This is a genomic window from Sunxiuqinia sp. sy24, from assembly GCF_052677165.1.
On the sequence record NZ_JBQYLH010000018.1, the window covers coordinates 71,327 to 119,756 of the forward strand.

Genomic DNA, 48,430 nt, shown 5'->3' on the forward strand with positions numbered 1-48,430 from the left:
AAGGTGGCGTAGTTCAGTTGGTTAGAATATCGGCCTGTCACGCCGAGGGTCGCGAGTTCGAGTCTCGTCGTCACCGCACAAGCGTTCTTTAAATATTTGAATACTAGTATTCAGTTTGAGTCAGACTTTGTCTGCTCAGATTGAAAAACAAGGTGGCGTAGTTCAGTTGGTTAGAATATCGGCCTGTCACGCCGAGGGTCGCGAGTTCGAGTCTCGTCGTCACCGCACAAAAAAGCTACTCAGTATTAAGTGGCTTTTTTTGTATTTTAGGACATGTATTATGTTTACATGAAAGTTTCTCGTTGATCTGCTTCTTTGATTACTCCAACTGTTTATTGGTGATAAAATGTTGTTAGTTGCTTCTATTCTGAATCATCTACGGCTTGCTTTTTGTGGGGGGGCCAGCTAGGCGAACTACAAGTCAGTTTTCTAGTGTCAATCTAAACAAACTGCAGAAATTAACTATGACTATTTGTCCCATGTGTTTGAATACAGAGTCGTTTACAATAGTTGATGGTCCCGACGAACGGCTATATCACCATTGTAGCACCTGTCACCTTATATTTGCCGGCTCAATGTTTTTACCTGATGAGGAGGAAGAGAAAGAGCGTTACCTGGAGCATAATAACGGTCTGCACCATCCTGGATATGTGAAATTTTTAAATCAGGCCATCCGTCAAGGACGGCCATTTCTTTTACCCGAAATGAAAGGCTTGGACTTTGGGTGCGGACCGGAGCCAACTTTAAGTGTGCTCCTTGAAAAGCAGGGCATTGCTTGTGCGGATTATGATCCAATTTTTTTCCCAGAATTATCGAAAGGACCCTACGATTTTATTTTTGCGACAGAATGTTTTGAGCATTTCTTTCATCCGGCGGAAGAGCTGAAAAAAATAAGTCAACTTCTTTCCCCTGGTGGCTACTTAATCGTTATGACCAGTCTTTGGAAATTGGGCAGAACTTTTCGATCATGGAATTATGCACGGGATATAACTCATGTGGCATTTTATCATGCCGAGACTTTTTGCTATATCTGCAAGCATTATGGATTCAAACAACTTGGGGGAGACCAAAAACGTGTGATAATTCTCCAAAAGCAGTAGGCCTCTATTTCAGTGATGTTCGATCGGTTGTTGCCGCTTTTTTAATAAAAGCACGGTCTTGTTAGTCCTTGTTCTTTCTTAGGTCAGAGATGAACTGACATGAATCAGCGGTTGATTTTGCTATCTTTTTTTAGCGTTACTTCTAAAAATGATTCTCCACATACGCTTGCGAACATCAATTTAATGTCAAGATTTTGGCAAAGGTTGGTCTCCTGCTTGACTAAAAATTTGTACATCTATGTTTAAGGTCTATTTTTGCCGCCCCTAACTAAAAATTGAAAAACCTGTTCCCATACAAATGGTTTGCCATCAATCGGAAAAAATAACCACAAAAAAAAATGTAACCACTTTGCCATTCAACGGTTTGGTAAACAAATGATCCATTTAAAATTAATTTTAATGAGGAAGATTTTTAATTTATTTGATTTAAAGCAGCAAGTTAATTACAAAACGGAGATTCTTTCGGGATTAACAGTGGCTCTGGCGCTGGTGCCTGAAGCAATTGCCTTTGCTATGATTGCCGGTCTGTCGCCGCTGACGGGACTTTATGCCGCATTTATTATGGGGCTGGTGACCTCTATTCTGGGCGGGCGTCCCGGTATGATTTCAGGTGCAACAGGTGCTGTAGCTGTCGTTATTGCAGCATTGGCCATATCCCATGGGCCCGAATATATTTTTGCTACGGTAATCTTAGCCGGACTGCTTCAGGTGTTGGCAGGAGTATTGAAACTAGGAAAACTGATGCGTTTAGTGCCTCATCCGGTTATTTTTGGATTTGTAAACGGCTTGGCTATCATCATTTTTACGGCACAGTTAGCCCAGTTTAAAGATGGCTCGGGCAGTTGGTTAACCGGACAGCCTTTGTATATCTTGTTAGGCTTGGTTTTGCTTACGATGCTGATCATCTGGGGGCTACCGAAAATAACGAAAGCGATCCCTGCTTCACTAACGGCCATTCTGGTTATCTTTGGGCTGGTAAGTTATTTGGGAATCGACACCCGAACTGTTGGTGATATTGCATCCATCAATGGTGGTTTTCCTCCCTTTCATATCCCAACGATCCCTTTAACCATGGAGTCTATTATGCTGATCTTTCCTTATGCTGCTGTCATGGCAGGTGTTGGGTTGATTGAAAGTTTGCTGACCCTGAATATTGTTGATGAAATTACAGAAACCCGGGGACGCGGGAACAAAGAAGCTGTGGCTCAGGGGGCAGCCAATATCTTGTCCGGATTCTTTTCCGGAATGGGTGGATGTGCGATGATCGGGCAAAGTCTGATCAATATTTCTTCAGGAGCCCGCGCTCGTTTGTCGGGCATTGTGGCGGCTGTTATGCTCTTGGTGTTTATCATGTTTGGCTCTGGCTTGATTGAAAGAATGCCGATGGCTGCGCTGACCGGACTGATGATTATGGTCGCGATTGGAACTTTCGAGTGGGCTAGTTTGAAAACATTCAACCGGATGCCTAAGTCTGATCTTTTTGTGATGGTTTTGGTTACCTTAGTTACTGTTTTTCTGCACAACCTGGCGCTGGCAGTTGTTATTGGGGTAATCATTTCAGCTCTGGTCTTTGCGTGGGATAATGCCAAGCGAATTCGTGCCCGAAAACACATTGACGAGCAAGGCATCAAGCATTACGAAATATACGGACCTCTGTTTTTCGGTTCTGTCACTGTTTTTAATGAGAAGTTTGATGTATTGAATGATCCGGATGAAGTGATTATTGATTTTGCTGAAAGTCGGGTGGTAGACATGTCGGGTATTGAAGCGTTGAATAAGTTGACTGAACGTTACCTGAAAGTAGGGAAGAAGCTGCACCTGAAGCACCTGAGTTCCGACTGTAGGCAGTTGCTTCACGATGCCAATCAAATTATTGATGTCAACATCATTGAAGACCCAACCTATAAAGTTGTAGTGGATAAAATTTAGCACGTCAATCGTGTGGAAATTGATCCAACGTTAATGCGAAAGCGGATTTGACAAATAGTCAGGTCCGCTTTCGTGTTTTGTGCCATATTTTAAACATATGCAGTCAGTGCTTGTTGGGTATAAGGAAACGCAAATCGAATGTTTAGCGTGTTGACTGAGTTAAGTATGAAAACTATTAAAAAGATACATAGACCGGTTTATGAGCCTATTCAAGATCTGGTGACTTATCGGGCAATTCCAACGCCTTCGATTGATTATATTGATCCTTTTCTGTTTTTGAATCATCACGGTCCACAAACTTACTCTCCGAATAATTCGGGCTTACCTTTTGGCCCTCATCCACACCGGGGCATGGAAACTGTAACCTTTATTCTGGAAGGAGACATTGCTCATTTTGATAGTAGTGGAGAAGAAAGCGTTATTCAAGCTGGCGGGGTTCAATGGATGACGGCCGGTCGTGGTCTGATCCATGCTGAAGTTTCGTCTTATGAGTTTAAACAAGACGGAGGCCCACTGGAGATTCTGCAGTTGTGGATTAACCTACCGGCACGATCAAAAATGAGCAAGCCGTTCTACAAGGGGGTGCAAAAGGAAGCCATTCCAGCGGTTGACTTGGATGAAGGAAAGGTGCGAGTGAACCTGATTTCCGGTGATTGGAATGGAGTAAAAGGGCCTTTTCACTCTGACATTGGTGTGCAACTCTTAACGATCGATTTTAAGGCTGAGGGGAATTTGAAGCTGGAAATTCCGGAGTCAAATAACATCTTCTTCTACCTTATCCGTGGCGAGCTGACGGTGAATGGTCAGCAGGTCCAGGAAAAAAGCCTTGTCGAGTTCGAGAACAATGGGCAAAAACTGGAGTTGGAGTCCGGCAAGCAAAGTCTGTTGCTTTTTGGTTCTGCTCAACCACTTCAGGAACCGGTTGTTTCGCAAGGGCCATTTGTGATGAATACACGCGAAGAAATCAAGCAGGCGTATGAAGATTATCAGAATGGGAAGTTTGGGAGCTGGATGCATTAAGCGTCAGAGAACATAATCAAGAAAGGATTACCAGGCTTGTTAATGACATTTTAGCGGGGATGAAAGACTCAGGAACTAAGTTTCCAACTAATTCATAGGAAGAATGGAATCTGATCTTTTGCTGCGTTCAGTTCATCTAAAACTCGTATTTTCAATGGTTTTCAGGACAGATTGACTGTCATGACAAGGTTAAATTACTATCAAGTTCCTGCCTCGTATGGTTTTACTGTTGTTTTAAAGTGTACTTTTGCGGGCTCTTAACAGAAAACGAGGATAGTATCAATGATTACAGTATCAAACTTAGGAATTCAATTTGGTAAGCGTGTTTTGTTTCAGGATGTAAATCTGAAATTTACTGCTGGCAATTGTTATGGAATAATCGGAGCTAACGGCGCCGGAAAATCAACCTTTTTAAGAATGCTTTATGGCGGTCTGGACCCAACCTTTGGGCACGTGAGTATCGCCTCAGGCGAGCGGCTTTCAGTATTAAAACAGGATCACCAGGAATTTGATGAGGTATCTGTTTTGGACACCGTAATGATGGGCCATGAGAAGCTTTGGCGTGTGAAAGAGGAGAAAGATAAGCTTTACATGAAGGAAGATTTTTCGGAAGCAGATGGGATGAAAGCTTCTGAGTTGGAAGACCAATTTGCTGAAATGGATGGCTGGAATGCTGAAAGCGATGCTGCCAGTTTGCTAAGTGGACTGGGCATTGATGAGTCGCTGCATTACAAGTTGATGAAGGATTTGAGCGGAAAAGAAAAAGTTAAAGTATTGCTGGCGCAGGCTTTGTTTGGTAAACCCGATAATCTGTTACTGGATGAGCCTACCAATGACCTGGACTTGGAAACCGTGTCTTGGTTAGAAAATTACCTGTCAAATATTGATCAAACGGTGTTGGTGGTTTCCCACGACCGTCACTTTTTGGATGCTATTTGTACACATACCGTCGATATTGACTTTGGAAAAGTGCAATTGTTTGCCGGTAACTATAGTTTCTGGTACGAATCGAGCCAGCTGGCCTTGAGACAGCAGGCAGCCCAGAACAAAAAGGCAGAAGAAAAGAAGAAAGAGTTGCAAGAGTTTATCGCCCGCTTCTCGGCCAACGTGGCTAAGTCGAAACAAACGACCAGCCGTAAGAAGATGTTGGAAAAGCTGAATGTGGATGAGATTAAACCATCGACCCGTAAATACCCCGGCATTATTTTTACCCCTGAGCGCGAACCGGGAAATACGATTTTGGAAGTGCGCAACCTGAGCAAAACATCGGGAGGTGACTTGCTTTTTAAAGATGTGAATTTTGTGGTGGAGAAGGACGAGAAGATTGTTTTCTTATCGCGCGATCCTCGGGCAATGACCGCGATTTTTGAAATTTTGAATGGTTCGGACAAACCAGATACAGGTGAAATTGACTGGGGTGTAACTATCACCAAAGCTTATTTGCCATTGGACAATTCGCAATTCTTCGAGAAGGATTTGTCGTTGGTTGACTGGTTGGGACAATATAGCTCGGACACTAGTGAGCAGTATTTGCGTGGCTACCTGGGCAAAATGTTGTTCTCAGGCGAAGAGATCTTCAAGAACACCAAAGTGCTGTCGGGAGGCGAGAAGATGCGTTGTATGATTGCCCGCATGATGTTGGCTAATGCCAACCTGATGATGTTGGATACGCCAACCAACCACCTTGACCTGGAATCGATTCAGGCATTTAACAACCGTCTGACTCAGTTTAAAGGCAATATCCTGATGTCGTCGCATGACCACGAGTTTATCCATACAGTGTGTAACCGGATCATTGAGCTGACTCCAAACGGAATCATCGATAAGCAAATGGAATACGATGATTACATCACTAGCGATGAAATCAAAGAAAGAAGAGCTGAAATGTATAAGAAATAAATACTTCGGGATCATAAAAAAAGCCTCGCATTTGCGAGGCTTTTTTTATGCTTATCAGTCAAGTAAGGCAAGCCTGAACCAATCTGTTTTAGACTTAACTCAGCTTATTTTTGTAGTCTTCATAGTCGAAGCGACGCACTATCTCAAATTCACCATCCGAATGAATGATGCCGATGGCTGGGTGTTGCACGCCATTGAAAAGGGTGGTTTTCACCATCGTGTAGTGAATCATATCTTCGAATAAGATGGAATCGCCTGTCTGTAACTCCTGGTCAAAAGACCAATAGCCCATGTAATCGCCGCTCAAGCAGCTGTTGCCACCCATCCGGTAGGTGGGTTTTCCGCTGACCGGCCCAAAGCTGGCGTGGCGAATTCGCGGTTGGTAAGGCATCTCCAGGCAGTCGGGCATGTGTGCGGCAAACGAAACATTAAGCATGGCCGTTTGTATCCCCTTATTTTCAACTATATCGAGCACCGAAGCTTTCAGAAATCCGGTTTCCCAGGCAAAGGCGCTGCCCGGCTCCAGAATGACATGCAAATGCGGGTAGCGGCTTTTGAATCTTTTTAGCAGTTCTATCAGATAGTTGATGTCATAGTCCTTGCGGGTCATCAGGTGTCCGCCGCCCATGTTTAGCCATTTGATTTGCTTCAAGTGCTTGTCAAACTTTTCTTCCACGGCAGCCAGTGTTTTCTCCAGATCGTAAGGACCCGATTCGCACAACGTATGAAAGTGCAGTCCTTCCAGTCCTTCCGGCAATTCATAAGGTAGTTGCTCAGCAATGACTCCTAAACGGGAACCTGGAGCACAGGGGTTATACAATTCTGTTTCGACTTCTGAAAATTCGGGATTGATACGCAAGCCTGCTGAGATCTTATGCCTGGCCTTTGCCAGCTGAGATTGAAAGCGTTTCAACTGGCTCAAAGAATTAAAGGTGATGTGGCTGGAGCAGCTCATCAATTCGGTAAACTCAGCAGGATCGTAAACTGGCGCATAGGTATGTGCCAGGCTGTTCATTTGCTCATGACATAGCCGGGCTTCGTTTAGCGAGCTGGCTGTAGCTCCACTAATGTATTCTTTCACCACAGGGAAGGCGCTCCACATGGCAAAGCCTTTAAAAGCGAGGATAATTTCAACCTCAGCAGCGTCAGCAACTGAGCGAATTAGCTGTAGGTTTTGACGAAGCAATTGCTCATCTAAAACAAAGCAAGGTGATGGTATATTTTTAAAATCAGTCATGTCAAACAATCAATGGTTATCGGTTGTAAAATAAGTAATTTTTTAGGCGATTCTGCAAGGCTTTTTACCGCATAACTTCTAAAAAAGAAGTTGGGTAAAGCGGTTTCAGAAATATCCAGCCTGAAGAAAAGCAGACCGACTTTGGGGTGCATTAATTGAAACTCGGTGCCAGCGGAGTCTCGTGTCGTTTCATTTCAGAATAGATATAAAACCGTATTTTTGCTGATGGCCTTCTGCATCAGCAGAAATACAAGGATTCCAATTGCTCCGCCAACAATTGTCCCGTAAATATCTTTCCAGTCGAAAACGCCTCTGGGGAGTATTGGTTGAACAATTTCATAAAGAATATAACCCAGAATAAAAAAGGTAATTAATCTTAGTCCTTTCTTCTTGGTAGGATTAAAGATGGCTAGCCCAAAAAATATTTGAACGATTATTCCTCCCAAGTTCCCGATGGAATCTGCAATCCCAAAGTCATTGATGTTATTTCCATAAATATACGGTCGATAAATTTCACGGCCAATTTCAGTAATTCCAAAAGCGAGTAAAAATGTGATAAAATATACAAGACGGAAGGTATCTATCATTTTTATCTTTTCTTTGTCGATGAAAAAATTATCCTTTGATTTCATGACTCAATTTTCAAGCATCCCATGTGATGCATTGTAACGGTTAAACCCTGTTATACGGTGAATGGAGAAGCATGTTCTAATCAATCTTTTTCATTTCAACCCAAAAAGGAAATATGTTTTTCGAATCAATGGAGTAGAAAGGTATCAGATCGCAATCCATTTCCGGAAGGTAGACGTTTTTCATCTCGATGATATCTGTGCCCTCTTTTTCATTGAGCATTTGTTTTACTATCGTGTTTGCTGCCAGGTACATCCTGCCATTGGCTTTAACCGGCTTAATGAATTTAAATTTTATATCATAATATCCTTGCCTGATGCTAACTTCCCATTTGCCATATAGTTCTTCCTGAGCCCAAATGCCGCGCTCCCCCGCCGCATCATTTCTATTCAGAATAACTGGGTTTTCGTATGCACTTCCGATAATAATTCGCGGCTGGTTCAAAAGGTTTTCAGAACGTATTAATTCATGATACGTTTCGTCGAGTTCTTCTTTGAGTTGCTCTGCAATACCTTCATGTTCTAGGATAATGTTATTTTGCTCATAGGGATCTTTTTCAAGGTTAAACAGTTCGAAATCCTTAACCGGGGCATTATAATCTGTCTTTCCAACCAGTTTATAGGCTCCTTTTCTTAACGCCATGTTATAGTAGAGTTCGGGATAACGTCTTGTCCAATAAAAGAATAAAGGTCTGTCAGCCCAGCCGAACTCGTCACCCATGATAAGTGGGAGCAGGCTTTTACCATCAATTATTCTTTCTTTAGGCAATTCCACGTGGCATAACTGCGCCAGGGTTGGCAGGATATCAATATGAGCGGCCATGGTTTCAATCTCCTTATCCTTTTCAAACAACGACGGATAACGAATATAAAATGGCACCCGGACGCCTCCTTGATACACATCACCTTTGCGACCTCGCATGCCAGCTACATACCTCCGTTGCTGCGGCCCATTGTCGGTCATAAAAATAATGAGGGTGTTGTCTGCAATATTTAGGTCATCCAGTTTTTGAAGGAGTTTTCCAATATTATCATCGATGTTGGTGACCATCGCATACACTTTTCGGGCATCTTCCTTGTCTTGCTCGCTCATTGCTGTAAAGGGCTGCTTGTCTTTCACGAAACCAGTTGACGGGTCAATGTCTTTATATTGTTGGTAATATGCTTCAGGGACTTGTAACGGCGTGTGTGGCGCGTTAAAAGAGAGGTAGCAGAAGAAAGGCGATTCTTTGTTTTGTTCAATGAAGTTGATGGCTTGTTTTGTGAAAATATCGGAACAATAACCTTTGTAAGCTTCTTGTTTATTGTTGTGCCAAAGTACCGGATCGAAATAACTTCTATCGCCTTCGAAATAGGTGGTAATATCGCCAACTTGTCCCATCCCTCCCGAAAGATGAATCAATGATTCATCAAAACCTTGATCTCTTGGGCGGCTGGGGTAGTTATCACCCAAATGCCATTTGCCAAATATTCCGGTTGTGTAATTGGCTTGTTTGAGCATTTCTGCAATGGTCAACTCCGTTGAAGCCATGATTGCTCCGCCATTATAGGTATCTCTTATGCCTGTTCGCAATGAATAGCGCCCGGTCATCAAGCTTGAACGGGTTGGCGCACATACCGGGGACACATAAAAGTTGTTGAAGCGAACACTTTCATTGGCCAACTGATCAATTGCGGGTGTTTTTACATGTGGATTACCGGTTATGCCAAGGTCGCCATAACCCTGATCATCGGTTATGATTAAGATAACATTGGGCTGTGGTTTTTCCTGAGCCATACTTACTGCAGAAAGTACTGGTATGCAGGAGGCAGCTGTTAAAAGGATATTCTTAATTTCCATCGTTTGATTTTGTTAAGGTAGCTTGTTTTTTGAATATTTTTGAAAATGTCTAACAGAGGATTTCATACCCTTGTGGGAATAAAGCTTAGCTGCTGACAAAATGCTTTTGTTGGCTTTGAAGATGTTAAGTTGTTGGGCGTTTCGTTCTGGCACTGGGCTCGTTATTTCCTCTCTTTACTAAGATAAGGAATTTTACAGTACCAGAATTGGTCAGTGTTAATTTTAAATTGCTGGCTATTAGGGAAATCTTCGAGGCCTGCTATCTTGAGGAAATTCGATTAATGCGAATTTGTCATTCGTGTTTTGTTGAAATGCTTGCCGGAAGTCATCGATTAGCAATAGTCGCCAGTGACGGCAAATGAATTGGGAGGATTGGGTGGAGTACTCTTGATAGGATTCGATTAAAACCTGGCGACCGAGTTAAAATGCTGTGTACCGCTTAAACAGTTATTTGTAAGCGGCACACACTATTCTCGAAATAAGAAACTTCGTATTTGTGCTTATAAAAAGAACAATTCTGGTTTTTTTCGTACCGAGCTGCAATTTTGAATCAATCGCTCAGAAAACTCGATAAAGATCTTGTGACTGAATGACTTTGCATTTTCGGGGCACTTTTTCACACAGCTGTTACAGCGGATACATTTTTTAGCATGAACCGTTCTGTTGTCTGTTTTCTCAATGGCATCCATGGGACAAGTTTCAGCACAAATACCACAGTCCGTACATTTTTCATTCGTTTCAGGAGTCATGAGGGGCATTGGTTTCCGTTCTTTATAAGGAAAGTTTCCCTTCACAATTAACTGATGATCCTTCAAGGAGTCAAGCCTACTTAATGTAGCTTTTATTTCTTGTCCAAATTGAAAGGCCGCGCTCAGGTCTTCAGCATCAGGCCGGTTGGTAGCCACTTTTGCGGTATAGGAATGTTCGCCAATAAAAGCTCCTGCAGCAATCCCTGTAAACCCTCGTTTTTCAAAGAGATCTTTTAGCTCTAACAGTGCATCATCGTAGTCACGGTTACCATAAACAACGGTGAAAATTACGGGGGTATTATGCCCTTCAAATGTCGAAAAAAGCTCCTCCAGAAATTCTGGAATACGGCCCGCATAAACCGGCACAGCTAACAAGAGCAAGTCATCGCTGTTAAAGCTGAGTTTACGGTGTTGGTTGCGATCTTTTTGAGCGGTTAAGTTGTAAGTAAGTGCGGGAATGTCCAGACCTGAAGTGATTTGCCCTGCTACTTTAGCCGTTGTTTCGGTTGGGCTAAAGAAGAGGGTATGAATTTGGGTTATCATTGTACAATTGATTTTTTGCCAAAGTTAACCATTTTTCTTGCTTATGTCGGTATAAGGATAGTTTCCCTTGAAGTGATCCATTATGAACTGACAGGATTGACCAGGCCGGATTGTTAACTAAAAAATGACCGAAGATCTTTTCTATGGTCATTTCTCTATTTAGCTTTTGAGATCAGATCTCTTTCAGTTCATCTCAGTATAACTGTTTATTTTCAAAGGGATTCTTTAGTTATGCTGTTATTCAATCCTGTCAATTTTCAATACCCAGGCTTCGCTGTGTGTTTGTTTCTTTCTAATCGATTCCGGAATTTCAACTACAAAACCTTTACCCACCTTTTCCCATTCAAGTTTTTCTTTATTGCCCAGTAAGCTGATTGAAGCCTGTTTGGCTGGAGCAATGGTGGACATCCAGATTTTTGAAGGAAGTGATGCTTCATCCTGGTCGGCCAGATAAATGGCATATACGGCTTTGGTGTGCCGGTTTTGGGTCAGCGCTACCTTGCCCTCCTTGTAAGGAGCAATGGCGCGCGAACTATAAATAGCCTCTCCGTTAATGGCCATCCATTGGCCAATTTGTTCCAGCAAATTATAAGCTTCAGGATCAAATTCTCCTTCCGGGTTTGGAGCAATATTTAGCAAGAGGTTTCCGCCTTTTGAGACAATATCTACCATGGTGTGGATTACCTGATTGATGGATTTGTATTCCCGGCTTTCGCGCCACGACCAACCATCTGCTGAGGCTGTCAGGCAAGTTTCCCAAGGAACCAGTAAAGCTTCTTCAGGAACTTTGTTCTCTGGAGTAATGTAATTCTGGTAAGGTCCTTCTACTGCGCGGTCAACAACAATCAACCCTGGTTGTTGTTGCCGTGCTTTGGCTGCAATTTCTCCCATTCTAAGGTCCTGACTTTGCAGGTTGAACTGCTTAAATCCTTTCATTGAGCGGTAAGCCCACAATTGCTGTTCGGTATAAGGTTGCACCCAGCCACCATCAAGCCAAAGGATGTCGATTTGCCCATAATTAGTCATCAACTCGTCAATCTGGTTGTGGGTGTATTGAACAAAGTTTTCCCAGCGTTCCGGATAGCGGTCAATACTATAGTTTGGGTTGCGGTCTGCTGTGGTATTCTCCGGCCACCAAAAATAAGGCGAATTCCAGTCAGGTTTTGAAAAATAGGCACCAATCATAAATCCTTCGGCTCCAAATTCTTTGAAAATTTCTTGAGTTACATCGGCTTTTGGGTTGGTGTGAAAAGGTGTTTTTGGATCTGTGATTTTATAATCCGAATATTGGGTGTCATACATAGCAAAGCCGTCATGGTGCTTGGTTGTGAAAACAACATACTTCATTCCGGCTTGTTTGGCTTTTTGTGCCCATCGCTGGGGGTTAAATTTTACCGGGTTGAAGGTCGTTTGAAGATTGTGATAGTCCTTTTTGTATTCTTCGTAATTGTCGTTGTTGCGAAAGCGTTTGATCCATTCTTCATCCTCGCCACAAATAGACCAGGACTCGATGATGCCCCACTGGCTGTATGTGCCCCAGTGCATCATCAGCCCAAACTTCAGATCCTGCCATTCTTCCAGTTTTTGAAGTACCAGCGGATCAGTTTCAGGGATGTATATTTGTTTTTCTTCCTGGGCAAAAGTAGTGGTTGTAAGTAAAATCAAAGCCATCAATGGGAGCTGCTGACAGGATTTTAAAAGACTTCTGAATATCGACATAATAAAAATAGTTAGATGAATTGATTAATAGTGGTGCCAAGGTATTAAATGACGATCATTTTGCTATGCCGTACTGTCCTGAATTATAAAATTTGAGTATTCAACTATTAATCAATAAGAGCTGGACGCTGCCTGGAATTATCGTTGGCAATGCTCCCGGCTGCGATCATCTTTGAGAGACCTCAGCCGGAAGCAAATGCCGTAGCTTACTTTTTCTTCCGGTTCTTTCGGAATTTTTCCCAGAAATGACGAAGAATAAACACGATGATCCAGAAAGGCCATAGCTTTATCATGAACAAGGTGAAATCGACAAAGGCAAACCAGCCTTTTGATAGGGACTGCTTGAGTCGTTCGAAAAACTGATCGCGGGTTGCCGGCTTATATTTGTAGGCTCTTTCTTTTGTAAGGGTCAACTCGAGTGTGCTATAATCCACTTGGTCGTTTAAGTATTTAAGCTGGCCGGTTGTACTTTCAATTTCCTCTTCCAGACCACGTATCTTTTCTTCAATTTCCAAAATCTCTTTGACACTCTGTGCTTGCTTCAATAAGTCCTGGTAACGACTCAGGTAATTTTGTTTGTTTTCCAGGCGCGTTTCCAGATCAATAAACTGAGCCGTTACATCCCGTGCGTCAATGGCTTTGTATTGAACTTCGCCATTGCCTTGCTCAAGCGCAGCAATAAAGGGCTCAAAATGCGCACTCGGAATCCGGATGGTCAGATTATAGGACGATTCCCACTCTGAATTATTAAAGCGCTCATTGGCATAGTAGCCGCCAAATGCTTTTATCGTAGTGTCAGTGCGTGTTTTTGCCGCTTCCAAATCGTCAACCTTCAGGCCCAAGCGACCGTCCTTAATAATTCGCTTTTTAACGACTTCCTGCGTAGCCTGGTCAGAAAGGGGAGTAGCAGGTGAACTGTTCAATTCTTGTTTGGTTACAGGCATGATGGCTTGTTCGGCTTCCGAAAGGTCATACATGCCCTGATCATGTTGCTGAAGATTGCAGGAGATCATAAAAAGAACCAGGAGGGTGAATGACATAAAGGTTTTCATTTTGGTCTTGGTTTTATGTTTATTGTTCGTTTTTCGGTGCTTGTTACTTTTGCTTACTAAGGTAACGAATTGTTCAATATATAATTTGATACAGGTCAATTTTCGTTCTTTTCAGGAGAAACATGGTTGATTTAAGGCATGAACGGAGTAGAATTAGCTTGTTCCTTTGTAGGTAAAATTCTATTTTAGCTAGCTAAAACTTGAAAATCAAGGTTCATGAGGCTGCGTTCCCTGCTGTTGCTTTTTTCGGTTGTTTGCTTTACGTTATCTGCGCTTAGTCAATCTGCAGACGATTTTAACGAGGTACTGGACATTCCTCTTTTCTATTCGGAGATGAATCCCGAGAGTCCGGTGGGGATTTTTTCCCTGGATTTACCGATATATTTTCCTTCAAAAACAACCTTAAAGCATCAGCTGTCGGCGGCTTTTACCATGGCCAATAGCTGGCATCCGAAAGCAAGGTTTATGTATCCCAAAAATTTGACACCAAGACATCAGCGAGATTTGGAAGAGATTTATATGTCTCAGCGGCCAGAGTATTTCGAGCTTATGGGTATTGAAACCGATGATAAGTTGTTTCAATCGGATGGGGTCTTAAATCATCTTAAACTAACTTACCTGACCACTTGGACCAGCAAGCACAGCCTGGTTGTTAACTTCAACATTCATCAGCTAACCGGAGGGCGGTCGCCCATTAACTTTTTCGTTAGCGATGGTTTTATTGAAGAATTTCATTCCAATGTGGCCATCGAAGATAACTATGGAAGGCGCTTATACCCTTTTAACCGGGCTTCCATTCAGTTTGATGATGAAACCGGAAAGTCGTTTCGAATAGATAAGGGCGATGTATTTACCAGTGTGGCAGATGCCCACTATTACCGGCAACTGTTCAGCCGTGCAAACGAGCATTGGCACTTTGATTCGCAGCTTGGCGCTCATGTATCGATCCCTTTAAACGAGTTTCATCCCTACCTGATTCCGGGGCTTTCGGCTGCTGTTCGCATGGATCTTCGGCTGGGGCTGAAAAGCTCGCTGAGCTATGCCGTGCAAGGGGGCTTAACGGACCAGACTTCATTTAAAATGGGAGAGGGAATCCGGGCTATTGATAACCAGTATCGCAAGCACTGGCATAATTATCTGGCTTTAAATCTGATGTCGAAAAAGAAAAACACCCTGGTCATTGGTTTGCTGGTAAATTACCAGGATGCGCTGATGAAGGGAGGCTCTTATTCCTGGGACCAGATGGATTATGAGGAAATTGGGATAGATGTGCTGAAGGAGGGCGATGTTTGGGAGGGAGAGCCCATCGAACAGGAATTTTACCTGTCGAAAACCACGCCGGCAGCACTTTACTATTACTCGCTGAAAACTTATTTTATGCTCGGCTTTCATAAGAATGGCAATGCCTTTACGGTCTATTGCGGCGAAGACCTGTTTTCGGTGAATAATGCGCCTGATATTCAATTCAGCTTTCAATACCGCTTTTCTCCTTTTAAAAAGAAGGATTGAGGGGAGGTTCCAAGTTCCAGGTTTCAAGTTCCAAAAGTGGCCAGAGCATAGGACGCAATGAAATGACGACTAATGACCACCAATGACGATTCTTGACCTTTTAGCCTGTGATAATGTCCAAGTTGTTTGTCAAGTTGCTGTACCGGAAGTTTCAAGTTCCAAAAGCGGCAGAGCATACGATACAATTAAATGACAACGAATGACCACCAATGACAACGAATGACCATTAACTCCCTTCTGCCTTTCTCCTGCAATCATCCCAACTTCTTTTTTTGAACAAGCCCGCACTTTCCATGTTAATTAGGTTTAAACTTATTTTGAGATGGCAGATATTAAGGATCGGAGGGAACGTTTACCTCGCTGGATGAAGTCGCCGCTTCCCAGTGGTGAGAACTACTCAAAAGTAAAGCGATTAATTGCAGAGCATAAATTAAACACCATATGTACCAGCGGAAATTGCCCGAACAAAGGGGAATGCTGGAATGCCGGAACCGCCAGTTTTATGATTTTAGGGGACAAGTGTACCCGGAACTGCCGGTTTTGCTATGTGAAAAACCTGATTCCTGATCCGGTGGATTGGGAGGAACCTCAACGCCTGGCAGAAACCATTAAAACCCTGGGCTTAAAACATTGTGTGATTACTTCGGTTGACCGGGATGACTTGCCCGATGGGGGCGCTAAATTCTGGGCAACAACCATTTCGGCCATAAAACAAACAAGCCCGGGAACCACAATTGAAACGTTGATACCGGATTTTCATGCGAAGAAAGAGCTGGTACAACAAGTGATTGACGCCGGCCCCGAAGTGATTTCGCACAACCTGGAAACCGTAAAACGACTCACCCCGAAAATCAGGAGTACCGCCCGTTATGATCGGAGCCTGAAGGTGATTGCTTACATTGCGGAGGCTGGTTTGGTGGCTAAGTCGGGCATTATGCTGGGTCTGGGCGAAACACCGGACGAAGTGCTGGAAGCCATGGATGATTTGAAAGCGGCCGGATGCAAGGTGCTGACCTTGGGCCAATACCTTCAGCCAGCGCCCAACCTGATGAAAGTGGTGGAGTACATCACCCCCGAACAATTTGAAACCTATAGAAAAGAAGCTTATAAACGAGGTTTTCGTTATGTGGAGAGCAGTCCGCTGGTTCGCTCTTCCTATCACGCAGAAAGGCACGTCAATGCCTGAAAAATTAGTTTATGGAAAAAAATCTACACCAGGTCCGGGAGATCGAACAGCTGACTCCGGAGACCTTTCTCATCCATTTGGATCGACAGAATTTTGAGTTTAAACCCGGACAATACGTCATTTTGCGTAATCCGGAGACCGGTGAAGGCCGGGAGTATTCAATCTACAGCTCCACCAGGGAAGACCGACTTTCCTTCCTGGTTCGGGAGATTAAAGACGGCGATTTTTCCCGTTTTCTGAAACACCTGAAACCGGGTAGTTCCTTGATGGTAGAAGGCCCTCGTGGTTTTTTTATCCTCGACGAGCAATCGCTCAATGGCCATCCGCTCCTGTTTATTGCCACCGGAACAGGGATCAGTCCGTTTCATTCGTTTGTTAACAGCTACGACAAGCTGAACTACGAGGTGTTGCACGGTGTTCATTTTGCCGATGAAGCTTATGGCCGGAGCGCTTTTGCCGAAGATCGGTTTTGCTTGTGTACTTCGCGCGAGGATAAGGGCGATTACTTTGGGCGGGTAAGCTATTACCTGAAAGAAAAACCGGTTGATAAAGAGCTGATTTGCTATCTCTGCGGAAATTCGGATATGATTGAAGAAGTGACCAATATGCTGGAAACACACGGTATTTCGCCCGAAAATATTCGCACCGAAGTCTTCTTCTGATAAGATTGTTGGGTTACTTTAAGCCATTTTCATTCGCTTGCTGGCAGCTATTTTCTATTTTTGTTAGCGTGAAATCCTTTAGCAAGTATTCATGATAAACATTTCAATAGATGATTCGCTGAGGCAAGTTTGTCCGGCTATTCAGCTGGCTTGCATTTACAGCGAGGTGACTGTGCATGCGCAAAACCAGGCCCTGTGGCAGCTAATTGACCAGACCTGTGATGAGCTGGCTGCGCAAATGAAAACCGAAGAAATCCGGCATTTGCCGGCTATTGCAGCAGCGCGTCAGGCGTACAAAGCCTGTGGAAAAGATCCGGCGCGTTACCGTTTGTCGGCCGAAGCCTTGTTGCGCCGGGTGCTTAGTGGCAAAGGACTGTACCGGATCAACAATGTGGTTGATTTGCTGAATCTGGTGTCTATCCGCACCGGTTTTTCCATTGGTGGTTACGATGCCGATCGGATTAGCGGAGCCATTCGGATGGGAATTGGGCAGGCCGGGGAACCCTACGAAGGACTGGGAAGAGGCGTGTTGAATATTGAAGGAATGCCTGTTTTTCGTGATGATATCGGGGCTTTTGGAAGCTCGACCTCCGATTCGGAACGCTCCGGAGTGACTGAGCAAACCAAACGATTTTTGATGGTGTTGGTTGCCTATAAGAAAAATGAACAGTTGCAAGAGGCCACTGAAATGGCCAAAAGTCTTTTAGCAGATTTTGCCGAAGGAAAAGCAATTGAAAATAGCTTAATCCAGTTGTAAGATGAAATCCATTTGCAAGTTTTTGATGAAATTGTGGGGCTGGAAAGCCATGAATGGGGTGATGCCTCACAAAAAAGCCATCATTATTGGTGTGCCTCATACCAGTGCCTGGGATTTTGTGATATCGTATTTGTTTTATACCTCGGTTGGAGGCGTGGCACATGTGATGGTCAAAAAAGAGTTCTTCTTCTGGCCTGCTGGTTATTTACTCCGGAAGATGGGGGCTTTGCCAATCGATCGATCCAAAGGAGCTACCGTGGTTAAGCAGGTGATTAATGAAATGAACAGCCGCGAAGTGATGCACCTGGCGCTTACGCCCGAAGGCACCCGCGAGCTGAACAAGCGTTGGAAAGCCGGTTTTCATACCATCGCACGGGCAACTGGCGCAACGGTGTATTTGGGCTTTTTCGATTTTGGCCGAAAAGAGGTGGGGTGGATTGAAACACTGCCGCTGACCGATGACGCCCAAGCCGACATCCAGCGTATGAAGGCGTATTATCGGCAACGAGGAGTCGAAGGGAAATTCCCGGAGCTGTTTACGGCTGAAGAGTAGGAGGCAGTTGACGGTTGTTAGTTTGGCTATGCCTGAATCGTGTTGAGGCAAATCGGTGATTTAAACTGTCGTTACCGTAAGTATGTAATACCCGATTGTAAATTGGCGCTGACTGATTAACTTTACCCACTCGTCAGTGCAAAATGGATTAAAAAGCATGGAAATGGCTGAAGACGATTTGAATATTACCTTAGTACAATGCGATTTGGCTTGGGAGCGGCCGGTTGAAAATAGAAAACATCTGGCTCATTTGTTGGATGATTTACCGGAGGAGACTGATTTGGTGGTACTGCCCGAAATGTTTGCCACCGGGTTTAGTATGCAGGTTGAACAATGGGCTGAACCGATGGACGGAGAAACCATTGCGTGGATGAAGAAGCTGGCCAACATCAAGCAGGCAACGATATCCGGAAGTTTGATGATTCGGGAGAACGATTCGTTTTATAACCGATTTATTTTTGCCCATCCTGATGGCAAGCTAGAACACTATGACAAGCGGCATCTTTTCTCGATGGGCGAGGAGCATGTTCATTTTACGCCGGGACAGCATCGAGAAATTATTCAAATTAAGTCGTTCCGAATACTTCCACAAGTATGCTATGATCTTCGTTTTCCGGTGTTTAGCCGGAATCGGCAAGATTACGATTTGCTAATCAATACGGCCAACTGGCCAGCTCCACGGCGCGAGGTTTGGCAGACGCTTTTGAAAGCCCGTGCCATTGAAAATCAGGCTTATGTGGCCGGTGTGAACCGAATTGGTCGCGATGTGAAGGGGATTAATTACAAGGGCGATACTTGTTTGGTGGATGCCAAAGGCAAACCAATGCTTGTTGCAGACGACAATCAGGAGCAATTGCTTCATGCTAAACTGTCCAGAAACTCGTTGGAGCGCTTTCGAAAAAACTTTCCGGTGTTGCCCGATGCCGATGATTTTCAATTGTTGTAGTTATGTAAGTATCTATGGGGTAGCCTCAATGGGCTTGGATATTTAGTTTTTCAGTGTAATAACTATTAACTTAGTTTGAAAACTAAAAAATTAGTTGTAGGTTTGAATTGGAATTCCAAACCAGTATTCATTTAAACTCAATTGTATGAAAACAAAAAGCGACTTAACGAGCAAAGAGCCTTTTCCCTAGCGCATTTTTTTCACCAATAAAACTAAGAGCTTAGTTCGTAAACTATGTTTCTAGTTTTATGGCTTGATTTTTGTTATTGATTCAACCTATAAAAATTGATCCCATGAAAGAATTGACCAAAGCCGAAGAACAAGTGATGCAACTACTCTGGAAAAAGGAGAAGGCCTTTGTAAAGGAGTTAATCGAGCAGATGTCCGAGCCAAAACCCGCGTACAACACGGTTTCAACTATTGTTCGCATATTGGAGAAAAAGGGCTTTGTGGGTTACGAGGCTTTTGGAAAGACTCACCGGTACTTCCCACTCATCAGCAAAAAGGAGTATACCCGGAAATACATGAAAACCTTTATGAAAGGCTATTTCAGTAATTCCTTTAAGGAAATGGTTTCCTTTTTTGCCCGTGAAGACAATATGAGTATTGCCGAGTTGGAAGAGCTCATGAAAGAAGTTGGAAAAGATTTGGAAAACGAAAAAGGTAAAAGCGATGAATAGTTTTATCAACTACATTCTGGAGTCGGGGATTAGCCTAGGAGCTCTATCTCTTATCTATTTTGTGTTTTTGCGGCATGAAACGTTTTTCAAAACCAACCGCTTGTTTCTGCTTTTTGCCGTTGTATTTTCCAGCTTGCTGCCTTTGTTGCATTTCAAAATCTATGGTTCAGGCGGAGTGGTGGCCTTGGAAAGTTCCGGAGCCACCAACATGTTGGAAGCCATTACGGTTAGCAGTTCTGCGGTTTCCAATTCTTTGATTGGCTGGATTTCAGCCAGTCAGGTAATCATTGGTGGCTATTTTACGATAGCTGGCTTGATGGCTTTGGTGGTTGCCTGGCGCATTTACCAGCTGGTTCGGGTGATCCGGCAAGGAGAGCTCGTTTCCAAACATGGAATCAATTACGTTTATATCGATGACAATTCAAGCCCGTATTCCTTCCTCGATTATTTGTTTGTGAGCCGAAACCTGGAAACGAAACCCGGGTGGGAGAAGATGCTTGCACACGAATGCGAACATATTCGCCAGGGACACACGGTGGATATCTTAATACTTGAACTGATCAGTATTATTCAATGGTTCAATCCATTCTTCTGGTTGCTTCGGAGAGTGATCAAGGAAAACCATGAGTATATGGCTGACCAGGCAGTATTAAATAAAGGAGTGGCTATAAATCATTACAAGGAAATATTAGTCACCCAGTTTATTGGCGAACAATTTTCGATTGCCAATAATTTCAATTCTTCCTTAATCAAATCAAGACTAAAAATGATGACAAAAATAAAATCTTCCAAGAAAGCGAATTTCCGTTATTTAATCGGATTGATGACAGCCATTACGCTGGTGTTGGTTTTTGCCTGCGAAAACAAAGAAGCTGCACTGGTTGAACCGGAAAACGGTGTTGAACTGAAGGCGGCAACAAGCGAGCAGCCTTTAATCATAATTGACGGAGAACTGGCAGGTAAAGAAGCAATGGATCGGCTGGACCCGAAAGATATTACCAGTGTGAATGTCGTTAAGCAAGCTGATGATGTCTATATCCAAAAGTATGGCGACTTGGCCAAAAACGGGGTGATTGAAATTACCTTGAAATCTGGGGCAATGGATGCTCAAAATACCGATGTAGATGACGTTGTTGTTGTGGCGTATGGTAATTCGTCGCCTGAATCGTCTGATCCTGTTTTCCATGTGGTTGATGAAATGCCTGAATTCCCGGGTGGAGAATTGGCCTTGCGCAAGTTTATTGCGAGGAATATTAAGTATCCTGTTTCAGCGAAGGAAAATGGCGTTCAGGGCAAGGTTTATGTAACTTTTGTGGTCGAAAAAGATGGTTCGGTTGGCCGCACCAAAATTGCAAGAGGTGTTGATACCGCACTGGACTATGAAGCTTTACGCGTGATTAACCAATCACCCAAATGGACTCCTGGAAAACAAAAAGGGGAACTTGTTGCTGTGTCGTTTACGGTGCCCATTAATTTTGTTTTAGAATAAGTGATTACAGGGACTTCGGCATGCCGGGGTCCCTGTTTTTTTTAATACCGAATAAGCCATGTTCAGAAAATCAATCTTCCTGTTGTTTTTGCTAATCCCTTTTTTCGGGAATGCCCAAAAAATCGATATCCTCCTATTGAATCAGAAGTATCCTCAGGCTTTGGAAGCTATTGATGCTGCTTTGGATGAAAAGCCCACTGCCGAGTTGTACTTTAAGAAAAGCATGGTGCATCAACGGTTGATGGATTACCCGGCGGCTTTAGCTGATTTAAATGCTGCTCTGGAACTTGATTCACTCGACGTAACTTACCTCCGGGGACGGGCCGACCTTTTTCAGGCGATGGGAAACAATACCAAAGCCGTGGCTGATTTTCAAAAAGCGTTGACGATTGCCCCCGATGATTTATTGCTGAAATACGAATTGGGTAAAGCCTTCTTATTTTTGAATGATTATGGCAAAGCGCTGCGCACGTTTGAGGAAATTCAGGCGACTGATTCAACCAATGTCATGTTTAATAAGTATAGCGCCTTGGCAGCCGCTAAAGCCGGGCGAAAGAAGAGGGCCATTCAGTTGTATGAGAAGTATTTGATTCAGAACCCGGATGATTTGAGTGCGTACTTAAATTTGGCAGGTATTTATGAGAAGACAAACCAGCCCAACAAGTGTATGAATCTTTTGACGAGGGCAAAACATCGCTTTCCAGATAGTCGTGCTGTTCATTTAAAACTGGCGAATACCGCTTTTGTCAATAAAAATTATCCGCATGCCCAGTATGCTTATCAAACCTTTATGGCCCGGCACGATACCATTCTTCCTGTGTATTTAAATTACGGTATTTGTCTGTATCACAATAAACATACGGAACATGCGCTGGAAGTTCTGGAGGCTTGTTATATGGAGAATCCAAACGATGTCTACATCAACTTTTATTTAGGAGTAGCTCATAAGCGACTGGATCATTATGAATTGGCGGCCAAGTACCTCGATTTTGCTATTTACATATCTATTCCGGAGTTTCATCCGGAGATGTATCATCACCTGGCACAGGTTTATGGTTCGCAACGCGAGTTTGAGAAGTCCATTGAATGCTACCTGAAAGCGTATGAGTTGGATTCGCGAAAAGTGGAAGTTTTGTTCGAGATTGCAACCACGTATGAGGAGTACAATTTCAATAAAACCTTAGCATTGAATTATTACCAGTCGTATTTGAAAGAAGCGGGCGAAGAGGCTGAAAATGCTTATTACGCCTTGGATCGAATCAAACTCATCAAAGAAGATCTTTTCTTTGATGAGTAGGTTTTAAGCGTCAGCCAGCAATTGAATGGCTTCTTGTTTCAATACCGTGGGCAATTGAATTTTTCGGCGTTCGATGCTGAGCAACCATTTGCGAATATCTTCACTGTCCAGAGTGTAAAGCACATCGCGAAATTCATCGATCTGATCATTCTGATAAGCATTAGAATCAATTCCCTGGAAACGATCCAGTTCTTCATCTTCATAGTATACGATTTCATCCGGGTTTTTCAACATCTCTTCAAAATCGCATACCTCGTGCGCACCGCAACAATCCAAAGCAACGTTTACATTCTCTTTCTCCTTTTCGTTTTGGGCATCCTTCTTCCCGAAATGGTTAGAAAGCCAAGTGCCTCCCACCAATAAAATGAATAAAGTGGCTATAAATCCTACTAAAACAAGCATAACTTAAACTGTTCAATACATCGATATAAATAAGTCTATAAAAGAGTCTCGACTAATCAATCCTCCTTTTCCTAAATCAGCAGGCAAAGTTAATACGAAAAACAAAAACTGTCTTGCTCAGTCGAAATTACTAACAATGGCTTAACCTTAAATCAACGAACACCTTCGGGGCACTCCCAGGGTATGATTGGTTCTTTGTTTTTTTGAAATGATTGAGGCAAAAGGAGCGTTTCGAAAAGCAGCTATTGCGAAAATGAGATTTATGGAGGATCTGAAAAAGTTAGTCCTTTAATACCTGTGTTTTTCGGGTTCTGAAAACCAGATCATCAGCAATTCTTCCGCATGAAACAAGGGATGACGGCAAAAAACAATTATCTTCGCTAGCCAAATTTTAGAAACATGAATACGCAACTCATACAACGAATCGCAGGCCAATTTCAGTTACCAATCGGGCAGGTTCAAAATACGATCAAACTGCTGGATGAAGGGGCTACGGTGCCATTTATTTCTCGCTATCGGAAGGAGATGACCGGAAGCCTGGATGAAGTTCAGATTGGCGATATTAAGGACGCGAAAGCACGTTTGGAAGAATTGACCAAGCGAAAGGAAACCATCCTGAAAACCATTGAGGAGCAAGAGCTGCTGACCAAAGAGTTGAAAGCGCGTATTGAAAATTGTTTTGATGCCACAGAGTTGGAAGATATTTACTTGCCTTATAAGCCCAAACGGAAAACCAAAGCTACCATTGCGCGTGAAAAGGGATTGGAACCACTGGCCCAAATTATCATTAAGCAGGATGAGCGCGATGTGGAAAACCGGGCTTATGCGTTTGTAAAAGGTGAGGTAGAATCAGTGGACGATGCTTTGGCCGGAGCCCGCGATATTATTGCTGAATGGGTAAATGAAAATGAAAAAGCACGAAATATGGTGCGCCAGGCTTTTGCGCAGGGAGCAATGATTAAAAGCAAACTGATTAAGGGGAAAGAGGAAGAAGGCGTAAAATACCGCGATTATTTTGAATGGGAAGAGCCTTTGAGGCGTTGTCCTTCGCACCGCTTGTTGGCCATGCGAAGAGGAGAGAACGAGGGCATCTTGCGGATTTCAGTATCGCCGGATGAAGAGTTTGTTTTGGAGCGACTGAATCGCTTTTTTGTTCGTTCGGGCAATGCCAGTGGAGAACAAGTTAAGTTGGCTGTTAAGGATAGCTACAAGCGTCTCCTTTCGTCTGCTATAGAAACCGAATTTGCACAAGCCGCAAAATTGAAAGCCGATCAGGAAGCAATTCAGGTTTTTGCCGAAAACCTTCGTCAATTGCTGCTTGCAGCACCTCTCGGACAAAAGCGGGTGCTGGCAATCGATCCTGGCTATCGCACGGGATGTAAGCTGGTTTGTTTGGATGAGCAGGGAAACTTGTTACACAACGAAACCATATATCCGAACAAGCCGCAGGAAGAAATCAAGCAATCGGCACGGAAAATAACTTCGTTGGTTGGAGCTTATCACATTGAAGCTATCGCGATTGGCAACGGAACAGCCAGCCGTGAAACCGAGCATTTTATCAAGAAATTGCACTATGACCGCGACATCAAAGTTTTTGTGGTTTCTGAAGATGGTGCGTCGATTTACTCTGCATCAAAGGTGGCTCGCGAGGAGTTTCCAAGCTATGACGTGACAGTACGCGGAGCCGTTTCTATTGGGCGCCGTCTGATGGATCCACTGGCTGAGTTGGTGAAGATTGATCCCAAATCCATTGGTGTTGGGCAATATCAGCACGATGTAGATCAAAAGTTACTGAAAAATAGCCTGGATACGGTGGTTGAATCGGCCGTTAATAAGGTTGGCGTCAACGTTAATACAGCCTCCAAACACTTGTTGACCTACATCTCGGGACTAGGGCCACAATTGGCTCAAAATATTGTGGATTACCGGAAGGAAAACGGCGCGTTCAAAACCCGGAAAGAATTGCTGAAAGTGCCGCGAATGGGAGCGAAGGGTTACGAGCAGTCGGCTGGCTTTTTGCGCATTGCTGATGCCAAAAATCCGTTGGACAATTCGGCCGTTCATCCAGAATCTTACCATGTAGTTGAGCAAATGGCCAAAGACCTAAAATGCAGCATTGCAGATCTAATGCAGTCGGAAGACTTGCAAAAGTCGTTGGTGTTGGAGAAGTACCAAACAGAATCGGTGGGATTACCTACCTTAAAAGATATTCAGAAAGAATTGGCCAAGCCGGGCCGTGATCCCCGAAAAAATATCAAAGTGTTTGAGTTCGCCAGTGGCATTTTCAAGATTGAAGACTTGCACGAAGGTATGGTTCTTCCAGGCATTGTAACTAATATTACCAAGTTTGGGGCTTTTGTTGATTTGGGCGTGAAACAGGATGGATTGGTGCATATCTCTCAACTAGCTGATCGTTTCGTTAGCGATCCCAATGAGGTGGTTAAACTCCACGAGCATGTGAAAGTAAAAGTAACCGAAGTGGATATCGCCCGAAAACGAATACAGCTTAGTTTGAAAGATGTTGCCCAAAGTTAATTTTGCTGTGGGATAAATATCCAGCAAATGAGATAAATTAATAGGCCGGGAAAACCGGCGCTAAGGACAGATACCACAACATAAATCACCCGTAATAACGACGGGTCGATACTAAAGTACTCTGCAAGGCCAGCAATAACGCCAGCGATCATTTTGTTGTTCGAACGGGTTAACCGTTTTTTGGGTCCGTCAATTATTTCCATTGGGATTAGTCTTCTTCGTCAAAAAGATTTTCCTGACTCTCGAATTCCGCTTCAAGGTATTCTTCGGCTTCTTCCAGTAATTGCTTTATCAGCTTTTCTGATTCAGGAGCGTCGCTTAACCAGTGAACAACCTGGTTGGACCAGAAGTCTTCAATGTCGCTTTCAACAATGAATTTAGGTTCTACCGTGTGAACCACGAAAATAGTGTCAGGTGTTTCCTGAGAATTGTCTGCAAGTAAGAATTTTGGTAGCATAGCTTTTTTGCTTAATTGTTTAGAAGCAAATTTATGGAAAAAAATGATTTGCAATCTGCTTTCCCGGAGATTTCTGCATTAAATTATTCGAGGTGAATCAGCTCTAAATGTTACGATTTGATAAAAATCGGGGGTTTTTGCTATTTAATTTTAACAAAAGTAAACGATGTGTTATATTTAGTGCTCCAAGCTAAACAAAAACGATGAATAAACTGAACGAGATTCTCTCTCTTATTGACGGATATATTGGCGGAAGCCAGTGGTTTGTTTTCTTATTATTGGGCACTGGCCTGTTTTTTACCTTTTATTTACGATTTCCACAATTTCGATACCTGAAGTCTGCTTTTAGGATTGTTCGGGGGAAGTTTGACAGGGAGGGGGATGAAGGAGATACTTCGCATTTCCAGGCGCTAACAACTGCACTTTCGGGGACGGTGGGTACCGGGAATATTGCCGGGGTTGCGTTGGCTATTCACCTAGGTGGACCTGCTGCGCTTTTCTGGATGCTGGTAACAGCTTTGTTGGGGATGACCACCAAGTTTGTTGAAGTAACACTTTCGCACAAGTATCGCGAAAAAACAGCGGATGGAACAATGGCCGGTGGTCCCATGTATTATATGAAAAACAGGTTGAATATGAAATGGCTGGCAGGCTTGTTTGCTGTGGCTACCATCTTTTCTTCCTTTGGAACGGGAAACCTTCCACAGATCAACTCCATAGCGAATTCGGTTCATGCAACTTTTGGCGTCAATAAGGTTTTGACGGGTGCGATATTAGCCGTATTGCTTGGATTTGTAATCATTGGTGGAATTAAGCGCATCGCAAAAGTAACTTCCCGCTTGGTGCCAATTATGGCTGTTATTTATTTTGTAGGTGCCATTGCCGTAATACTCTTCAACTATCAAAATATTATTCCATCGCTTGTCTCTGTTTTTAGCGATCTGTTCACCGGAACATCAGCAGCCGGTGGCTTTTTGGGTGCAAGCTTTGCTTTTGCCTTTAATCGAGGCGTTAATCGGGGGCTGTTTTCTAACGAAGCAGGACAAGGTTCGGCACCTATTGCCCACGCGGCAGCCAGGGCTCACGAGCCTGTTTCAGAGGGCTTAGTGGCTTTGCTCGAGCCGTTTATTGATACGATTATTATTTGCATGCTAACGGGGCTGGTGATTCTTTCGTCCGGAGTTTGGACTGAAAAAATGGATAATCAGTTTCAGGCGGCTGATCTTGAAATTCTGGCCGGAAGCTATGACGAGGCTAAGGCGGTTGACCGGGATCAAATTGCGGATTTTTTGCTGGGGAAAGGGGAGTTGCCTTTGTATTCAGGAGAATTGCAAGTGGTTGATGGAAAACTGCAGGGGGACGTAACTGTTTTACATGCCCGTTCGGTGGCCGATGACGTGCGTGTTAGTATGGACGGAAAGACGTATTCAGGTATGCTGACCGTAACCGATGGACATATTCCGTTGGACAATGGGGCGGTAATCATCGGAAAATCGTTAATCCATAGTGCTCCTCTCACAACTGAAGCTTTTACTAAGAGTTGGTTTGGCGATTATGGACGATACATTGTAGCTGTTGGTCTATTGTTATTTGCTTTTTCAACAGCTATCTCGTGGTCTTATTATGGGGGGCGGGCAGTAACTTTTCTCTTCGGAATTAAAGGGGAAATCTATTACAGGATTGTGTATGTTGTCTGTTTCTTTTTTGCCTCATTTATGGATACAACCATTATCTGGACATTCTCAGGAATAACCATTGCGATGATGACCATTCCTAACTTGATTGGTATTCTGATGCTGCGTAAAGAGATGAAATCGGAAGTGAATGCCTTTTGGAGGGAGTATTCAGATTTTTTTGGTGGGAAATAGGAGTATTTATAAATTAATTTACTTTTGTCTTACTTTTTTTTGATAATTATGAAAAACAATTTAGATAAACTATCTCTCTTAGTTGTTGATGACAGTACAATCAATCAACGGGTTGTTGCCATGTCTTTAAGGAACACAATGGGTGAAATTGATTTGGCAAACAATGGGATGGAGGCTTATAGAATGTATTGTGAAAAGCACTATGACATTATTCTGATGGATGGCCGGATGCCTATTATGGATGGTTACGAGGCAACCAAAAAAATTCGAGATTATGAAAAAGAACAAGCGCTTGATAGTCAGGCGATCATTGTTGCTTTAACCGGAAGCGATACCGATCACGAAATGAGAGCATGTCTCGATTCAGGGATGAATGCTTCGATGCTGAAACCTTTTCGGATTCATGAATTTCTTCAAATCCTAAAAGATTTTAACTAAGATTTTGTTGTTAGACCTCACATCTTTCTATTTTTGCCAAACAATTAAAGGTAATGGCAAAAATATATCCTCAAAATTTTGAATCAAAAATTGGTTTCGATCGGGTTCGAAGCTTATTGAAAGAAAACTGTCTTGGATCGCTCGGAAAAGACCGGGTCGATGAAATTAGCTTCTTAACGAACTATGATACCATTCAGCAAGAGTTGGCTTATGCCGACGAATTTGCTCGCTTGATGGAGGAAAACGACAATTTCCCAACCAATTATTATTTTGATTTACGCCAATCGCTGTCCAAAATTCAAACCGAAGGACGATTTCTGGAAGTGAATGAATTATTTGACTTGAAGCGATCGCTGGAAACCATTACTGCGGTTGTTCGTTTTTTGAGTCAGCAAAAAGAGGAACTTTACCCCAACTTGAAGAAATTGGTTCGTCCTATTCAGGTTTTTCCTTATCTCAAGGACCGAATTGATCAAATTATCACCCAACACGGAAAAATAAAAGATCAGGCATCACCGGAACTCGGGCGCATTCGTCGCGAATTGTTGAGTAAGCAAAGTAATGTTTCTAAACGCTTGCACAGTATTTTAAGGCAGGCGCAGCGCGACGGCCTGGTGGATGAAGATACGTCTGTTTCTATTCGTGACGGTCGCCCTGTAATTCCGGTTTCTTCGGCCATGAAACGGCGGATGAATGGTATCGTTCATGATGAATCGGCTACTGGAAAAACAGCTTATGTTGAACCCGCTGAAGTTGTGGAAATCAACAATGAAATTCGGGAATTGGAGTATGCCGAAAAACGTGAGATCGTGCGTATTCTGATTGAGTTTTCGAATGATATCAGGCCTTACCTCAACGATTTGTTTGGCTTGTACGATTTTTTGGGAACGGTCGATTTTATTCGTGCCAAAGCGCGCCTGGGTCAGCGGATGGATGCGATCAAACCTTTAATGGAGCCAGGACCGCTATTATTATGGGAGAAAGCCATTCATCCCTTGCTGCGCATGACTCTGGATCGGGAAAAACGTCCGGTTATTCCCTTGAATATTGAACTGAATCCGGAGAAGCACCTGTTGTTGATTTCGGGTCCCAATGCAGGGGGAAAATCCGTTTGCTTGAAAACGGTTGGTCTGCTGCAGTATATGCTGCAGTGTGGCTTGTTGATCCCGGTTGATGAGGCCAGCCGGGCCGGGGTTTTCGATCAGCTTTTCATCGATATCGGCGATGAGCAATCCATCGAAAATGACTTGAGTACCTACAGTTCGCATTTGATGAATATGAAACACTTTCTGAAGTTTGCGAATGACCGTACCCTGGTGCTGATTGATGAGTTCGGAACCGGAACAGAACCGATGATTGGCGGAGCCATCGCGGAAGCTATCCTGGATCAGCTCAACAAAGAGCGTACTTTTGGCGTGATTACAACACATTATACTAACCTCAAGCACTTTGCTTCGTCGGCTGAAGGCATTGAAAACGGTGCTATGCTCTATGACAACCATCGGATGGAACCGCTCTTTCAATTGCAGATTGGAAAGCCGGGAAGTTCTTTTGCTTTCGAAATAGCCCGAAAGATTGGGATGCCAGAATTTATTTTGGAGGATGCTACTGAAAAAGTAGGGAAGGATCATATCAACTTTGATAAACACTTGCGGGACATTGTGCGGGATAAGCGGTATTGGGAATCCAAACGCATGCGCATTCGCAAGGTAGAGCGCAGTTTGGACGACCTGGCTGAAAAGTATGAGTTGGATTTAAGCGATTTGGCCAAGCAGCGTAAGCAAATTATTGCTGAAGCGAAGGAAGACGCTGCTCGTGTGCTGGCTGAAGCCAATCAAAAAGTAGAAAATACCATTCGCGAAATTCGGGAAAGTCAGGCAGAGAAAGAGAAAACAAAGGCTATTCGTAAGCAGCTTTCTACATTTAAAGAAGCGGTGGAGGAACCCGAGGAAGAGAATGATGAATGGATCAATAAAAAAATTCAGAAGCTTAAAGAAAAGGAGAGCCGCCGCAACCAGCGTCGCCCCGAACAAAAGGAAAAGCCCAAAGCAGCACCTAAAAAAGCGAGAGAGGAGCTGGAGCCTGGTGACAAAGTGAAGATGGAAGGGCAGAGCAGCATTGGTGAGATTCTGGAAATTGGTGACAAAAATGTGGTGGTTGCTTTTGGACAGTTGCGAACCTCTGTTAATCGGAAAAAGTTGACGAAGGTGAGTAACAACGAGGCAAAAAAGGAACTGCGCGGAACCAATAAAACCTTGCCCAATGTGCATCGGAAATTATCAGAAAAACGTAATACCTTCAGACCCGAAATTGACGTTCGCGGGCAGCGCGCCGATGAAGCCATCACCAATATTCAGGCTTTTTTAGACGAAGCGATCATGCTGGATGTGCATGAGCTTCGAATTCTGCACGGGAAAGGAAATGGGATCCTGCGGGAAATGATTCGGAGCTTTTTAGGCGCCGATCCTGTTGTCCAATCCTACCGCGACGAGCATGTTCAGTTTGGTGGCGCCGGAATCACTATTGTGGAAGTCAACTAATTTGTTCAATTCCGGAGTATTCGCATCCGTGTTTCATCTTTTCGGCGTAATGATTGTTTAATTGGAAGAAGTTTAATCTCGTTTAATGCAAGCCAAATAGTATGAGAAATTCAGTTCCGCGGATAGCCGCAATTCATGATTTAAGTGGTTTTGGACGGGCTTCCTTGACGGTTGTTATTCCGATTCTGTCGTCTATGGGTGTTCAGGTTTGCCCTTTGCCAACGGCTGTGTTGTCGTCTCATAGTGCTTATGATGACTTTCACACTGTGGATTTGACCAAGGAATTGCAGCCCATGATTAATCACTGGAAACGGCTTCAGCTTGATTTTGATGCCATCTATTCGGGCTATCTGGGGGCGGCCGAACAGGTGGATACCGTTAAACAGTTTATTCGTGATTTTTCAGGCAATAAGCCTTTGGTTGTTGTCGATCCGGTTTTAGGCGATAATGGTGCGCTTTATTCAGCTTATACCCCGGCTATGGTAACAAAGATGAAAGAGTTGGTAACACTGGCCGATGTGATTACACCTAACCTGACTGAAGCGGCATTCTTGCTTGGCGAGGAGCATCAACTTGCAATTGAATTATCGGAAATTAAGCAATGGGCCAGGCGACTGGCAGAAATGGGACCTGAAAAAGTAATCATCACAAGCGTGCCCGACCAAATGAAAAATAACAATACCTCCGTTGTGGCGTTTAATAAAAAAGACAACCGTTTTTGGAGGGTGAGTTGCGATTATATTCCGGCACATTATCCGGGAACCGGCGATGCTTTTGCCAGTGTAATGGTTGGTTCGTTGCTGCAAGGCGACAGCTTGCCGATAGCGCTCGATCGGGCGGTTCAGTTTATTGCATTGGGCGTGCGAGCCACCTTTGGGTATAATGGACGGGCAACGGAAGGGATTTTGTTGGAAAAGGTTTTGCCTTCTTTAAACGCCCCTGTACAAATGAGTAGTTACCAGTTATTGGATTGAAATGATGAAAGATATTCGTTTAGTGGCCACCGATTTGGATGGCACTTTTTTGAAAAATGATAAGTCGATTAGTGACGAAGATATTCAGATGCTTGAGGTGCTGGGTGAGCGCCAGGTGCTGCGTGTGGTGGCTACTGGTCGTAACTTCAAGAAAGTGCTGGAAGTGTTGCCCGATCATCTGCCTTTTGATTATGTGGCGTTTTCGTCCGGAGCCGGTATTTATGATTGGAAAAACCGGAAACTGGTGTATCGGCAGAATTTAAAACGGGAAACAACGGAAGAAATTATCCGTTTTCTGATTGATGGCGACATGAACTTTCACCTGTTTCGCGCCGTTCCTGATAATTTTCGCTGCTGGTTTTACCGGGGAAATCAATCGTGCGAAGAGTTTGACCGGTATTTTGATTTCCATAATTCGGTTTCTGAAGAGCTTCCTGCTAACCAAAAGCTGGAAAGCAATGCTTGTCAGTTTCTGGTAATTTTCCCGAATGATCCGGAAGCTTTTCTTCAAACAAAGCAACAACTCGAAGCCCGCTTTGATGATATTAAGGTGGTGCGTACCAGTTCGCCTTTGGACACCGATTACATTTGGATGGAAATCTTTCACAAGGATGTTTCTAAAGGCAATGCCGTGAAGTTTTTATGCGAACAGAAGCGTATTCAGCACCATATGACTTTCGGAATTGGAAATGATTACAATGATCTGGATTTGCTCAACTTTACCTCGTATTCTTATTTGGTTGAAAACGGACCGGAAGAATTAAAGCCTCATTATCGGAGAGCACTTTCCAATGAAAATAGTGCCTTTAGCCATAGTTTGAAGAAGTATTTGTAGACTGGGTAGTTCAAAATCAATGGGTTAGTCCATAATTTCATCGCCAGGAACTGGCTTGTAATGCCTCTTCAGCCACGTCGCCAGACCGTCCAGTCCCGGGAAAAGGACTCGTTCGGTAATGTTAGCCTGATCCAGCTTGTCACGCACTTCCCATTTTAATTCTTTAGGGATGATGATTCGTCGGTAGAGTTCGGGATGATTCACCAGCCATTCATCCATGATACTGGTCGATTGGCTCATCACCGAAAAGAAAGCGTATTGGTTTACAATGCGCTGGTCGATGGAGGGCGGCTCAAAGAAGATCACTTGTTCTTTATTCAGCTTTTTATCAAAATCAGATAAGGACATGATGCTTTCTTCCAGCATTTCGACCGTGAAAGCATTGCATTTTTCTTCGCATAGCAAACGATTCATGGGCTCGGAAACCAGTTTGTTGACCTTGACAAAATCGACTTTCCAAATTACGCCGTCCAGATTATATTTCTCAGTGTTGGCTGTAGCAAAGTGCATGGCTATGAAAGGAGAGTAGGTCCAGTCGAGTAAGCGGGTTGGGAGGCCGTGGTGTTGTGCCATGACCAGCGAACGCCAGAAGGATGCGCTGAGTTGGGCGTCTTTCGAAAGGCTGTACTTACGAAAATTACGCAACAAGTGATATTCCAGATCCGGGCGATGGCCGCAATTGCGCAGGAAACTGTTTTTTAGTTCGTAGCTGGAATCCGATAGTCCGCGAAAGGCGTAGTCGGAACGATAGCGACTTAAATGCGGTTTCCATGATTCTTGATATACCTCTTCGCACAGCTCTTCCCAGCTGTGGATGACCTGATCGTTTTGATGGAGTTGGTTTGATTTCATGTTTTCCAAAGTTCATCAAAAAAAAAGAATTTTACTTGCATCAAAGCTCATTTTCTGCAAGAATAAACTCGGGTGAGAATTGCTTCTTCCGTGTGGCTAATACTTGCGTTTTAAAATGAAAGTTCACAAGTTTTTGGAGTTGCTACATTTGACTGGACGATAGGTTAAGTATTATTTTATTCACCTACATTATGAGTCCTATGAGAAAGAAGTTTGACAAAGAATTTAAGAAAAAAGCCGTAGAGCTATCCTATGCAAGCGGGAATGCCAGCGAGATTGCAGATGAACTAGGAATCGACCGAGCATTACTTTATCGGTGGCGTAAGGAATTTAGTCAGTATAAAGACAATAGTTTTCCAGGTTACGGGAATCCAAAGATGACGGATTTGGAGCGAGAAAATGCCCGCTTACAGAAAGAGCTTCGAGCAGCCAGAATGGAACGGGATATCCTAAAAAAGGCAATCAGCATCTTCTCCGTGAACGATGGGAAATCTACCAATTTATAAGTGATCACCGCAACCGGTTTTCTACCCGGATGATGTGTAAAGTATTCAAAATAAGCAAAAGCGGTTATTACCACTGGCTTCAGAACGGAGAGTCAAACCGTTGGAATGAAAACCAAAAGTTATTGGTCGAAATTAAACGGATTTTTCAGGATAGTGGTCAAAGCTATGGAAGCCCGCGGATGAGCGAAGAACTTCGCGCCTTAGGACACAAGGTGTCACGTCCTCGCACGGCCCGAATTATGAACGCTGCAGGACTGCAAGCCAAGCGGAAACGAAAGTTCAAAGCGACAACCGACTCCAGACACAACTATCCGATCGCTCCCAACCTGTTAAACCAGAACTTTTCGGTTTCTGCCCCTGCCCAAGTTTGGGTTTCCGATATTACCTATATCAGAACCAACAAAGACTGGATGTACTTGACTGTCATTATTGATTTGTTTGATCGTAAAGTGATTGGCTGGGCGATGAGCAAAGGCATGCGTGCGGAAGAAACAACGATTCCTGCATGGAGAATGGCCGTAAAGAATCGTTTGATTACGAATGAACTAATCTTTCATTCAGACCGTGGTATCCAGTATGCCTGCAATGCTTTCACCAATCTATTGGAACGCGAGCAGCTGGTTGCCCGCAGTATGAGCCGTAAAGGTAACTGCTGGGACAATGCTGTGGCCGAAAGCTTCTTTAAAACGATAAAAGTGGAGTTGGTCTATCAACGGAGCTTTCTCGATCAGGAACAAGCCCAATTATCCTTGTTTCGGTGGATCGAAACCTGGTACAACAAACGAAGAAGGCATTCGGCTTTAGGGTACAAAACAATAAACGAATTTGAACAACTAAATAATAATCAAAGAATAGCAGCGTAACTCTTAACTAGCCGTACAGTTTTTTGTTGCATATCCAAAATTCACCTATGAAGAGTTGCGGCGTTGCATTGAAGAGGCAAGAAAATCGTTACACCTTACTTCGGATAAAGAAATCTTGTTTAACCAAATCAACTGGTTGGCTTCGTCGCATTACGAACTTGATTTTTCAATGGATACAAATATTTCGGAACGAGTTATTTTTCCGGTATCAGCCAATGAACAAAACGGTATTGAAGATGCTCGTTTTGTGAAGTTTACAGATGATAATAAGGAAGTGACTTATTATGCTACGTATACGGCTTATGATGGCAAAACCATCTTGCCAGAGATGTTGGATACCAAGGATTTTTATCATATTCGGGTTTTGCCGCTTCATGGCGAAATTGCTCAAAATAAAGGTATGGCGCTTTTCCCGCGCAAGGTAAATGGCAGCTATGCCATGCTTTGCCGCTTAGATGGGTTTAATAATTACATCGCTTTTTCGGATAATATTAATATTTGGCGCGAAGCTAGATTATTACAGCAACCCAAATTCCCATGGGAATTGATTCAAATCGGAAATTGTGGATCACCTGTAGAAACGCCCGAAGGGTGGTTGGTTATTACACATGGGGTAGGACCTATGCGTGAATATGTGCTGGGAGCCTCGCTGTTTGATCTGCAAAATCCGGTAAAAGAAATTGGCAGATTGAGGACCCCCTTGTTGATGCCCAATGCTGAAGAGCGTGAAGGCTATGTTCCCAATGTTGTTTATTCCTGTGGATCCATAATTCAGAATAACGATTTGATTATTCCCTACGCCATGTCGGATTATGCATCGACTTATGCAACAGTTGATTTACGTGAACTTCTGAATGAATTGAAAAAATCGAAGTTGTAGCGTTAAAGGCAACTCTTATCGTTATTCAACGCTTTTCTGTTTTTGCCATCCCTTAGCTGCTGCTCATGAGCTCTTTATGCGCATGCGAATGTGTGAATGATGTAACTCTTATCCTGAATTATGTAATGCTTTTGGACTACGTGAAGGATACCTTTACGCTATAGTTAGTTATTCACTTAATACACAATCCAATGAAAAAATTAATTTTTAGTATGATGCTGGCAGCCTTAATGGTCGGCTCTGTTTCTATATCATATGGACAGGAAACCAATAAAAAGGCACTAAAAGCCAAGGTTGAATTGCAGGAAACTCAGAAAGACTCCGTTAAACATGAAATGGGTTTGATGAAGGCCTATAAAGATACTGCCGGCCACAATATGGAGATGATGAAAACGCATATGGATTCCGTTTCTGAATTCCATAACTTCAAGAAAGAGGCTGATCTGAAACTTGCAAACAATGAGAAATGTATTGCCGATTTTAAGGAAAAACAGATTAAACTTGACAAAATGGACGATGCATGCAAGGAAAAGATTTCCACATTAGAACAAAGAAACAATGATCTGAAGAGTTCCCTGGCTAATTATAAAGATGCCGGAGCATATGAATGGACATCGTTTATGAACGAATTCAATTATGACATGGGAGAACTTGAAAAATCGCTGAAAGAACTTACTCCGGAGAAAACAAAATAGGAGTGAAGCCTCTGCGCTGTAAGCTAATTGAAAAATAGCTTTTGATCTAAAAAAAAACCGTCATATTGATAAAACGAACACGTTGAAAAAGAAATCTGCCATTGTGCTCATCATCATTGGAATCATGATGATTGCATACACCGGATTTAATTATATCACCAAGGAAAAAGTGGTCGATATTGGTCCGATTGAAATAACAAAAGAAAGGAATCATGTCGTTCAATGGCCGCCTGTCGTTGGCATTGTGTTGATTGCAGGGGGCATGATTACCATTTTTATGGATAAAAAGATTCGTACTTGAAATGGATTGAGCGGGGAATTGGAAGGAGGATAGCTATATTCTCGTGCAACGCACGATAAAGGGTATGCTGAACGCAGTTGTCGTGATTATTCTTGTGATTTGGTTGCTGAATGTATTTGGCGTGTTGGGTAGTTTTCAGAATATTCAGATTTAAATGAAGGCTTCGGAAAATAAAAGCGGGGAAAGGCAATGTGTGAATGATGTAACTTATTGCTAAAGTTGTGTAATGGTTCAGGTGATAAAGTGAAGTAACTTTGACGATGCAATACTTGAATTGCAGTCTTAAAATTGAATACTATGAAAAATGAAATTTCAATCTTCACTTTTGCCCTGTTTTTAGCAGGTACGCTATTGATCAGTTGCCAGTCGTCATCTGAAAAAGTGAAGAGCGCACAGGAAAATGTGCAGGACGCTAAAATGGAGGTAATCGATGCTCAACAGGAACTAAACAAAGCATTGCAAGATTCGATCCAACAATTTAAAACGGAAACGGATTTGATCATCAGTGCCAACGAAAAAACGATTGCTGCATTCAAACTAAAAATTGAAAAAGGGAACGAAGCCACTAAAGCTAACTATGAAAAAGCAGTGGCCGAACTGGAACAAACAAACAGTGAGCTGAAAATGAAATTGGGAGAGTACAACGAAGAGGGAGCCGACAAATGGCAGGAATTCAAATCGGAATTCAAAAGCGACATGGATAAGCTTGGCAAAGCCCTGGCTGATTTTACTGAAGACAATGTAAAATAAGCTGAAATTAAAAAGATACGATAATCATGAGCCTCGGTACTTTTCAAAATAACAAAACCTTCAATCTTCAACGAACAAAGCTATTCGCTAAGACTTGGAAACCACAATTGGTTACAAGCTATGATTTTTCGTGGAAGAAGAAGGGGGTGAATTTTAGTACGATTGACTCGAATATTAAGCAGGTACTTAATTGACTCTTAAGATGGCCCAAGCCAGATACGAAGATAGCATTGGGGCCAGTATGCAATGGGACATAAAAACGAGTTAAAACAAAGAATCATGGGAAATTTACTTTACATCATTGCCGTAATCCTGGTTATAGGATGGGCAATCGGATACCTTGGGTATCACACAGGGGGCATCATACATATTCTCCTGGTTATTGCAATTATTGCAGTAATACTTAACCTTATTCAAGGACGAAAACGAATTTTTTAAACCCATCAGTTAAAACTTGAACGATGAGCTCAATAAAAGTATTGTTAGGCGCATTGGCTGGCTTGGTTATTGGTGCAGCAGCCGGTGCTTTGACCGGAGCTTTATTTGCCCCGTCTAAAGATAAAAGAACCCGAAAAATAAGATTGAAAAAGGGAGAAGCCAAAGTCGAAGTATTAAAAGAAAAGTTCGACCAATCACTTGATAGCATAACTGAACGATTTAAGGAAGAAGTTTCAGACCTCATTGAGAAGGAAGCAAGCTAGTTTGGCGAATCTGGTTTAAGAAGATTCGATAAAATGGAATAGCCTGATTTGCTAATCGCTCAATGCGAGGTGCACAAGCACGGTGTATTCAGATTGGTCAGTCTGCTTAAAGTGCCCGATTTTGAGTAGTAATGGTTCGCTTAAGATCGGGCAGTGTTTATTATTGCCATGCTTAAGAGGTGTGTGGCGTTTTACTTTGTAATCGATTCATTGAACTCGATTGGTTCCGGACTCCGGGATTTCGAGATTGGGGAAGCGGAAACGCTACTATTTATATAAAACCGATAAAATCTTCATTGGAGAGCGGACCAGGAAAAGCGTCTTAATCCATTTCCTTGGTGCCAGATGTCCAGATACTTCGTAAGAGATAAATGTCCATGACCAACTACTTTTCATGATGCCAAGTATCTTACAGAACTGCTTTTTCATACCGCACAAACGTGTGAATGATGTAACTCTTATAGCTAATTGTGTAACAGTATTGGGCTTTTTGAGCATTACCTTTGATTGTGCAATCTAGTATTTACAGCAAATTAAATCGAATAAGATGAAAATAGTAACAACTCTAAGCAAAATGAAGATGATACTCATAGGTTTCTTTTTAGTTCTTCTTTTTTCGCCCTTGAATTCATCTGCCAAAAAGATAAAATTTAATATTTCAACAATTGTCCCTGCAGCAGAGGGCTATGTGAAGGTTAAAAGCGATAGTAACAAGAATTATCACGTTAAGATTAGTGTAAATAATTTGGCAGAAATTGAAAGGATGGAAAAGACTAAACTAACCTATGTTGTTTGGATGGAAACCGATCAGGGTGAGACTGAAAACCTGGGACAATTAGTGAGTTCAACCGCACTCTTTTCAAGTAAACTGCAGGCTACCATGGAGACCGTGTCTTCGTATCAACCTGTGAAAGTATTTATAACAACCGAGTCGGAGATCAATGTTCAATATCCTAGCCGCCAGGTTGTATTAACAACGGATAGATTTTAAAATGAACTGATGTCGTCATTAGTTTCAGAAATCGATTGACAGCTAATTTCATCATATCCGTCATTCTTTGTAAGTCAGTAAAAAGCAAAAGTCATGAAAAGTTCACCTTACATTATTGCTGGATTACTTGTTCTCCTGTGGGCTATTATAACCTTAGGGTTTCATTCCTTCAGGTACATTGATATTCTTTTACCAGTAGCCGGATTTATTGTGCTTCTTCGAATTCTATTTCACCGTGAAACCGTTAAGAAACACTGATGTCGAATGTGCATAGAGGTTAATTGAAATAGCTTTATCATGATTCTATCATGAGGACAAAATTTGGTCTAAATGGTCGAGATGATATTACTCTAAAGCTATACAAGTATAGCTGTGCTGACTTGTGCTTATTTGTTCTTGTTGAGATTTGCACTGTGCTTTTAATCAAGTTGTTTTTGCTTAGCAGAATGCAGGAAGGTGCTAGCGATATAGTTGGAAAAAATAAAAATTGGGTTCGGATGACAGTTAAAGCAAAACAAGTATTGATTGACTTGGATTATGATCCAAGTGCTCAGAAAGTGGCAGATGAAGGATTTTTGTTCGCCAAAACGATGAAGGCAAAAGTTACTTTACTGCATGTAATTGCAGATCCGTTATATTATACTTCAATTGGAAGGATTACCATCTTAGGATTTGCCGGGCATTTGGATACAAGCCACAGATTTGTAGAAGAAGACCTTCAGCCGGATGAAATATCCAGAGAATTCTTAGACAATACAAAGCGATATTTGGGTGACGATAGGATTCAAACACAAACAAAAGAAGGTGATTTTGCAGAATCGATTTTAGCAGTAGCAAGAGGTATTAATGCAGATGTTATTGTTATGGGCTCGCATAGTCGAAAGTGGTTTGAAAACACGGCCATGGGAAGTGTTACAGATAGGGTTTTACTATATACAACGATACCGGTATTGATTATTCTAACAAAAAAATAAATTCTGATTTTGACAGAATTAATAGCGGGTTCTTCTGTAATGAGATTATTAATCATTAAAAATAAATCGAAATGAAATCAGCAAAGCAGTTAGGCATTTGGATGGATCACTCAACAGCCAACATCATGGAATATTCAAATGATAAAGTAGTAACCATTTCGTTAGAGTTAGTTCCTGCCTTTCCCGAGCAGGTGGAAAATCTGAGAATGGATGAAAGTTTGATGCATAATAAGGAGCAGAATCAACAGACCGACTTTTACAAAAAAATAGGTGATATCATAACTGATTATAAAGAAGTTCTTCTGTTTGGACCAACGCATGCAAAAAACGAATTATTCAACTTGTTAAAAGATGACCGTCAATTTGAAAAAATAAAATTTGAAGTTATGTCGGCTGATAAACTGACAGAAAATCAGCAGCAGGCTTTTGTGAAAGACTTTTATCGCGAGAGAGAAGGAAGCAATTGATACGTTAAGTAAATGGATGAAATAGGTTCTAAAAACGTTGCCGTTATTGTTGCCCACCCAGACGATGAAACGCTGTGGGCAGGTGGCACAGTTCTGAGCCATCCATCGTGGAATTGTTTTATTGTATCGCTATGCAGAGGAAGTGACACGGAGCGTGCAACAAATTTTTATAAGGTATTAAAAGAGCTTAAAGCAGAAGGGATCATGGGAGATTTGGATGATGGGCCAGACCAGCACCCTTTGGATGAAAATGAGTTGGGCAAGCGATACTGGACCTATTGCCGGCACAATATTTCAACCTGATTATTACGCATGATCCTTCAGGGGAATACACCCGGCATATCAGACATGAAGAAGGGAGTGCAGCAGTGATCACACTCTGGCATGCCGATAAAATAGCAGCCCAAGAACTTTGGCCTTTTGCTTATGAAGACGGGCATGAAGCTTATTTGCCCAAGCCTGTTGAGGATGCGCCCATCTATAAGAGGCTGATAAAACGAATATGGCAACGAAAATACGGCATAATAACTGAAGAGACTTGAATATCAATGGAGACAAAAAAGGGCATGCAGTTGTTTCCGACTGGCAAAATGAATGACCATCAGCATCGGAAGTTGGGTGTTTTCTGGAAAAATGTGTGAATGATTTAACCCTAAACTTTGCATGATTGCTGGTAACGGACGGATATATATATCGGGATAACGTTTAAAACAGGCTGAAGCAATCATGCCTGATCTTGAAAATTGCATTGAATTAGCATAAATAAGAGAGGGACTAAACTGAGAACATAAAGACAATGACGACAGTAAGCAAAAGGATATTTTACTCCATGCTGTTTATGACCTTAATTTCAGGCTGTGAAAGGAATACTGGGATGATGCATGAAAATGGGATGACAGATATGTCCAATTGGAATTGGGACCCCGTATTTATTGGTTTAGCAGTTGGTTTTTTCATCGGCTTTTTAGTTTTTAGAAAGAAAAAATGATCAATTTTTATAATTCATCGGCCTGATCAAGCCCCAAATATTGCATTGAAAATGAAAGTAATCAATTATAGTATCGCAAAAAGGAGATTGGGCAGAAAACGAAAGCTAACTGTTGGTATTGCAGCAAATCATTCTGGATTTAACTTGAAAACTCAGCTTATAGCTGAACTTAAGGCGGCAGGGTATTCGGTGGCTGACTTTGGTACCTATGAGGCCGTCAATGGATACGATTACATGAATTTTGTGGTACCTTTAGCGATGGCGGTTGCTAAAAGAGTGGTTGTGCGTGGGGTGGCGATTAGCAATGATGGTGTTGGAGCCGGTATTGCTGCCAATAAGGTAGCTGGCGTTCGTGCTGCCCTGATTACAGAAAACTTCTCGGCTAAACATGGAGTCGTAAATATCGATATGAACCTGATGTGTTTGGATCAGCAAGTAAATTCAACCTATGAGCAATGCTGGAGGCTGGTACAAACGTTTCTGAATGCCAATTTTAAAGAGGAGGGGCGGTTAAGTCCTCATCTATCCAGGTTATCTGACTTAGAAAAGCATGAAAAATAATAGACTCTGTTCGTCTTTTGAAAATGTCTATCTTGAAGACTCTTTAATGCTTTGCAGTTCAGTTTATACGAAGATGAGTTTCGCTAAAACAATGAAAATTAATACAGGAAACCCATGAGTAGCAAAAAAAATGAATTCGACTAGTGACCGAATGCTAAGGCAGAAGGCCGAAGAGCAACTGGATGAAAGATTCCACAAAATGGTTAAACCTGAGACGGAAATTGAGGTAGAAAAGCTGGTACATGAATTGCTTGTGCACCAAATTGAACTGGAAATGCAATACGAAGAGCTTCGACAGGCAGACGAGACAGCAGAATTGGCCTTGAAAAAATACACCATGTTGTTTGATGTTGCTCCAATGGGGTAATTTACACTTGACGATGAGGGCCTGATCTGCGATTTGAATTCCACAGGAGTCCAACTGCGTGGTGGGTAGTGCTTTAAGTTGATAAGTGCCAAATTCGAACTATTCGTTTCCAACGAGTCACTACCAGTGTTTGAGAATTTTCTTCGAGGGTAAAATAACTGAGTCGAGCAAGGTGACGATGGTAGCCAATCAAAATGATTTACGCTCGGTTTATTTGGAAGGAGTAGTCATTGAGGATAAGCAGGAATGTCTTTTGTCCGCAATCGATATTTCCAAATTTAAAGCGTGAAACTGTTCTTGAACATAGCCGAGCTGTCTTTTTCAATAAGCTCAATAATGGAAAATTACTGGCTTAAAGGTCACAAAGCTTTGTCGACGGGTTTCTTTATATCATCAATATTATTCAAGCTTTATTCGTAGGATAATTCCTCGTGGTTTGCCACGAGCTTGCCTTGTTGCTACACCATATTTTCAAACCTGTTGTACCAATTGGGTTTCAACATGCCGCATTTCGAATCTTGAATTTCCAATGGATAATCCAGGCAGCTCATAAAATTACCTGAGCCCTGAAAATGTGTGAATGATGTAATTCTTTTCAAAAGTTCTGTAAGATGGAATCCAGTGACAGGCCCTAACTTTGTTCTTACGAGCGGCTGAAAATTCAATTTCGGAGATTTTTTTGTCCGTTATAGGGAGCGTGTAGGCCGCTGTAGTGCTCATGTTCAGTCTGTAATGTTTATCTGAGTGCGAAATAATCTTATTCGTATTCAGATTGTATGACGTTGTAAATGTAAATTTTAAAAATTTAAAGAGGATGAAGAACAGGCTGCTATTCGCATTTTTTGCTATTGTTTTAGCAGGATGTGCAATGAATCTGGTAACAGGCCGTAACCAGCTGAGTTTAGTGCAGGAATCGGAATTACAACTAATGGCCATTGATCAATACAACACATTTTTGGATGAAAACAAGGTCTTACGATCCAGTAATGGGGAAGCGGCCATGGTTGATCGTGTTGGTGCCCGGATTTCGAAAGCAATAACCGTATTCTATACTGAACAAGGACAAGAATCGGTGTTGGAAGGATACCAGTGGGAGTTTAATACCATTGATGGGAAAGAGGTTAATGCCTGGTGTATGCCTGGTGGTAAGGTGGTCGTTTACACCGGACTGTTGCCTGTAACACAGAATGAAACAGCTCTTGCTATTGTTGTAGGGCATGAGATTGCTCATGCTGTAGCTAAGCATGGAGCAGAGCGAATGAGCCAAGGGTTAGTTCAACAATTGGGAGGTGCGGCACTACAGGTTGCTTTATCTCAAAAGCCACAGGAAACACAAGACCTGTTTTTAATGTCCTATGGAATTGGAAGCCAGTTGGGCGCGTTGCTGCCTTGGTCGAGACAGCAGGAAACAGAAGCTGATCAGTATGGGTTGATATTTGCCGCCATGGCTGGTTATGACCCTCGGGAAGCAATTCCCTTTTGGCAGCGAATGTCAGAAGCTGGTGGAGCCAATCCGCCTGAATTTCTAAGCACACATCCTTCCGATGCCACACGGTTAAAAAAGTTAAAGCAGTTTATGCCTGAGGCCCTGAAGTATTATTCTCCAGGGAATTAATGATGATAGGAAGTAAGGTGCACTAGTGCCAGACCGACCAGAATTAATACTAAAATCAACATTGAATGTGTTATATCGGAATCAATACCCAAACAAACGATAAGGATCATAAAGATGGATATCGGGAAGTAGTAAAGGATCTGAACTCAGAAATTCTGAGAATGACCATGGTGATACGGGATTATTATCCTGAGTTGACCATATTCCTAGAAGAAATACCAGGTGAAATTTCAGATGAAAGAGATTTAGGAGTAACAATTAATCAACTAAAAAGCTATTTGGAATCGCTGAATTCGCTTTTGACTAAATACATATTGGAACATCCCATAAGCTCAAAATAGTAAGGATCTTATTCCGCCCTTTATAAGTTTCAAGAGACATTTCTTTAGCTGATACTTACTTTGAGCGTGGGAAACCGATTGCAAATTACAGCTTCTAAAATGAATAGAAATATGGTAATGACAGGATTAGTTACTGGTGCTGCTTCTGGCTTGGGATTTGAATTTTCAAATTTGCTGGCTAAGGATTCCTTTGATTTAATCTTAGTCGACATTGATGAAGAGAAACTGATAGCCGCAAAACAAAGGATAAGAGCTAGATATCAGGTTCGAGTAGACACAATAATTTGTGATTTGCGTCAGCCCAGATGTGCTGAACTAATCCACGAGCAAATAAAGGGTAGAAATATTGATGTGCTTATCAACAATGCGGGATTTGGTTTATATGGTTTTTTCTCTGAAACAGCATGGAAACTGGAAGAATCGATGATTTACATGCATATTCTGACGATGACTCACCTTACCAAACTTCTATTGAAAGACATGATTAAAGTGAAAAGCGGAAAAATATTAAATGTATCCTCAGTAGCCGCTTTTCAACCTGGACCATTGATGGCAGTATATTACGCCACAAAAGCTTATATCTTGTCTCTTTCCGAAGCGCTTGCCAATGAAGTAAAAGGGACAGGAGTAACGGTAACCGTTCTTTGTCCCGGACAAACCAAGACAAATTTTCAAAAAATAACAGCAAAAAATTCGAAGGAAAAGCAGAGTAGGGCCAGTTTTCTTTCACCTGCTGATCCAGCAAAAGTGGCTCTTTGCGGTTATCATGACATGCTATCCGGATATTCAAGATCAGTTCCTGGCTTGATCAATAAATTTTTTGTTTTGGTCTCTCGCATTACTCCCAATCGGTTCTCTGTTCCGTTAATCCGAAAAATTCAGGCACAAATTAGGAAGTAAGTCCGTACACACAAAATATGGATCAATAGCTGAATAAGAATGAAAATCAAATCGAATGAATTTCGGGTGAAGCCCGGAGAACAGGTTAAGCTAAAAGGCTATCCGACGCGCGTAGAACCTTTTTTCAAGTCGAAAAAGCAGTATGAAAAATTTCTCGAGAAACAGGTTGAAGAAATTAGCAAGCTACAACGCCTACACTATGCGTCGGGGCGTTACGCCGTTCTCCTGATTTTTCAAGGGATGGATGCTGCGGGTAAAGATGGTGTTATCCGGCATGTCATGTCCGGAATTAATCCACAATCGTGCCAGGTTTTTAGTTTTAAAGAGCCAAGCATGGAGGAACTAAAACACGATTTTCTCTGGCGTACAACGAAGTGTTTGCCGGAACGTGGACGAATCGGCATTTTCAATCGTTCCTATTACGAAGAAGTGCTTATCGTACGGGTGCATCCGGAGATTCTGAAAGGGCAGGGGTTGCCGGATGAATCGCTTAATTTGACGACCATTTGGGACGAACGCTATCGCTCCATTGTTGATCTGGAGGAACACCTTTACCGAAATGGAACCCGAGTTATGAAGTTTTTCCTGCACCTCTCGAAAGATGAACAACGCGAGCGTTTCATCCAACGCATTGATGATCCGGATAAAAACTGGAAATTCAGTATTGCCGATACGGACGAGCGCAAATACTGGGACAAATACATGGATGCTTTTGAGTTTTGCCTAAACGAAACAAGCACACAGCATGCTCCATGGTATATTATCCCGGCCGACGACAAGGAGAATGCCCGATTAATTGTTTCTCATATTGTACTTGATGCATTCAACGAACTTAAGATGGCTTATCCTGAAACTACCGCAAAGCATCGTCAGGAATTGCTGCAGGTACGTGAACAACTTTTAAAGACGGATTGATTTATATTCAGTGGTATCGGGATTGATTTGCTAGATATTCTGATGTACCCGAATAATGCTATTTTCATATCCAGCAATTTAACTTATGAACAACATTGATCTCAAAATAGAAGAATTCAAGAAGTATTATCACGCTAATTTAGCGTATTATAACTCGGCCTTGACATTTCTAATCAAACGTATTGAATCGCTGCCAAACGTAGAGTATGTTTCAGGAAGGATTAAAGATTATGATGAGTGCCTGAGCAAATTTGACCGGAAATATTTACCAGATATTACTTCTGGAAAGAAGGATTATCGAATTTTTGATTCTTTGTCCGATTTTATAGGGATTCGGGTTGTGTGTCTTTACCTGCGGGACGTAAATATTATCCGGAAGGGACTGAGTAAATATTTCAAGGAAGTTGCTATTACCGATAAAACCGTCCAGATAGAAAGTACCGATGATAAATTCGGTTATAAAAGTTTGCATCTTGATCTCTCCCTAAATGACAAATACAGCAAAAAAACACAATTTGCTCCCTATGCAAATATTCGCTTCGAGTTGCAAATAAGAACAGTTATTCAGGATGCCTGGAGTGTATTGGACCATAAAATCAAATACAAGAAGAGCATTCCGCAAAGTCTGAAACGAAGAATTAACCGCTTGTCTGCTTTATTTGAAATTGCTGATGATGAATTTCTTCGGATAGATGATGAAATCGCTCTGGAGGAAAAAAAGATCAGTGACCGGATAAAAGAAGGTGGTGCCATTGAGAATGATAAACCATTGGATGTTTTCCGGTTTCTATTTGTAGCCTTGAAGTATTTTCCTGAACATAACTTTATTGAATTTAAAGTTGATGGCTTTGTGCAAGAAATCCTGGATATAAAAAAGGAGTTCACTGAAAGTGAATTGAATGATGTTCTGGAAACCTTTTTACATAGAGCAGAGGAGATTGCTGAAAATGAAAAAAAGGCACTAAATCCATATACCAAAATCCGTTACTGTCTCTATCTGTTCGACCGTATTTTGTTTTCATCCATGCTGTCTACCTATCAGAAAAAAAGCACTTTGCCGACGAAATAGCGATCGGCAAAATATTAAATTATTCTGACTTGTGGAATTCCTCATGAACCTGTAACACCGTCAAATGTGAAATTAAATAGTCCAGCGAACTTTCGGCTCTCTGGTTACGGTTAACTCCATGATTTTCAAATCCATCGCAACGGCCGTGATTTCCAAAGTCATACAAACTCATGCGCAGGTCGTTTTCGCTCAAGAACCATAAAAAAGGAAGTATACAGCCTGTTCAGGTAATCTTTATCCTTGGTGAGATGAAAAGCTTGGTGATACATGAGGACCATAGCCATGGCATCGATGGGGTGCTGGGGTGGTAATACACGCACTAGCGGAAGTCAGGTAGTCACGGTGCCTGCTACTTTTTCCGGTGATGAATTGAGCTGCTACATCGCATTTCAAAACGAAAACCAGTCAGAGGTATCTAACAGTACTTATCTGGGTGAAGTCATTGCTCTGTAAGTTTTAAACTTAAAACTACTATAAAACCGCTTTCTTTTTGAGAGCGGTTTTTTTTATTTAAAAGCTACAGGAGAGAGAGCACTTAAACATTTCTGCTCAATACATCCAACTTCAAATAAGATTCGTTTTAAGCCTCCCGTATTGGGGGGAAATCAATTTTCTCTATGCCGGTAGGGGTAATCTGCTTCTGAATATATGAACGTCTAAAAAGCTGCAATACGGAGAGTAGTTTGTTTGATTCCTTATAAAGACAAGAAGGAGTTTAGCTTAATGATTACAGAATTGCTCTATAGGCAAAATATCAGGTTACTATATTCACGGATCAGTATAAATTTCCGGTGGAGTAAAAATTATTATCATCTTTGCTTTATATTCTTTTTTACCGATCAATGAACT

50 protein-coding genes and 2 tRNA genes are annotated in these 48,430 nt (G+C 42.4%); 42 read left to right on the forward strand and 10 right to left on the reverse strand.

Annotated elements, in window-relative coordinates; all coding sequences use genetic code 11:
* The first annotated feature begins 2 nt into the window (after positions 1-2).
* The 6 genes from ACUNWA_RS15325 to ACUNWA_RS15350 all read left to right on the forward strand — a co-directional run bounded on the left by ACUNWA_RS15325 (position 3) and on the right by ACUNWA_RS15350 (position 5,948).
* A tRNA-Asp gene (locus ACUNWA_RS15325) sits at positions 3-76 on the forward strand.
* Between the two features lie 75 nt (positions 77-151).
* A tRNA-Asp gene (locus ACUNWA_RS15330) sits at positions 152-225 on the forward strand.
* Between the two features lie 350 nt (positions 226-575).
* Entirely contained in the window at positions 576-1,100 is a 525-nt protein-coding gene (locus ACUNWA_RS15335; protein WP_445592801.1) for a class I SAM-dependent methyltransferase, read from the forward strand.
* Positions 1,101-1,499: 399 nt separating this feature from the next.
* Positions 1,500-3,029 carry a SulP family inorganic anion transporter gene (locus tag ACUNWA_RS15340; protein WP_445592802.1) on the forward strand — a complete coding sequence of 510 codons (1,530 nt, stop codon included), beginning with the start codon at positions 1,500-1,502 and terminating at the stop codon, positions 3,027-3,029.
* Positions 3,030-3,194: 165 nt separating this feature from the next.
* On the forward strand, positions 3,195-4,049 hold the full coding sequence (locus ACUNWA_RS15345) for a pirin family protein (protein ID WP_445592803.1): 855 nt from the start codon (positions 3,195-3,197) through the stop codon (positions 4,047-4,049).
* Between the two features lie 282 nt (positions 4,050-4,331).
* Complete coding sequence (locus ACUNWA_RS15350; RefSeq protein ID WP_445592804.1) at positions 4,332-5,948, forward strand: ABC-F family ATP-binding cassette domain-containing protein; 1,617 nt, start codon at positions 4,332-4,334, stop codon at positions 5,946-5,948.
* A 94-nt stretch (positions 5,949-6,042) separates the two neighbouring features.
* On the opposite strand, the gene nspC is transcribed toward ACUNWA_RS15350, so the two are convergent.
* The 6 genes from nspC to ACUNWA_RS15380 all read right to left on the reverse strand — a co-directional run bounded on the left by nspC (position 6,043) and on the right by ACUNWA_RS15380 (position 13,717).
* Positions 6,043-7,185, reverse strand: a complete 1,143-nt coding sequence (nspC, locus tag ACUNWA_RS15355; protein WP_445592805.1) for a carboxynorspermidine decarboxylase — start codon at positions 7,183-7,185, stop codon at positions 6,043-6,045.
* Positions 7,186-7,379: 194 nt separating this feature from the next.
* The gene (locus ACUNWA_RS15360; RefSeq protein ID WP_445592806.1) at positions 7,380-7,817 is read right to left on the reverse strand and encodes a VanZ family protein; all 438 of its coding nucleotides are present in this window, start codon (positions 7,815-7,817) and stop codon (positions 7,380-7,382) included.
* 76 nt (positions 7,818-7,893) lie between these two features.
* On the reverse strand, positions 7,894-9,654 hold the full coding sequence (locus tag ACUNWA_RS15365; RefSeq protein WP_445592807.1) for an arylsulfatase: 1,761 nt from the start codon (positions 9,652-9,654) through the stop codon (positions 7,894-7,896).
* 500 nt (positions 9,655-10,154) lie between these two features.
* Positions 10,155-10,946, reverse strand: coding sequence for an EFR1 family ferrodoxin (locus ACUNWA_RS15370; RefSeq protein ID WP_445592808.1), 792 nt, complete (start codon positions 10,944-10,946; stop codon positions 10,155-10,157).
* A 237-nt stretch (positions 10,947-11,183) separates the two neighbouring features.
* Positions 11,184-12,665, reverse strand: a complete 1,482-nt coding sequence (locus ACUNWA_RS15375) for an alpha-L-fucosidase (RefSeq protein WP_445592809.1) — start codon at positions 12,663-12,665, stop codon at positions 11,184-11,186.
* Between the two features lie 206 nt (positions 12,666-12,871).
* Complete coding sequence (locus ACUNWA_RS15380; protein ID WP_445592810.1) at positions 12,872-13,717, reverse strand: DUF4349 domain-containing protein; 846 nt, start codon at positions 13,715-13,717, stop codon at positions 12,872-12,874.
* Between the two features lie 216 nt (positions 13,718-13,933).
* Between ACUNWA_RS15380 and ACUNWA_RS15385 the strand changes: the two genes are divergently transcribed.
* The 9 genes from ACUNWA_RS15385 (at position 13,934) to ACUNWA_RS15425 (ending at position 22,796) form a co-directional block, all read left to right on the forward strand.
* A complete protein-coding gene (locus ACUNWA_RS15385) occupies positions 13,934-15,226 on the forward strand; it encodes a hypothetical protein (RefSeq protein ID WP_445592811.1) in 1,293 nt (430 codons plus the stop codon).
* 322 nt (positions 15,227-15,548) lie between these two features.
* On the forward strand, positions 15,549-16,412 hold the full coding sequence (lipA, locus tag ACUNWA_RS15390) for a lipoyl synthase (protein WP_299577850.1): 864 nt from the start codon (positions 15,549-15,551) through the stop codon (positions 16,410-16,412).
* An 11-nt stretch (positions 16,413-16,423) separates the two neighbouring features.
* Entirely contained in the window at positions 16,424-17,074 is a 651-nt protein-coding gene (locus ACUNWA_RS15395) for a ferredoxin--NADP reductase (protein ID WP_445592812.1), read from the forward strand.
* Between the two features lie 91 nt (positions 17,075-17,165).
* A complete protein-coding gene (locus ACUNWA_RS15400) occupies positions 17,166-17,831 on the forward strand; it encodes a B3/B4 domain-containing protein (protein WP_445592813.1) in 666 nt (221 codons plus the stop codon).
* Between the two features lies 1 nt (position 17,832).
* The gene (locus ACUNWA_RS15405) at positions 17,833-18,384 is read left to right on the forward strand and encodes a 1-acyl-sn-glycerol-3-phosphate acyltransferase (RefSeq protein WP_445592814.1); all 552 of its coding nucleotides are present in this window, start codon (positions 17,833-17,835) and stop codon (positions 18,382-18,384) included.
* A 163-nt stretch (positions 18,385-18,547) separates the two neighbouring features.
* Positions 18,548-19,330 (forward strand): amidohydrolase, encoded by a 783-nt coding sequence (locus ACUNWA_RS15410; RefSeq protein ID WP_445592815.1) that lies wholly within the window; start codon positions 18,548-18,550, stop codon positions 19,328-19,330.
* Between the two features lie 293 nt (positions 19,331-19,623).
* Positions 19,624-20,010, forward strand: coding sequence for a BlaI/MecI/CopY family transcriptional regulator (locus ACUNWA_RS15415; RefSeq protein WP_445592816.1), 387 nt, complete (start codon positions 19,624-19,626; stop codon positions 20,008-20,010).
* A complete protein-coding gene (locus ACUNWA_RS15420) occupies positions 20,003-21,499 on the forward strand; it encodes a TonB family protein (protein WP_445592817.1) in 1,497 nt (498 codons plus the stop codon). The genes ACUNWA_RS15415 and ACUNWA_RS15420 overlap by 8 nt, the downstream gene beginning before the upstream one ends.
* A gap of 58 nt (positions 21,500-21,557) precedes the next feature.
* Positions 21,558-22,796, forward strand: coding sequence for a tetratricopeptide repeat protein (locus ACUNWA_RS15425; RefSeq protein ID WP_445592818.1), 1,239 nt, complete (start codon positions 21,558-21,560; stop codon positions 22,794-22,796).
* A gap of 3 nt (positions 22,797-22,799) precedes the next feature.
* Here ACUNWA_RS15425 and ACUNWA_RS15430 read toward each other — a convergent pair whose 3' ends face one another.
* Positions 22,800-23,198, reverse strand: coding sequence for a hypothetical protein (locus tag ACUNWA_RS15430; protein ID WP_445592819.1), 399 nt, complete (start codon positions 23,196-23,198; stop codon positions 22,800-22,802).
* Between the two features lie 399 nt (positions 23,199-23,597).
* Between ACUNWA_RS15430 and ACUNWA_RS15435 the strand changes: the two genes are divergently transcribed.
* Positions 23,598-25,733: a Tex family protein gene (locus ACUNWA_RS15435; protein ID WP_445592820.1), complete on the forward strand. Its 2,136-nt coding sequence runs from the start codon at positions 23,598-23,600 to the stop codon at positions 25,731-25,733.
* Here ACUNWA_RS15435 and ACUNWA_RS15440 read toward each other — a convergent pair.
* Complete coding sequence (locus ACUNWA_RS15440; protein WP_445592821.1) at positions 25,730-25,936, reverse strand: PspC domain-containing protein; 207 nt, start codon at positions 25,934-25,936, stop codon at positions 25,730-25,732. The two genes, ACUNWA_RS15435 and ACUNWA_RS15440, sit on opposite strands and share 4 nt — an antisense overlap.
* A 5-nt stretch (positions 25,937-25,941) precedes the next feature.
* Positions 25,942-26,190 carry a hypothetical protein gene (locus ACUNWA_RS15445; RefSeq protein WP_445592822.1) on the reverse strand — a complete coding sequence of 83 codons (249 nt, stop codon included), beginning with the start codon at positions 26,188-26,190 and terminating at the stop codon, positions 25,942-25,944.
* Between the two features lie 203 nt (positions 26,191-26,393).
* Between ACUNWA_RS15445 and ACUNWA_RS15450 the strand changes: the two genes are divergently transcribed.
* The 5 genes from ACUNWA_RS15450 (at position 26,394) to ACUNWA_RS15470 (ending at position 32,845) form a co-directional block, all read left to right on the forward strand.
* Positions 26,394-28,058 carry an alanine/glycine:cation symporter family protein gene (locus ACUNWA_RS15450; protein ID WP_445592823.1) on the forward strand — a complete coding sequence of 555 codons (1,665 nt, stop codon included), beginning with the start codon at positions 26,394-26,396 and terminating at the stop codon, positions 28,056-28,058.
* Between the two features lie 48 nt (positions 28,059-28,106).
* Positions 28,107-28,496, forward strand: coding sequence for a response regulator (locus ACUNWA_RS15455; protein WP_445592824.1), 390 nt, complete (start codon positions 28,107-28,109; stop codon positions 28,494-28,496).
* A 53-nt stretch (positions 28,497-28,549) separates the two neighbouring features.
* Positions 28,550-31,036, forward strand: a complete 2,487-nt coding sequence (locus tag ACUNWA_RS15460; protein WP_445592825.1) for an endonuclease MutS2 — start codon at positions 28,550-28,552, stop codon at positions 31,034-31,036.
* A 101-nt stretch (positions 31,037-31,137) separates the two neighbouring features.
* Complete coding sequence (locus ACUNWA_RS15465) at positions 31,138-32,010, forward strand: pyridoxamine kinase (protein WP_445592826.1); 873 nt, start codon at positions 31,138-31,140, stop codon at positions 32,008-32,010.
* A 1-nt stretch (position 32,011) separates the two neighbouring features.
* Positions 32,012-32,845 (forward strand): HAD-IIB family hydrolase, encoded by an 834-nt coding sequence (locus ACUNWA_RS15470; protein WP_445592827.1) that lies wholly within the window; start codon positions 32,012-32,014, stop codon positions 32,843-32,845.
* A 24-nt stretch (positions 32,846-32,869) separates the two neighbouring features.
* Here the strand turns inward: ACUNWA_RS15470 and ACUNWA_RS15475 are convergent, their stop codons facing one another.
* Entirely contained in the window at positions 32,870-33,697 is an 828-nt protein-coding gene (locus tag ACUNWA_RS15475) for an FRG domain-containing protein (RefSeq protein ID WP_445592828.1), read from the reverse strand.
* A 191-nt stretch (positions 33,698-33,888) separates the two neighbouring features.
* Between ACUNWA_RS15475 and ACUNWA_RS15480 the strand changes: the two genes are divergently transcribed.
* The 21 genes from ACUNWA_RS15480 to ACUNWA_RS15580 all read left to right on the forward strand — a co-directional run bounded on the left by ACUNWA_RS15480 (position 33,889) and on the right by ACUNWA_RS15580 (position 48,034).
* Positions 33,889-35,066, forward strand: a protein-coding gene (locus ACUNWA_RS15480; protein WP_445592829.1) for an IS3 family transposase whose coding sequence is annotated in 2 segments (ribosomal slippage) — positions 33,889-34,147 and positions 34,147-35,066 — 1,179 coding nt in all. Because the reading frame shifts where the segments join, the coding sequence is not laid out codon by codon here.
* Between the two features lie 169 nt (positions 35,067-35,235).
* Positions 35,236-35,946 carry a glycoside hydrolase family 130 protein gene (locus tag ACUNWA_RS15485; protein WP_445592830.1) on the forward strand — a complete coding sequence of 237 codons (711 nt, stop codon included), beginning with the start codon at positions 35,236-35,238 and terminating at the stop codon, positions 35,944-35,946.
* A 191-nt stretch (positions 35,947-36,137) separates the two neighbouring features.
* On the forward strand, positions 36,138-36,641 hold the full coding sequence (locus ACUNWA_RS15490) for a hypothetical protein (protein WP_445592831.1): 504 nt from the start codon (positions 36,138-36,140) through the stop codon (positions 36,639-36,641).
* Between the two features lie 82 nt (positions 36,642-36,723).
* Positions 36,724-36,942: a hypothetical protein gene (locus ACUNWA_RS15495; RefSeq protein WP_445592832.1), complete on the forward strand. Its 219-nt coding sequence runs from the start codon at positions 36,724-36,726 to the stop codon at positions 36,940-36,942.
* Between the two features lie 43 nt (positions 36,943-36,985).
* A complete protein-coding gene (locus tag ACUNWA_RS15500; RefSeq protein WP_445592833.1) occupies positions 36,986-37,096 on the forward strand; it encodes a Thivi_2564 family membrane protein in 111 nt (36 codons plus the stop codon).
* Positions 37,097-37,239: 143 nt separating this feature from the next.
* Positions 37,240-37,692, forward strand: a complete 453-nt coding sequence (locus ACUNWA_RS15505; protein ID WP_445592834.1) for a hypothetical protein — start codon at positions 37,240-37,242, stop codon at positions 37,690-37,692.
* A gap of 279 nt (positions 37,693-37,971) precedes the next feature.
* Positions 37,972-38,130: a lmo0937 family membrane protein gene (locus ACUNWA_RS15510; RefSeq protein ID WP_445592835.1), complete on the forward strand. Its 159-nt coding sequence runs from the start codon at positions 37,972-37,974 to the stop codon at positions 38,128-38,130.
* A gap of 23 nt (positions 38,131-38,153) precedes the next feature.
* A complete protein-coding gene (locus ACUNWA_RS15515; RefSeq protein ID WP_445592836.1) occupies positions 38,154-38,393 on the forward strand; it encodes a YtxH domain-containing protein in 240 nt (79 codons plus the stop codon).
* A 547-nt stretch (positions 38,394-38,940) separates the two neighbouring features.
* The gene (locus ACUNWA_RS15520; RefSeq protein ID WP_445592837.1) at positions 38,941-39,384 is read left to right on the forward strand and encodes a hypothetical protein; all 444 of its coding nucleotides are present in this window, start codon (positions 38,941-38,943) and stop codon (positions 39,382-39,384) included.
* Between the two features lie 93 nt (positions 39,385-39,477).
* Complete coding sequence (locus tag ACUNWA_RS15525) at positions 39,478-39,642, forward strand: hypothetical protein (RefSeq protein ID WP_445592838.1); 165 nt, start codon at positions 39,478-39,480, stop codon at positions 39,640-39,642.
* 50 nt (positions 39,643-39,692) lie between these two features.
* Positions 39,693-40,358, forward strand: coding sequence for a universal stress protein (locus ACUNWA_RS15530; protein WP_445592839.1), 666 nt, complete (start codon positions 39,693-39,695; stop codon positions 40,356-40,358).
* 71 nt (positions 40,359-40,429) lie between these two features.
* Entirely contained in the window at positions 40,430-40,825 is a 396-nt protein-coding gene (locus tag ACUNWA_RS15535) for a hypothetical protein (RefSeq protein WP_445592840.1), read from the forward strand.
* A gap of 12 nt (positions 40,826-40,837) precedes the next feature.
* Complete coding sequence (locus tag ACUNWA_RS15540) at positions 40,838-41,128, forward strand: hypothetical protein (RefSeq protein WP_445592841.1); 291 nt, start codon at positions 40,838-40,840, stop codon at positions 41,126-41,128.
* Positions 41,129-41,864: 736 nt separating this feature from the next.
* Complete coding sequence (locus ACUNWA_RS15545; RefSeq protein WP_445592842.1) at positions 41,865-42,374, forward strand: RpiB/LacA/LacB family sugar-phosphate isomerase; 510 nt, start codon at positions 41,865-41,867, stop codon at positions 42,372-42,374.
* A 130-nt stretch (positions 42,375-42,504) separates the two neighbouring features.
* Complete coding sequence (locus ACUNWA_RS15550; RefSeq protein WP_445592843.1) at positions 42,505-42,741, forward strand: hypothetical protein; 237 nt, start codon at positions 42,505-42,507, stop codon at positions 42,739-42,741.
* Between the two features lie 814 nt (positions 42,742-43,555).
* Complete coding sequence (locus tag ACUNWA_RS15555) at positions 43,556-44,356, forward strand: M48 family metallopeptidase (protein ID WP_445592844.1); 801 nt, start codon at positions 43,556-43,558, stop codon at positions 44,354-44,356.
* A gap of 65 nt (positions 44,357-44,421) precedes the next feature.
* Positions 44,422-44,697, forward strand: a complete 276-nt coding sequence (locus ACUNWA_RS15560) for a hypothetical protein (RefSeq protein ID WP_445592845.1) — start codon at positions 44,422-44,424, stop codon at positions 44,695-44,697.
* A 78-nt stretch (positions 44,698-44,775) separates the two neighbouring features.
* Complete coding sequence (locus ACUNWA_RS15565; RefSeq protein ID WP_445592846.1) at positions 44,776-45,597, forward strand: SDR family NAD(P)-dependent oxidoreductase; 822 nt, start codon at positions 44,776-44,778, stop codon at positions 45,595-45,597.
* Positions 45,598-45,636: 39 nt separating this feature from the next.
* On the forward strand, positions 45,637-46,512 hold the full coding sequence (locus tag ACUNWA_RS15570) for an ADP-polyphosphate phosphotransferase (RefSeq protein ID WP_445592847.1): 876 nt from the start codon (positions 45,637-45,639) through the stop codon (positions 46,510-46,512).
* Positions 46,513-46,597: 85 nt separating this feature from the next.
* Positions 46,598-47,581: a GTP pyrophosphokinase gene (locus ACUNWA_RS15575; RefSeq protein ID WP_445592848.1), complete on the forward strand. Its 984-nt coding sequence runs from the start codon at positions 46,598-46,600 to the stop codon at positions 47,579-47,581.
* Positions 47,582-47,848: 267 nt separating this feature from the next.
* Entirely contained in the window at positions 47,849-48,034 is a 186-nt protein-coding gene (locus tag ACUNWA_RS15580; RefSeq protein ID WP_445592849.1) for a DUF6266 family protein, read from the forward strand.
* The last annotated feature ends 396 nt before the right edge of the window (positions 48,035-48,430 follow it).

Bases quoted from the DNA above. Each gene is read 5' to 3' on its own strand.
- ACUNWA_RS15445 (WP_445592822.1), bottom strand. From the start codon at position 26,190: ATGCTACCAAAATTCTTACTTGCAGACAATTCTCAGGAAACACCTGAC.
- ACUNWA_RS15450 (WP_445592823.1), top strand. From the start codon at position 26,394: ATGAATAAACTGAACGAGATTCTCTCTCTTATTGACGGATATATTGGC.
- ACUNWA_RS15350 (WP_445592804.1), top strand. From the start codon at position 4,332: ATGATTACAGTATCAAACTTAGGAATTCAATTTGGTAAGCGTGTTTTG.
- ACUNWA_RS15385 (WP_445592811.1), top strand. From the start codon at position 13,934: ATGAGGCTGCGTTCCCTGCTGTTGCTTTTTTCGGTTGTTTGCTTTACG.
- ACUNWA_RS15375 (WP_445592809.1), bottom strand. From the start codon at position 12,665: ATGTCGATATTCAGAAGTCTTTTAAAATCCTGTCAGCAGCTCCCATTG.
- ACUNWA_RS15515 (WP_445592836.1), top strand. From the start codon at position 38,154: ATGAGCTCAATAAAAGTATTGTTAGGCGCATTGGCTGGCTTGGTTATT.
- ACUNWA_RS15505 (WP_445592834.1), top strand. From the start codon at position 37,240: ATGAAAAATGAAATTTCAATCTTCACTTTTGCCCTGTTTTTAGCAGGT.
- ACUNWA_RS15395 (WP_445592812.1), top strand. From the start codon at position 16,424: ATGGAAAAAAATCTACACCAGGTCCGGGAGATCGAACAGCTGACTCCG.
- ACUNWA_RS15380 (WP_445592810.1), bottom strand. From the start codon at position 13,717: ATGAAAACCTTTATGTCATTCACCCTCCTGGTTCTTTTTATGATCTCC.
- ACUNWA_RS15400 (WP_445592813.1), top strand. From the start codon at position 17,166: ATGATAAACATTTCAATAGATGATTCGCTGAGGCAAGTTTGTCCGGCT.
- ACUNWA_RS15510 (WP_445592835.1), top strand. From the start codon at position 37,972: ATGGGAAATTTACTTTACATCATTGCCGTAATCCTGGTTATAGGATGG.
- ACUNWA_RS15555 (WP_445592844.1), top strand. From the start codon at position 43,556: ATGAAGAACAGGCTGCTATTCGCATTTTTTGCTATTGTTTTAGCAGGA.
- nspC (WP_445592805.1), bottom strand. From the start codon at position 7,185: ATGACTGATTTTAAAAATATACCATCACCTTGCTTTGTTTTAGATGAG.
- ACUNWA_RS15550 (WP_445592843.1), top strand. From the start codon at position 42,505: ATGAATTCGACTAGTGACCGAATGCTAAGGCAGAAGGCCGAAGAGCAA.
- ACUNWA_RS15580 (WP_445592849.1), top strand. From the start codon at position 47,849: ATGAGGACCATAGCCATGGCATCGATGGGGTGCTGGGGTGGTAATACA.
- ACUNWA_RS15465 (WP_445592826.1), top strand. From the start codon at position 31,138: ATGAGAAATTCAGTTCCGCGGATAGCCGCAATTCATGATTTAAGTGGT.
- ACUNWA_RS15545 (WP_445592842.1), top strand. From the start codon at position 41,865: ATGAAAGTAATCAATTATAGTATCGCAAAAAGGAGATTGGGCAGAAAA.
- ACUNWA_RS15405 (WP_445592814.1), top strand. From the start codon at position 17,833: ATGAAATCCATTTGCAAGTTTTTGATGAAATTGTGGGGCTGGAAAGCC.
- ACUNWA_RS15485 (WP_445592830.1), top strand. From the start codon at position 35,236: ATGGATACAAATATTTCGGAACGAGTTATTTTTCCGGTATCAGCCAAT.
- ACUNWA_RS15425 (WP_445592818.1), top strand. From the start codon at position 21,558: ATGTTCAGAAAATCAATCTTCCTGTTGTTTTTGCTAATCCCTTTTTTC.
- ACUNWA_RS15365 (WP_445592807.1), bottom strand. From the start codon at position 9,654: ATGGAAATTAAGAATATCCTTTTAACAGCTGCCTCCTGCATACCAGTA.
- ACUNWA_RS15455 (WP_445592824.1), top strand. From the start codon at position 28,107: ATGAAAAACAATTTAGATAAACTATCTCTCTTAGTTGTTGATGACAGT.
- ACUNWA_RS15335 (WP_445592801.1), top strand. From the start codon at position 576: ATGTTTTTACCTGATGAGGAGGAAGAGAAAGAGCGTTACCTGGAGCAT.
- ACUNWA_RS15570 (WP_445592847.1), top strand. From the start codon at position 45,637: ATGAAAATCAAATCGAATGAATTTCGGGTGAAGCCCGGAGAACAGGTT.
- ACUNWA_RS15440 (WP_445592821.1), bottom strand. From the start codon at position 25,936: ATGGAAATAATTGACGGACCCAAAAAACGGTTAACCCGTTCGAACAAC.
- ACUNWA_RS15360 (WP_445592806.1), bottom strand. From the start codon at position 7,817: ATGAAATCAAAGGATAATTTTTTCATCGACAAAGAAAAGATAAAAATG.
- ACUNWA_RS15525 (WP_445592838.1), top strand. From the start codon at position 39,478: ATGAAAAGTTCACCTTACATTATTGCTGGATTACTTGTTCTCCTGTGG.
- ACUNWA_RS15370 (WP_445592808.1), bottom strand. From the start codon at position 10,946: ATGATAACCCAAATTCATACCCTCTTCTTTAGCCCAACCGAAACAACG.
- ACUNWA_RS15345 (WP_445592803.1), top strand. From the start codon at position 3,195: ATGAAAACTATTAAAAAGATACATAGACCGGTTTATGAGCCTATTCAA.
- ACUNWA_RS15435 (WP_445592820.1), top strand. From the start codon at position 23,598: ATGAATACGCAACTCATACAACGAATCGCAGGCCAATTTCAGTTACCA.
- ACUNWA_RS15410 (WP_445592815.1), top strand. From the start codon at position 18,548: ATGGCTGAAGACGATTTGAATATTACCTTAGTACAATGCGATTTGGCT.
- ACUNWA_RS15460 (WP_445592825.1), top strand. From the start codon at position 28,550: ATGGCAAAAATATATCCTCAAAATTTTGAATCAAAAATTGGTTTCGAT.
- ACUNWA_RS15475 (WP_445592828.1), bottom strand. From the start codon at position 33,697: ATGAAATCAAACCAACTCCATCAAAACGATCAGGTCATCCACAGCTGG.
- ACUNWA_RS15430 (WP_445592819.1), bottom strand. From the start codon at position 23,198: ATGCTTGTTTTAGTAGGATTTATAGCCACTTTATTCATTTTATTGGTG.
- ACUNWA_RS15340 (WP_445592802.1), top strand. From the start codon at position 1,500: ATGAGGAAGATTTTTAATTTATTTGATTTAAAGCAGCAAGTTAATTAC.
- ACUNWA_RS15420 (WP_445592817.1), top strand. From the start codon at position 20,003: ATGAATAGTTTTATCAACTACATTCTGGAGTCGGGGATTAGCCTAGGA.
- lipA (WP_299577850.1), top strand. From the start codon at position 15,549: ATGGCAGATATTAAGGATCGGAGGGAACGTTTACCTCGCTGGATGAAG.
- ACUNWA_RS15560 (WP_445592845.1), top strand. From the start codon at position 44,422: ATGTGTTATATCGGAATCAATACCCAAACAAACGATAAGGATCATAAA.
- ACUNWA_RS15540 (WP_445592841.1), top strand. From the start codon at position 40,838: ATGGATGAAATAGGTTCTAAAAACGTTGCCGTTATTGTTGCCCACCCA.
- ACUNWA_RS15470 (WP_445592827.1), top strand. From the start codon at position 32,012: ATGATGAAAGATATTCGTTTAGTGGCCACCGATTTGGATGGCACTTTT.
- ACUNWA_RS15535 (WP_445592840.1), top strand. From the start codon at position 40,430: ATGAAATCAGCAAAGCAGTTAGGCATTTGGATGGATCACTCAACAGCC.
- ACUNWA_RS15520 (WP_445592837.1), top strand. From the start codon at position 38,941: ATGAAAATAGTAACAACTCTAAGCAAAATGAAGATGATACTCATAGGT.
- ACUNWA_RS15490 (WP_445592831.1), top strand. From the start codon at position 36,138: ATGAAAAAATTAATTTTTAGTATGATGCTGGCAGCCTTAATGGTCGGC.
- ACUNWA_RS15415 (WP_445592816.1), top strand. From the start codon at position 19,624: ATGAAAGAATTGACCAAAGCCGAAGAACAAGTGATGCAACTACTCTGG.
- ACUNWA_RS15575 (WP_445592848.1), top strand. From the start codon at position 46,598: ATGAACAACATTGATCTCAAAATAGAAGAATTCAAGAAGTATTATCAC.
- ACUNWA_RS15530 (WP_445592839.1), top strand. From the start codon at position 39,693: ATGAGGACAAAATTTGGTCTAAATGGTCGAGATGATATTACTCTAAAG.